Below are 57,671 nucleotides of genomic sequence, written 5' to 3'. Positions count from 1 at the left end.
CGGAAGGCAAAAGAAAGCAGTATTAGGAAAGAGATCAGTTACTATCCCGTTACTTTGTCCGGAATGCCCACTGCTTTGCAATTGATTCTTTTGTAGTGTTTTGGTCATATAGCTCAATGATAAGTAATTTTGTAACCGGAAAAATCATTGAGTTATGAGGGCAATATTCAAAGTATTATTTTAACGTAAAAGAAAGGCTGCGAGAAACCCAACGGGAACCTTCCTTTGATGTTTCGTCTGACGGTGGACGCCGAAGTTAAACAGTTCGGTTTCCAGATGGACGTTTTGATCCGCCTCTGTGATGTAAAAAACGAGTATAGGGAAAGAGTGCCCAAACGCAAAAAATCAATCTCGCCATCGACAGCATTCGTATGGATGTAAACTGCCATTATCAGGAACTGATACAGACGGAGGGATATGTTCTCGCCGAAAAAGTGAAAAACGCCTATCTCGGCATTGGGGTAAAGCAAGAGATGCTGCTATATGTTGCGGATACAGACAGCAGTGAAGTTGGGCGAGTAGTATGATGATAACATCAAATGGTTGCAGAATACGTTCGGAAAGGAGAACGTTGTATCAACCGTTTTGCATTTAGATGAGAAAACATCCCATATCCACGAAACGGTAGTTCCGATAGTTTCAGGTGAAGGAAGAAAAGCTGTAAAAGAAAAACGATAGCAAGAAGTCGGAACAGGTGAATAAAACAGGAACAGGGCAAGGCCGCCCAAAAGCAATATCGCAAGCAACCCGCTGATGCTGTCCGTCTATGCTCGGACGATATTATGACCCGCGAAAATCTGGAATACTTTCAGGACAGCTATGGGGAAGCGATGAACAAATACGGCTTACAGCGGTGCGCCAGAGACTCGGATGTCTGTCATATCTCCACCCCGCAACACCCGAAATCGGCAGAAGCAAAGGTTTTAAGATGTAATTCTGGCTGTTTCTCAAAGATTTAGTATCTTTGCGCAGTAATAAAACAGGATGATTAAAAGTAAAATAAAATATTGGTATATTTCTATTGCGTGTTTCTGGCGGGCGGTTTATGCTTCGGTGGTGGGTTGTGCGTCTATGGAATTACCCGACCGCCTTTTGGTAGACTAAACGATGCACACTGCACTGAAGATAAATGTGTCGATCTATCGGAATTTCGATGAAATATTCGCAACCATAGACTTGCCTGAGATCAAAAGTTATAAGGTCAACACACTAAAATACTTGCTGTTGGTGTTTACGGGCAAGATAAAGAATGGAACCAATTTGATCAAAATGGAAAAATGAAATGAAAAAAGCACTGATAGTATTAAGTTGCCTTGTTTTGATTTTTTCTTCTTGCGATGCAAAAAAACAAGAGTTTTTCCAATGTCCTAAATGGAACTCTGTCTATTGGTCCCGATTTTAAATATTCGGTTTATTTTCATTTAAATAATAACCAGGGGAAAATAACAGGGCAGTATTGTTATGGCGATTGGCTTCACGACGGAGGATTTGATGTGAAACTGGAGGGCGAAATGAGAGGCGACAGTATATTTTTGGCGGGAGCAAATGAAAATGGAAGCGAAAAAGTATCCATTACCGGAAAAGTTTCGAATATGACAAAGTATATTAAAAAGATCGAGGGAATATGGGAAAATCTCATAACGGGAGAGGTTCTTGAACTTTATATACAAGAAACCCCGCTAGAATGTGAATATCCATTTCTTCCAACTCATCTTGAAGGCTATTACAAAAATTCCAATGATTGTAATTTTGAGTTGAACATCTACAAACAAGAAGACAAATACACGTATAAGATACAGACAGGCGGTAGAAATTTTGAAGGAGACATTTTATTTGCCAGGGAAGTAGATAGAATCAGAGGGGGAAAAGTACCTCAGGGTATTATTTTTAAGGACGTGAAGATAGATGATAAAATTTATCATAATGAATTTGCAGGTTGGATTGTAAACGACAATATTGTAATTAATGATACCCCCTTTGGTTTTACTTCCTGCAACGAGATAATTTTGAAGAAGGAATGAATAGAAAGGTAATAGATAGAAACATAATCCCGATTTTATTTTCCGCGCTACTGTTTTCCGCTGCGAATCCCTGCACGGTGCCATCTACGACTTCTATAGGACATTTATATTGTGATTAGAGTAGTAATATTTGCCCGTTATTTCAAATAGGTGCGATACCTCAGGATTGTTGAGCGGCGCAATGAACTTTACAAAATGAAAAGAGTGGTTGTGTATGCAATTTTCCTGATATTTTTCTGAGGTATGCCTATAGCTGCTTTTATTATATATCAACTATATGCTTATGGTCAGGTGAAGTGGTGGTAAATTGAAGATAGATTAGTGCTGATATTGAATGTGGTGAAAAATTTTCCGAAAGTTTAGTTTTCCGAATAGTTTTCATCGCATTCACTACAACGTTTAAGATTGCTAAAATCTTCCCTTATTTGAGTAATCTGGCTAATAAAAATATTTTTTTGTTTTGTTTTCTGCAATTTTATACAAAAATCCAATCTTTGCAATTGGATAAGAAACTTTTGCGTATATGCCTGAATGACAGCGTTGAGTAGTGAGAAAGAAAGTAGTTGGTAACGATTTAGCGACAATGTAACTGCGCTGAACTGCTGCGCTTTGCATCTCGTCAAACAACTCTATGTAAATATAAATCAAAAATCGGATATGGCAAAAGATTTCTGTATATTATAATCCGTTCTCTAGTTTTTTCTCCAGCAATGGCATAACCGTATAAAGGCTTTCCGTTTCACAAGAAACGGAGAGTTTTTCTTTTTCGGGCGGTGGCTCCGCCCCTTATATTGTGAATAGCGCAAGCACTATTTTTACCGTCTCGAATCTGCCTAACAATTCATTTACCTCCGGTTTTGCTATCTTCCCATCGTATCGTGGCGTTGTTACGTTGCAGGTGCAAAGGTGTTTACGAGGTTTTCACGCACGTACAAGGTCGCGCCTTGCGGTTTGGCGAAAAATCTTCCCAGCGCCCTGTGGTTGCGAGGTATTTTTGTCGAAACCTTGTACGTCCTAATCTCTACACCGAAAAGCCCCTGAAACGAAACGACCGAAACGACCGAAAGACGCATAAAAAAATGTCGGATAAACGAGCGGCAGATTAGGATAAGAAACTCACTCCCTCCACTCTCAAATCCGCATCAAATCAAAAAAAAAACAGCCATGAAACCGATAAAGATTTTTAAAACAGTATTACGTACCCTTGTCGCCGTTACGTGTGCCTTTCTGTTTTAGGTGGTGTATTTCACCGTCGGAATGTTTGAAGCCCTGATAATTGGTGTATTGTAAATCGTATAGGGCATCAGTGCGGACGGATATTCCGGCCAACAGCCCAACGTCGGTTGGTTGCGACATTGGGCGGTCGGTTGTATCGTTTCTGCCGGAGGTGGCAACTTGTGGCGTTTTCGGTCTCGAAAAAAGCATCTCGGAAGCCTCTACCTTGTACCCAAGCAACAGGGCGTATCGCACGGCTTCATGCTGTGGTCGAAATCAGTTCTTCCGCAATCCGTCCGAAAACGGATTTTTATGTTCGTTGAAACATGGCAAGGTGTTTTCTATGGTTACTCGATACCTTTCGGGTTATTCCCGAAAACCTTGCCCTGCGGGGCGGAATCGCTCCTCCGAAGTCGGGCGATTCAAAAGAAATGAAAAGGGTTTGATTGTAAAATCCTTTCAGAACCGGACAACTTTTCCTATCCCTTTCTTTCACTCGAGGACCTTTAGCAATGCCAGGTTGTCCTCTTCTTTTTTCACCCGCAAATAATTCCGGTAGTTTCCGAATCCGGCCATCAAGACCAGTTCCATGTTGCTTTTGGTGCTGTACCGGGGCGAAAGGCACAGCCGGACGAGTTCGTCAAGGCGGAAGCGATTTATGAGGTGGCTGAAGTTCATGCTGTATTTGCGGTTGGTGTTCAGCTCGGCGGCCAGGTCGGTAATGCGCAGCTTGGGTTCGAGGTGCGGTTTTTTGTCGCGCAGGTAACGCTCAAACTGTCTGCGGTCGATAGTAGTTTCTTTCTCCGGCGTATCCTTCCCGTCTGCGGGATAGGGCTGGATGATCAGGTAATTGCCGTCAAGTATGTTGTGACAAAAGATAGCATAATTTCCGGCCTCTGTTTCGCCCCCTGACGCCGAATCGGTAATTATGGTACGACGAACCGTAATCCAGGTAGGGTTGCTGGATATACTGCGTCCTACTTTTGTTGAGGGAATTGTGTAAATGGAAAAACGATGAAAACAAAATTGATTTTAGCAATGATGGCGGCTTTTGCCGCTTCCGGAGCCGGAGCCTGCCAAAAAAGTATTGGTAGCCTATTTTCACCACAGCGGCAATACCCGCGAGTTGGCGCGGCAGATCGGCGAGACCACTGGCGGGGAACTTTTCGAAATCGTTCCTGTCAAACCCTAACCTTCGGATTACCAGGCCGTGGTCGACCAGGGCAAGCGGGAAATCGAGGCGGGGGCCCGGCCCGACCTGAAAACCCGGGTCGGCGACATGTCGCAGTACGACGTGATTTTCGTCGGCTCGCCCTGCTGGTGGGCCACCGCCTGCCCTTCCATTTTCGTTTTCTGTAACTCTGATTTGTGTTCAAAAAGTTGGAAATTGTTTGCTGTTTGTCCAAAAAAATCCATATATTGTGCATATAAACACTAAACATGCAAACATGTTCTTACGCTCCATTTTATCCGTCGCGGCACTGTTGTGCCTCGTCACGCCCGCCGCGTTGCGTGGCGGGGCGTATGCCAATTACGATCAAACAATATCCGAACCGCTGGAAATACGGATCAACGACAGCCTCAGCATCCGGATAAGATCGATCTCCAAAGAGGAATACGAAACCCGGAAACAGGCGGCGGAACACTTGCGGCATAAGTCTTACAAGAAAATCGAGGATCTTGCCAAAGTGCAGAAAATCCTCGGCCGAAGACTGAAGGTTATCCCCAAAGATTATGGGGGCCGTATTGTCAACGAGTTTGAAATCACTTTCGACGACGGAACCAAGGTGTACCGGGATTTGGAATTCGACTTTTACGCCTACTATCCGGAGCTCAGGATATTGTGTTTCGATTCTGCCGGCGGTTACAGTAAAATCGACTTCAACACCAATTCGGAAGAGTGGAACGGAAATATAAGCCCAGAGGAGTGGTCCGTTTCGCCCGACAAACAGTTGCGGATCAATGCTGATGGTCCCGACTGTATAGCGAGAGACGGCTACCAGTATTTTTTAGAGAAATGGAACAAGAAAAAGAGACGGTACGAGTATATCGGCGATTTGTTTTATACCGAGAATATGCTCCGGTCGTGGACGGACGACGGCGACGGTTTAAATTCCGAACGTGTACAACATGTGATTCTGTGCTGGTGGTACGGTACAGACTGGTCGTGGACGGACAATAATACGGTATTGTATACATGCCCCGATTCCTACACAGAAGGAGGCCGTCTCTACGGTGAAATGGAGATTATCGTAAAATAACGATCCTATGAAAAAAACAACCGAATGAAAAGAGCTGCGGTCTTATTGAGTGTATTGCTGTCTTTGCATTTCTCTGCGCTGCACGCGCAGAGAACAAAGTGCCTGCGCATAACGAAGAAGGCGCTGGATATAGGGGTTTACGATTACGGAAAGGTCAAAAAATCTCCGTATAAAGTTTACTATGGGAAGCAGGCCGAGGACAAATTCACCGAAGTGCTGATGAAAAGCGAGCGGCTTATGAATTCGGGTAAATTCGGTCAGTATCGGACACCTAACGATTTTGTTACGGACGATGTTGTGGCTTACGAATATTGTCCTGAACTGAACTATGTGATGACCACGGGCGGGCATGGCTTTGCCTTTGCCTATGATTTGGAAACTTTGGAAGAGATCTTCGTCAATCCCTCTACTTTTGTCTATTCTCCGTCGGGTTGCTATCGCTTTGGAACATTTGACGTCGACGCAGGAATGGAGATTTATTTGGAGGTAAAGCAGGGCGATAAATGGGTTTCACATCTTAGAGGAGTCTGCCCAACCATGATAGAGGGCGTTTACTGGTTCGACGATCAGACGATACATTATCTGGGAAAAAAGAAAAGACCCTCTGGCGCAAGTTACTGGATCGGGTATTCGATGAAATTCTCTTTTGAATATGAACCGGAAGAATCCATCCGGCCATGACATAGGCAGCTGCAAAAGTAAACGCAACTGTATATCAGTCCGGCGGCCAATGCGCCCAACAGCGGCCCCGCCACGGGAACCCAACTGTAACCCCATCCGATCGGGCCTTTGCCCCGGATCGGCAGGACGGCGTGCGCCACTACGCTGCGACCGGACATGCGGCCTAACTCCACGTTCCACGATTTCTCCTCCACGTCCAGCTTGTAACTGAACTGTGCGATTTTACCGTTTACCGTAAATCCGGCACATCACCGGAACAAGCCCGTTTTTCTTCGGGGCGCTGCGTTTCAGATAGAATAAAACTCTGAATGTCGATCTTATAACTCTATAATTTTTTAGGGTTCAAAATTATTTCTTGTAGATCTGTTTGTCGATACGCAAAATGCAGAGAATCAGCGAAATATAACTAGAAAACCGACTTTTTTTGCGATGTGCAGCTCATAATACGAAAATCCTGCTACATTTGCAGTCGCAATCCTCCGAATCAGGCTTGTAATTTAGCGTTTTGAAAGCCTCCCAAAATCTCCGCCGCCGTTTTGAAAAGAGTAACGGGATAGTTACGTAACTCCGGTTTCATTTGGTTTTTTGGCGGTTTCGCTTGGCTTTGTCTTTGTCTTTGCAGTACGTTTTCCTCTAAACTCCTTATTTACAACCTTCCTGCGCTCATCTGCTCAATCTCTCAGTTTTTATTCTTATCTTTGCTTCAAGTATATCATTAACAGAAAATATTATGAGAATAGTACAGATCGCAATTGTAGCCTTTTTTTTGTCCGGAATATCTGTTTCGGTTCAGGCACAAGGAGGAATTACTCCTGAAATGATGAAAGAGATACAACAAAGTTATAAAGGTACTCCATGTGACAAAGCTATTAGAAATGCTATAGGGGGTACGGATATAAACGTTTTGGCATTGAATCAGGAAAACAGGGCGAATTTCGATACTCATTTTACTTATAAAGTGCCGTCGAATGGTATTACCAATCAAAAATCCTCGGGGCGTTGCTGGTTATTTACCGGTTTGAATGTATTGCGAGCCCAAGCTATGTTGAAACATGGGATACCCTCTCTTGAATTTTCACAAAATTATAATTTTTTTTATGATCAGCTCGAGAAAGCTAATTTGTTTTTACAAGGGGTAATCGATACCCGAGAAAAACCGATGGATGATAAAACCGTTGATTGGTTGTTCCATAATCCGCTTAGCGACGGTGGTCAGTTCACCGGTATATCCGATATTATCGGAAAATACGGAGTGGTACCTAAGCAGGTTATGCCCGAAACGTTAAGTAGTGAAAATACCCGTACTATTACCGATCTTATAAAGCAAAAATTGCGTGAACAGGGATTGCAATTAAGAGCTCTTCCGATTAAAATGAAAAGTACGGAAATAGAAAAAAGGAAGACGGAAATGTTGGGGGTAATTTATCGGATGCTCGTACTTTCACTGGGTGAGCCTGTCGAGAAATTTACCTGGAGTTTAACCGATGAAAAAGGGAATATCGTTAATACGAAAGAATATACCCCTATCTCCTTTTATCAGGAATATCTCGGAAACGACCTTACAAACGACTATGTCATGTTGATGAATGATCCCACCCGTGAATATTATAAACTGTATACTATCGATTACGACAGGCATACTTATGACGGACGAAATTGGACATATATCAACCTTCCTGTTGAAGATATTAAAAAAATGGCGATCGAATCTCTTAAAAATAACGTAATGATGTATTTTAGCTGTGATGTAGGTAAGTTCCTGAATCGTAAAGAAGGAACTCTCGATATACGTAATTATGATTATGAATCGTTGATGGGAACCACATTCGGCATGGATAAGAAACAGCGTATACAAACTTTCTCGAGTGGTTCGACGCATGCCATGACCTTAATGGCCGTGGATATTAATGCTGATGGGAATCCTCAAAAATGGATGGTGGAAAATAGTTGGGGAGATACTGGATATAATGGACACCTGATTATGACCGACAGATGGTTTGACGAATATATGTTCCGCCTTGTTGTCGAAAAAAGGTTTGTACCTGCAGACATATTGAAAATACTCGATACGAAGCCTGTCCGCTTACCTGCATGGGATCCTATGTTTGCCGATGAAAATTAATTATATATGCATTTAAATACACTCTGGAAGCAATATCTCCTGGGGTGTATTTATTTATAGTTTTTTTAATTAGTTGTATTGATAAATTTTATAGATGATAGGTTTAAAAAATAAAAATATTTATTTGAAAATTTGATAACTAATATATTGATTAATTATGAAATATTTACTGATAATCGGAATATTGTTTATAGCAGTAAACAGTGTGTTTGCACAATGGAGTAAAGACGATCTGAGTTCGTATAGAGAAAGAGCGGATAAAATAACTACTGACTATATTGCGGACCAAATAAAAAACGGACGGCTCGATCCCGAATACGATTCTATAAAGATTGCGTTTACGGCAGATACGATGAAAATAAAAACCATAGAGCGGTTAGTCGATGAAGAAGGAGGATATACGACTTTAGACATGAACATGAAAAGGCAGTTTATGCTAGAGGAATATGATATATTACTAAATAAATATTATAAATACCTCATAGGCATGCTATCGCCCGAGAATAAAATAAAATTTAGAAATGCCCAGCGAGCATGGTTGAAATACAGAGATAGTGAAGGAGTAGTAAGCAGGGATATAATATGTGCTCAAGACGGTTCTATGTGGGGCATTGTTGCCGGGGACCGTAACCTTGAAATACTTAAGCGGAGGGTGTATGACATTTACGATTTAATCAAAATATTGAATATGTAAATCGGAGCTATGTTTCTTATCACCAGCAATCGAGATCATCGGCAATATCAGGCATACTTTCCTTTTTAAAAACAGGACTTTTTATACCTTCCTTTTTTTGTTTTCGATAATCATCGAGAAGCCTGAAAGCGTATTTCCCCAAAAGTATAATCGCAATCAGGTTGCATATCGACATGAGGCCCATCGTTATGTCGGCTAAATTCCATGCGAGGTCGAGTGTTGCCAAGGCCCCGAACATAACCATACATCCCACTAAAATACGATATCCGATAATAAAAGATTTGCGATTGGTAATAAAACGTATATTTGCTTCACCATAATAGTAATTTCCTAAAATACTGCTGAATGCGAAAAAGAAAATGGCAATAGCGACAAATATTCCTCCTATACTGCCAATTTCACTGTTTAGAGCTTTTTGTGTCAGTTGTACTCCATTGGCTGATCCATCGATCGGAGCACCGCTAAATAGAATAATAAATGCCGTACAGGTACAGATAAGTAAAGTGTCGGTAAATACTCCGAGAGCCTGTATTAACCCTTGTTTTACCGGATGCGAGACTTTTGCCGTTGCTGCGACATTGGGAGCCGATCCCATACCGGCTTCATTACTAAAAAGGCCTCGTTTTATACCTTGCATGAGGGCTGCACCGATGCTACCGCCTGCGATTTGTTCCCATCCGAAAGCATTACTGAAAATGATTTTGAGTACTTCAGGTAATTCTTTTAAATTGAAAAGCATAATAATAATTACAAGAAGTATATACCCCAGTGCCATAACAGGTACTACGACGCTGCTCACTTTTGCAATTCGTTGTATTCCTCCGAAAATGATTAATAAAGTCATCGTAGTAAGTATGATTCCCATAACGATATGGCTGAAAGAAAATGCATTTTCGAAAGCCGCGCATATGGTATTGCTTTGTACCGAATTGAAGGCAAAACCAAAAGTAATCGTAATGAGAATGGCGAACAAAATTCCCATCCAGCGTTTTTTCAGGCCGCGCTGCATGTAATAAGCAGGGCCGCCTACAAACGAATCTTTCCCTTTTGTTTTATATAATTGAGCTAATGTAGATTCTACAAATGCGCTCGAGGCTCCGAATAATGCAATTACCCACATCCAAAATACCGATCCTGGACCCCCGATAGCAATGGCCGTGGCAACACCCGCAAGATTACCTGTGCCTACTCTACTGGCCAGTGATACGGCAAAGGCTTGAAATGAAGTAATATGTTTTTCCCCCTGTTTCCCCGATATTGCGGATTCACCCAATAATCTTACCATTTCGCCGATCATTCTGAATTGGACGAACCGGGTTTTTATTGTGAACCAAAAGGCACAAACCAGAAGCATGGCGATAAGAATATAAGTCCATAGCACATTATTGATCGAACCGATCCATTCATTTAAAATATCCATAACCGGACAGTATTATGATTGAAATAGTTTAATGATGATACTACCGAATAACAATAATAAAAGAATAATGATTACAGCTAATGAAATAAATATCCATTTCAGCCATTTGTAGATAGATGAAATGGTTTCGTTTCCCTTATTATCGGATATATGCTGTAAGATATTCATAATGGCTGCTGTAGTAACAAGGGCATCATCTATCCATCCGATGACGGGAATATCGGGAATGAAGTCTAAGGGTATAAAATCGTAAATAAGAGCCAGGGCAAGCCATATCCAATGGGTATAGTTTTTTGCGGGCGGTTTTGAAACAGGTTCGTAATTGTCCATAAGATCATCACAGTTAGTATACAAATATAATTATTATGGGGCTAAAAGCCCTTTATGAAACATTAAAATAAGTTTGTACCGCAGTCGAATTATTTTCTTATATGTTATATTTGTATTCATTTATATAATTAAATCAGTTATGGAAATTAAAGGAAAATTCGATCATTTCAATATCAATGTTACAAATTTGGAGCGCAGTATCGATTTTTATAGCAGAGCTGTGGGACTTAAAGAAGTAAAAAGAAAAGAGGCTGCCGACGGATCTTTTATTCTGGTATATTTGTCGGACGGGACAACCGGTTTTAGACTTGAACTTACGTGGTTGCGGGATCATCCGCAGAATTATGAATTGGGCGAAAATGAAAGTCATTTGTGTATACGGGTAGAAGGTGATTATGAAAAGATAAGAGAATATCATAAAAATATGGGTTGGGTATGCTATGAAAATACCGATATGGGATTATATTTTATTCACGATCCCGATGATTATTGGATTGAAGTTCTCCCGATGAAATAATATGGGTATTTAATAGTTTAAACTGCTGTTAATAAGGTTAAAACAGTAGGCGATTATGACATAATAAGGCGAAAAAGTGACATTATATCTGCCACTTCTTCGCCTTATTTTTATTGGCACGGAAGTTGGTATTGTTAAAGGTGAACGTTCGACCGAATTCATAGTCGAAGTTTATAATATTCAGATGTTTAACTAAAGAATAGGAGATATGGTTATGATGCCTGTAAAAAGATCACAAAATTGGTTACCCGGTATCTTTAATGATTTCTTTGGTAACGAATGGATGGAGAAAGTCAATGCTAATTCGCCCGCTATAAATATTCTCGAAACAGAGAATGAGTATAAGGTAGAAGTTGCCGCCCCAGGACTAACAAAAGATGATTTTAAAATCAGTTTGAGAGACGATAACGAATTAACTGTTTCAATGGAAAAAAAACAGGAGCATAATAATGAAAAGAAAAACGGTCGTTATTTGAGGCGAGAATTTTCGTATACTCAGTTTCGGCAAACGATGATTCTCCCCGATAATATCGATAAAGATAAAATAGAAGCGAAGGTAGAGCACGGTATATTGAATATATCTATTCCTAAAAAAGAGATCCTTCCCGAAAAAGCAGTAAATAAAGTAATAGAAATAAAATAAAGGTTGTAATATGAAAACTCCTGGATTAAAAAAGCAAAAAGGACAATTTGTCGGAAAACATAAAGAAAAATCAGAGTATCAAATGGAAAAAAGTGCTTTGGAAGCAGCTGGAAGCCATAAAAAACATCATGAATAAATGATATTTGATAGATCACCGCGGAAATGTCTTTCTAAAATATTTCCGCGGTATTTTTGTTTAAATACCAAATATCCCTATCTTTGAAAAAGATCTATATATAATTAATTAATGAAATACGGGGTAAACCGACATACTTTATTACTCATAGCTGGTCTTATCTGGATCATAGCAGGAGCCAATATCTTGCGTATCGGTATTATTACGTGGACGACCGATGGTGAATATTGGTTATTTAAATTTTGTGAGGCCATTATCATTTTTGTATTGTTCTTTAACTTTGTATTTAAGCGTCTCTTTTATAAACATACGTTGCGCATATCGAAAAAGAAAGATTTAAATTGTCCTTTTTCATTTTTCGATGCTAAAGGTTGGATTATTATGATTGCCATGATTACTTTCGGGATAATTGTGCGTAAATATCAGTTAATGCCTAATTCATTCATTTCGGTATTTTATACCGGTTTGTCATTGGCTCTTATTATCACCGGTTTTTTATTTTTGAGGCAATGGAGAAGAACTTCTAAGTCTGAATTTAAGTGATATTTAATATAGATCAGATTGAGGTCATAAATCTCGCTTGACATTTGGTTCCTAATAAAATACTGACTGTATCGGATAATGAATTTGTACGGATAAATGGATCCTAAAGGTACTTCTCTTGTTTCGGTTAAAGAAAACGGTAAGCCGTTGAAGGTAGTGAAAGTCATTAAAAAATAAAAAACTGTATTTTACAGGTTATACAGGTCCCGTCTGAACGAAAAGTCCGGACGGGACTTTTTTATTGTAAACTAAAATTTTCCCGTATTGTTACTATCTTTAGAATTTTATATAAAGATTTATGGTTAAAAATAAGAATTGGTGGAAAGAAGCAATCGTATATCAGGTATATCCACGTAGTTTTAAAGATAGTAACGGAGACGGGATCGGTGATTTGAAAGGGATAACACAAAAGCTCGATTATATAAAAAGTCTTGGCGTAGATATCATTTGGTTGAATCCTGTTTTCGAATCGCCAAATGACGACAACGGTTACGATATTAGTAATTATTTCGATATAATGTCCGATTTCGGAACGATGGCGGATTTCGACGAATTGCTGCTGGAAATTCATGAAAGAGAGATGAAGCTTGTGCTCGACCTTGTCGTAAACCACACCAGCGATGAGCATCACTGGTTTAAAGAGGCTCGTAAGTCGAGAGAAAATCCTTATTACGATTATTATCTTTGGTGGCCGGCTGAAAGAGGGGTTCCTCCCGAACGAAAAAGCTATTTCGATGAAAAAGGGAATGCATGGATGTATAATGAAACGACCGATTCGTACTATTTACATTATTTTTCTCGCAAGCAACCCGATCTCAATTGGGAAAATGACGATATGAGGGAAGAAATATATACAATGATGAAATTTTGGTTCGACAAGGGGATCGATGGTTTTCGAATGGACTCTATTTCGCTTATTTCGAAGGATAATACTTTTCCGGTTATCGACCGTCGGAAATTTCATGATATTTTCGATTATTATGCCAAAGGACCTTCGTTGCACCGACACTTACATGAAATGAACCGGAAAGTTTTAAGTTTGTACGATGTGATGTCGGTAGGCGAGGGTTCTGCGGTAAAAGTAAAAGATATAGGGAATTTTGTCGAACCTGCCCGACAGGAGTTGGATATGTTGTATCTTTTCGAAGCTTCGCAGATAAGGAACGAATGTAAGGCTGATTCTCCAGAATCGGGGATAGAGTACAGTCTTATTACTTTAAAAAAAATGTTTGCAGAATGCGACAAAGCCGTAGGTGAGGGATGGCCGACAATATATTTGGGAAATCATGATCAACCGCGGATGGTAACGCGATTTGGAAACGATGCTCCCGAGTTTCATGCTCTATCTTCTAAAATGTTGACGACATTTTTACTGACGATGCGAGGAACTCCTTATTGGTATGCCGGTGACGAAATAGGCATGAGTAATATTAAATTCGATCATATCGAAGATTATAACGATATCGATACTCGGAATCATTATTACGGAATAAAATCTACCGGTGGCGATACGGCGAAATATCTCGAGTTGCAGAAACAAATTGCCAGAGATAATGCCCGCACTCCTTTTCAGTGGGATGCTTCCGAGAAAGCCGGATTTACGACAGGAAAACCTTGGCTGAAAATAAATAAGAATCATTTATCTCTAAATGTAGAAAGTGAAGAAAAAGACAAGAACTCTATTTTGAGTTATTTTAAAAAAATGGTTTTATTCAGAAAAGCACATAAATGTTTAATATACGGGGATTTTCGGCTGGTAGATACTAAAAACGAACGGGTATTCGGCTATACCCGGATATCGGAAAATGAAAAGTATCTTATTGCGCTTAATTTTTCAAAACTTCCGGCAACGTTTTATGCGGATATTTATCTTAACAATGCAGAAGTTCAACTGTTTAATTATGAAACGGCTCCGGATGTCAAGGGGAAAGAAATCGGATTACGCCCTTACGAAGCGGCAATTTGGAAAATATAATAAAAACAAAGTCCGGTATTTACAACACCGGACTTTGTTTTTTATAAGATCGAAATCAGATCGGGTTTCTTTACATTTCAGCGGTACCGTTATCGCTACCTCCATCGTTCCATCCGTCTACTTGAGACGAGGAGAGTGTTAACCCCGAAGGGTTTACCGTTATATTATAAGTGTATTTATAACCGCCTGCAAAAACTTTTTCGGCATCGAGTTTAAAATAAAGTTTTCCACCCGATTTTAAAGCGACTTCCATAAATTGTGTACCGGCAGCAACCGTTTGAGGAATGATAATGGCGCTACCTGTCAGATGAGTATCGGTTTCACTTTTTACGATAATATCTGTAGCATCGTTATCAGCTGTTATATCGGTCATGTTTCCACCCTTAACAATTACGGATGTTTTTAATTTTGTATTTTTAATAGTAATGGTTGCACTATTCAAATCATCTGCATTAAATCCGGTTCCGGCAGTGAAAGAATATATAATTTTAGTGAGTTTATGACCGAATTTTATATCAGTGGTACTTCCGGTATTGCTGACAGAAGCAATATTCCCATACAGAAGGTCGCTGTTTGCAATAGACGCTTCGGTATTTTGTGTCGATTGTACGGCAAACTGTTGAGCAGTTTCTTTATCGTTCCAAGCCGCATTATAAGGTTGATAAGCATAAATGCTAACACTGTTGCCCGTTATCGGGAAATAAATACCGTCTCCTGTCGGGGTAAGCATGCCGTCGGCACCTGCCGTTAGCTGTTCGTTGGTGTATTGCAAGGGTGTTGATACGTTTTGTCCATCGGACACGATCTCATCAATGAATATACCTACAGCCTGATTTGCGAGAATTTTGGTGTCTTGGATAGTGGTAAGGTCTCCCGTAGAACGCATAACAGCTAACTCCTTAATACTGTTCGTTAATTTCATTTCTCCGTACGAAATAGGTTTCGGATCGTTGTCATTACTACATGCTACGAATGTAGCTGTAATAGCTAAGGCAAATAGAGAGTTAAATTTCATAATTCTTTAATTGTTAAAAATGTAAATAATTTAGTTTATGTGTGAATGTTTTATTTATTATATAATATATTACGGCATAATCTATGGCATGTAAAATGTTTATTTTTACGTGTAAATTTATTAGATAAATTAAATTGGTTTCCCTCGCAGTATGGGTAAGTGGAATTAAAGCGAACAGTCGGTTTCAGAAAATCAGTATGTTTTCCTTTTGTATTTTTTTTGATCAAAAGATTGTGAGTAAGTTCTCTTATTTTGTTGAGCTGTTGCTTTTTTCTAAAATTTTAAAAATCGGCAATAGTGTGATGTTTATAAATGTATGTTTGATTTTCCGATATCGAAATATCGAAAATCGGCAGTAAAGGTACATCTTCTTTTGGTAGTTTTTTAATTTTAGTGTTAAATATCTATTATTTCCTGAAAATTGTATAAAGATATTTATCTGTATCATCAAAAGGAATGAGATTGTACAGAATTATGAAGATGATTACGATATCGAATGATCTAGGGATAAAACAGCGTCTTCTTTCTCTGTTCACCGGTTCTTTTTAGTTTATCGACAAAACGGGATATACTTGCGTAACAGTTAAAAAAAATATTATCGCCTTATTTATTTTCTTTCATATAGGATTATTCTGAAATTATAATTTACGTTTTCAGAAAGATAACATTCCAGTATTGGGAAATATTCAATATTTTCTAAAGTTTAAAGTAAGGGAATCTGACCGAAGAATCATTTCTTTATGAGTCAGTTTCTTTATTCCGAATCGCGGTTCGAGACAATCTAATCCGAAATTTTTGACATCTTGCAATTTACAAGGTGATTCTCCTTGTCCGAGTCGCAGATCGTAAAGGAATAAAGAATCTTTTTCGTGCTTGAATCTCCCCAAAATATAAGGTCCTTTACCACCCCTCAAACTTAATAAATGTATTTGTACGGAATAGAAAACTTGCTCGTTCTTTATCTCGTAGTCGGTTGTTATCGTATTATCGTAATGCAGCGTGTCGATAGAGGTTAATTGCCACATACCGTCTAACTTCCCGTTTACAAAAGCTTTATAACAAGATGTCGTTAGTAGAGGAAGAACAAATAATAATATTATTTTTTTCATATCGATAGTATTATTTGGTAAACAGGCCGGTTTTACATATTGTAATCATACCTCCGGTATTATTTCCCATAAGATCGCCCCGATCAAAAGCAAATGAGGCTGTAAATTTCCATGAAGTGAGGTTGCGTGGTAAATAACTCAATTCTAATAAAAATGAAGTATTTTTCCTGATCTCTTTAAAAGGGATACTATACGTTCCCCAGTTGCGTGAACGGGTAACAAGTAAGCGATAATCGATACCGGAAAAAGGTGTTCCGCAAATGCCGATATGATGAGCTTTGATACGGTTATTGGAAAAATAAATATTTCCGTTTTTGTTATATATAGGAGAGGTCAGGAGTGCGTTTCCGATACCCATGCCCCAGTGTTGCCATCCGGTATAGATACCATGATTATAATAATTATCGAGGGCGCTTACCTGATCGGGAATAATGGGGGTCGCATCGTGGTAAATGGGGCCACTTTGATCTCTCGAGCCAAGATATTCATAAACAAAATTATTTATAACCCGATTTTTAGGAAATGTGATTTCGACTCCGGTAAGACAATCTTTCCAGGCATATTCAAAAAACATCATCGAATGATCTTCAAAGAAGTGTTCGTAATAGGCACGTACTTTCCAGTTGTCGAATTTGTAAGAAAGAGAAAAATTCCAACTACCCAAATGATTTCCGAGAATATTGGTTTGTTCTCCCATTGGTACAGAACTTCCTCCGCCGGCAGGGATAAAAACTTTAAAAAAATCTGTAAACCCACTATACATTTTAGTTACCTGATAACGATTTTTGTTCCAGGTATAAGATTTTCCCCCGAACTGTGCCGCCATTTCAAGGCCACCTTCGAAAACTAAAGGGGCTTTTTTTTCATTTCCAATTTTTATATAAAGTGCTTTAGAATGATATAAAACGTGTTCAGTATATTTATAGTGTGAGTTACCTGTAAAATCTTTTTGCCAATTATCATCGGTAAATAAGCCGTAAGCGACATGTCCTTTAATGAAAAACCATTCATGGGTCCAAGGAAATGCTACATAATCTGGAAATTCGAGTCTTACTTGAGGGATTGGCCGGGCATTGCCGGAAAAGGTAAGACCACCGGTGCTCAGAAACGGATTCTTTAATTCTCCATTTCGTTCTTTACTGCCGATGCTTAGGTTGAGTACTTTATATTTCAGGTCGACATATGCTTGTTGTACAATAAAGGCGGAAGTAAAATTATAGGCTCCGGCAAGATCGATACCCATTGCATATGAAAAATCTTTGTTTTTTTCGAACTGACGAAATAATCCGGCCCGGATATATCCATTGTTTTTTATGACCGAAGAAAGACCTTGTTTATTTGAAACCAGCCAAAACGGAGTATACTCACCACCACTAAAGTTTATACCGGTTTCTACAGAATAATTCAGCCCTTTGGTAAACTGGGCATAAGTAAAAAATGATAAATATAAGAATACAAATAATAAATATAACCCCCTAAATTTCATTTTCCTTTTTCTTGAGGGCATAAAGTTAACTTTTGTTTTTCTATCTTCTTCTCTTTAATTCTATTTTAATATATTTTATCGTAAGAATTCAGTATTAGTTTATGCTAAAATTACCACGATCGTTCTTTCATTTCGTCCCATACCAATGCCGAAGCGCCATATATGGCTGCGTTTTTCACGAGTTTCGAAGGCAATAGTTTCACCTTATTACTGAAAACTTTCATCATGTTTATTTCCATGTGGTCTTTGGTAGGGTCAAAAAGTATATCTCCGGCTTTAGAGAGCCCCCCCATTAGAAATATAGCTTCGGGACTGGTAATAGCTACGACATTAGCCAAGGCTTCTCCGAGCATTTTTCCAGTATATTTAAAGGTATTTATAGCGATCATATCTCCTTTTACCGCCGATTCCCATACGAGTTGAGCAGTCATTTCGTTAAAGGGGATATTTCTCAGGTCGCTCGGATAATTATATTTCGACATCATTTTATAAGCGGTTCTTTTTACTCCGGTAGCCGAAACATAGGTCTCGAGACATCCCTGACGGCCGCAGCCGCACTGCCTGCCGTTTGGCGAGACGATTACATGGCCGAGTTCTCCGGCAAATCCGTCGTGTCCGTAAATAAGATGTCCGTTCGATACGATACCGCTACCCAGGCCTGTGCCCAATGTGATAACAATAAAATCTTTCATCCCTTTGGCTCCACCGTAAATCATTTCACCGATAGCCGCCGCATCTGCATCGTTGGTTAAATAAACCGGCAGATGGGGATAATATTCTTTGAGCATATCGGTAAAATGTATAACTCCCGGCCAGGGAAGGTTAGGGGCGTATTCGATCGTACCCTTATAGTAGTTCCCATTGGGGGCTCCGATCCCGATTCCCACCAAAACATAGTCGGTTCTGATTTCATCGAATGTTTTTTCGATCGCCATATACAACTCTTTCAGAAAATCGAGTATATCGGCGTGTTGTGCTGTGAGTATAGAACCGGAGGTAAGAAATTCTCCGTTTCGATCGATGAAGCCGAATTTTGTATTAGTACCTCCGATATCGATTCCGAGTGCGACTTCTCTTTTCATAAGCTGTAAATGTTTTTTTAGGAAAACAACTGGAATACAGAAAAGTTTTTGAGACTACTGAAAACAAAATTTTCGGTATTTATAGAAAATAAATGGTCAATCAGATGTATTATATTATATTATTTATTATATTTGTACTGTGTTTTAATCATATTAGTTATAGGTGTTTAAAGAGTTGTGTCATGTCGAAAAAAAAATTAACTATTTTACTATTATCGATAATTGTCATTACTTCGTGTACAAACGATTACATGGGCAATTATAAGCCAGAGGGGAAAGAACCGTCCGAAGCGGCACAAAAACTCCCGGTAGCGGCGAACTTCGATTGGAAAACCATGAAAAGCAAGCCTGTTGAAATTACGACCCCTGCTTCGGTTTATGAAGTGAATGACGGGCAAGAAGTTCTTATCGCTGAAAATCTTCCAGAAGGTACTTATACGCTTACTCATGTAAATGCAAACGGAAAATTTGTCGTGCGTCCCGTTACAGCACCGGTTGTATATGACAGAAACCGTTCCGCCATGCGTGGAGATGCGGTAAAATCTATTTATTATTTTCCTTCCTCTACCGGTTGGGGTATGATGATGGTAGAAGACGTATTTCCTTATCTCGGAGATCTCGATCTGAACGATATCGTTTTTAAATTCCGGATAAAATATGAATTAGGCCAAACCGGCGGTTCCGGTAAATCGCCCCATGTAAGAGCCATTGAATTTAATTTGATTCCGTTGGCTATGGGTGGGTCGAAATATGATAAAATAGGTGTTGCCCTTAATTTTATACAGGATAAGGTAAAAAAGAACTTGATAAAGTCGGTAAGCGGACAGATAAATAAAGGTACGGGAATGATCGGTAACGAAACCGAAAATGTCGTATTTCTTACCGATGATCTTCGTTCGCAATTTATCGGATCTAAAACCGAATTCGATATAATAAATACATTTACGACTGTTCCGTCGTTAGTGTCCGAACCTTTTACCGTACGGCTTGAACTTACCCCGGGACTTTCGAGGTTGAACGAAGTATTGCCTGTTCCCGATGAGAATGGAAATATGCTCGATCTGTTTGTTACTTTGGGAGAACGCGGAAGAGAGGTGCATGTGAAAGGGCATCCGGCTACCGCTAAATTAAATGCCGATCTCGAGAAATACAGTAGTTACGTATCTGCCGAAAATTGGGTATGGGCGCTTATTCTTCCCGATAATATCAAGTATCCGAAAGAAATGACCCCGATATACGAAGCGTATCCTTTGTTTAAAGATTGGGTACAGGGCAAATTAGGGAGTATAGACGAGTGGACGTTTAATCTCGATCACGACAAAGTATATATGTAATATATATCATATCTAAAGGACTTGCGAGCCACATTTCGCAAGTCCTTTTTATTTTTCCGACCACCTACGTGTAAAAGATTCCGATCGTGATTTCGGCGGGATCGGTTATTCTTCTTCCGGTGCGCCTATCCGGGCGGCTTTTTGTTCTATTCCTTTCGATTACGATGTACTGTTTTCAAATACAGTAATCAGGGTATGAATATCTGTAATATATATACAAACAGATATTTTGAATAGCGGTATTTTTGTAACATCTTAATGCAAATAAGACGATAATGAAAGATGAGAAAAGAATAACGCGCCGTGATTTTATAAGAACGGCGGCGGTCACCGGCGGCGCTTTGGCGGTTTCTTGTTTGATACCGACGGTAAAAGGAGAGGGAATCAGTAGTTTTTTGAAAGAAGAACTCTTCGCTAAAAAGAGAAAAACGGCTACCGTTTATATGTCAAAGCATATAACCCCGCAAGATCTGATACGTCTTTATGAGGTTCTGGATCGTCCGGTTTCCGGGAAAGTGGGTGTAAAAATCAGTACGGGAGAACCGGGTGGTCATAATTATCTGAAACCCGAACTTATCGGGGATCTCGTACATAAAGTAAACGGTACGATCATAGAATGCAATACGGCATACGGCGGCGAGCGTTCTACTACAGAATCGCATTTAAAAGCCGCTAAAGATCATGGTTTTACTGCCATTGCCGATGTAGATATCATGGATGCCGAAGGGGAAATACGATTACCGGTGAAAGGCGGGAAGCATCTGACCGAAGACATTGTCGGGAGGCATTATGCTAATTACGATTTTACCCTCGTATTGTCGCATTTTAAAGGACATGCTATGGGCGGTTTCGGAGGCGCCGTAAAAAACATATCCATAGGTATAGCTTCAGCCAATGGTAAACGGCTTATTCATTCGGCCGGCACCAGTACCACGAGCTGGGGAAATCCTTTACAGGACGATTTTCTCGAATCTATGGCTGAAGCGGCTAAAGCAGTTGCCGACTATTGCGGCGATAATATACTTTATATAAACGTAATGAATAATTTATCTGTCGATTGCGATTGCGACTCTGATCCCGAAGAACCCCAAATGGGCGATATCGGTATACTTGCCTCACTCGATCCCGTAGCTTTAGATCAGGCTTGTGTGGATATGGTTTATAATTCTCCCGATGAAGGTCGTAGCCATCTTATTGAACGTATCGAATCCCGTCACGGTATACATATGCTCGAACATGGGGAAGCGATAGGCCTCGGAACCCGTAAATATGATCTGATTGATTTAGAGAACTGATTATAAGGATTCTCTCCGAAAGGAATATGTTATGATAACCGGTTATACGGTTTATCGTAAATAGCCGGTGGCCGGCTTTTTTATATTACAGGTAATAATTGCCGGTGCGCAAGGTAACCGGTTAGAAAATAAAACGCCCCCGAAAGCGTGACTTTCGAGGGCGTTTTCGTTGCTTCCCGAATGGTATTCGAGGAAGAGTTTTACTACATACTTACAAAAGATAGTAGTGTGACCCAGGAATGACAAACTCTGAAAATGTCAAATCCATACTTATTATTCATCACTTATTTTTTGTATAGTTTCTGGCTTCTGATGACGTTATTGTATTGCATTTTTACAATGTACATACCGGAAGAAAGATCCGAAACATCGAGACTTTGGGGATTGCCGGTAGCGAACTTCACTAATTGTCCGTTCAGGGTATATACCCAAGCTTTCTCCACGTCGTTAAAGAAGATAACGTTGTCGGCCGGGCTGGGGTAGCAGGTAGAGAAACCGGCATATGCCTGCGCCGTTTCGATACTTTGAGGAGGATTATTGGGGTTATCGTCTCTTACGCGGTCGGGTTCGTCGGCTTCGCCTTGGTCATGGAAGTCGGGGGCTACCGGTCTCGACGGATTATTACCTGTGATTTCCACGCCGAAGTCGATCGAGAAACCCTTAACGGTTTCACCGCACGGGCCGGGATGAGGCATCCATGCGTCGGAGAATACGATGCGCAAACGGCTCGGTCCTACAGCTGCATCGGCAGGAATCGTATAGGTAATGGTATTATCTTGTGTCTCAAAAGCCGGGGTTTGTGCTTCGAAAGTTCCCAGATTGAACAGCATTTCGTCTCCGTTCGGCTCAAACGAATGACTCTGATCGAAATCCATATAAGCTTTGCCGAAACAAGACCGCAAGCCGTTTTGTTTATCGAGAGGAGTCGTATCGTATGCCCTGAATGTGAGCGTAATGGTTTGTCCCTGGCTCACTTTCATCACATTATCGGTGGCGTCATAATATTGCGAGCCGTCGGGTTGCGGTTGCGTTTGGGTGGAATAGTTTATATTTTGGTCGGCGCCTTCAGTCTTGAATAAAGTAAGGAAGCGTCTTTCTCGGGCGACATCCGCACCAGCGGAAGTAGAAGGCATGTACGATTCGCAATAGAGTAAATCTTTGTATACCGGCAGATTGGGCGAATCGGAGCGTTCTATTTTCAACCATTCTACGGGCGAGTATGTTTTCATATCTATCGAAGCGGCACGTACGCCGATATAAGGCTCGTCATCGTGGCCTTCGAATTTTATATTACCGGTAAATCCGGTCCAGGAAGAGGAACGGGCTATTTCAGAGATTTTACCGTCGGCGCCGTTTTTGTACATAATTTCGAAGTGGTCGATATTGGCTTCGTCGTTATAGATAAGTCCATAGTCGGCGCGGGCTGCGTTTAGTCCGGTACCATCGACGGCCCAATTCAGTTTCAGTGAAAGCGACCGGGTGGTTTCTTCTTTCACTTCGGCTACCAAACTTCCCGTTTTGATGGGAGCGGGAGCCGCGATGCGGTTATCGCTGAGTTCGAGTTTACCTACCAGCATATTGTAAACTGGGCTGCTTCCTTTTACGCGCAGGCCGATGTATTCGATTACGTCTCCGGTACCGAACCCTGTCATGGGCAGTTCTTTTTCCTGCCATTCCGGTCCTTGGGTATCTCCAACGGGAATTTCGTACCACTGGTCGTTATCGAGTTTTTTGAGGATAACCGAGAGTCCCGAAGCTTGAGTTCCCTGCACGGGAGTCCCTTGCTTAACGGCGATCTTCACCTTGGGTTCCCCATGAGCGACATGGAGTTTGGCCCGGTAAAGAACGACGTCGGTACCTGCCGAAACGGCATTCCCGAAAAGGCGCAGAGCCGCCCCGCCCATGTAAGCATCTTCGTTGGTAAATTCGGGTTGAATATCGGAAGAAACGTTTTTGGTATCGGCATTATAAACGAGCCATCGGTAGGTGGGTACGATATCTTGGTTCCCCATATTGTACCAGCTACCGAAAGTTTTTTTACCTTTATAATTATACCTTTCCCCGTTTCCTAAATTAAAGTAGGTCGTGAACGGAAGATCGCCCTGAATGGCAGTACGTTCGGGTACGAAGGTCGCCAGTCCGCAGAACGTCGATAGCGGTTCTTTATCACCCTCTTTCGTCCAGTTATTGCCTTCATCGTTGATCGGAGGAAGGTTTTGGGGGTTACGGTTACCGCCCGAGAAGGTTCTTTCGAGCAGTTTCTGGTAATTCGACTGGAATTCCATGGCGTCATTCCCCATGTTGTAACTCATAAAGCGGCTTTGGTCGTGTTCACCCCAGAGGCATATACCGCACCGTTTCGAATCTTCGTCTGCATTCAGGCGGCTCCAGCTACGATCCATAGTAACGATCCAAACGCCTGCATAAAGACCGTCTGCGGTTCCCATGTTGCTTTCCGCCGTTTGTACCGAAGAGCCCATATTATAAGAAAAGTCGCCGCCGGCATAATTGAGCATCAGGTCGGTTGTTTTTCCGGTTTCGGTGGTGCCGAACAGGGCTTCCACATTGCGGGCGTTCAGAATCGCACTGGAAGTATAAATCGCGATATGGAAATTATCGAAACCTTTTTCGGCGGCGAGTTTATACAAGGTTTTATGGAAAGCTACAACATCTTCATTATCGTAACTGTTGTCTTCCCAGTTATAGTTAATGCCGTCGGATCCGAAAAACATGAGGCAATTGATCAGCGGTTCGGCATAAGTAAAGGAACCGTCCTCATTTTTTGTGGTAATCAAGTCTGCGTATTCACCGGCACCGCTCCCCGGAGTCCAGCTTTCGAAGAATTTGATACCGCTCATAATGTCGGTACCATTCTTATGGGCGGCATCAATCCAAACGCCGGGCGCCTGGAAGAGACTGTGGTTCCACGACCCGAACAATTTAGTATAGTTCCACATAGAGAATACGTCGTTTCTGAATTCGCTGCTGGGATATCCGCCCAATATTTTCCCCACTCCCATAGGGATATTCATAAATAACTGCCTTTTTTCGTACAATTCGGGATTGAGCTGCTTGTTTTTTTCAATCATGGCCGGTCGCAGGCGGGTATGCGAACGAACGAACTCGATATCTAGGTAGTTAAATCCTGCAGCTTCGAATTCGGCCGGTGTAGGATACATTCGTCCCTGATCGAGGGCATCCTTAAAAAGATTCAGAATAACCTTGTCTTTGAGAAGAGAATAGTCGAAAATTTCGGTCGATGCCGAGGGCGGTGGCGTAGGATCCGTATCCTGCGCCGAAAGAGGCGCTACCCAAAGCAGGCAAACCAAAGCGGCGATGCCTACAGAAGTAAATTTTTTCATGTTGATTTAATTTTAAGTGAATAATTACTGAATAGCCCATGTATAGCGGTTTTCAGTTTTAATAATTATTTATTAATAATAATCCTGAGATAATTTTTATAATTTATCTGTCCGATTTATTCATTCATTAATTTTATTCGGGGTAAAATAAAGGATTGATACATGGTATTATGTGTTTTATTCATAGTAAATTAGATAAATATTTGTTTTCATAATATATTGCATTGCATACAAAATGTGTATTTAGTATATATATTTATAATACATTTAATCTCGAAAGGATACTAATATTGAATAGTAAAAGAGTGTTAAATAATTTATCTGCGTAAATTTTTTCTTCTCTATTTATCCGGTTACGTTAAAAATAAATTCAGAGATAGAGGTAAAAGAATCTGTAATCGGTATGCAAGAAAAACAAGGGCTTTTTATAATTTTGTTTCAGGTAGAAAATTATTTTTTATGATTGAACATTTTTGAGAAGAGTATACCGCACTCTGTTTATGACGGCAGAAAATAAATAACAAAAAGAAAAAAATGAAAATGGCTATAAGCATTGTCTCCGTAATTTTGATACTTCTGATAGCGGCAGGAGTTATTTTTATTCATCAACCGAGTTTCGGGCGACTTCCCCGGGGAGAACGGAAAGAGCGCATCATACAATCTCCCCAATACAGGAACGGCGAATTTCGTAATTATCATGATACGCCGTTAATGACATCGGGGAAAAGCCGTTTTAGAAGCTTGTCGGAGTTTCTGCTCGATAAACCCGAGGGAGTTTATCCCGGGAACATGGTTTCTGCCGTAAAAACAGATCTGAAACATTTACCGGCCGTTCAGGATGTAATGGTATGGTTCGGTCACTCTTCTTATTTGCTTCAATTGTCGGGAAAACGTTTTCTTGTAGATCCGGTATTTTGTATGGCTTCTCCGGTTTCGTTTTTTAATAAACCCTTTCATGGAACCGATATATACGATCCCGAAGATATGCCCGTAATCGATTATCTTGTGATTACGCACGACCATTGGGACCATTTGGACTACCATACGGTAAAACGGTTAAAAGATCGTATCGGGAAAGTCATTTGTCCATTAGGCGTGGGGGAACATTTCGAATACTGGGGTTTCGATAATCGTAAAATCATAGAACTCGATTGGCGGGAAAGCGCATCGTTAGTACCCGGTTTTACGGTATATTGTTTGCCTGCACGCCATTTTTCGGGTAGGGGGCTGATTTCGAACCAAACACTCTGGGCTTCCTTTCTGATCGAGTCTCCTTCGATAAATGTATATATAGGCGGTGATAGCGGGTACGATACTCATTATAAAGAAATAGGAGAACAATACGGTAATATAGATTTGGCGATTCTGGAGAACGGACAATATAGTGAGAATTGGAAATACATACATATGATGCCTTATTATCTGGGGCGCGCCGCCAAAGAATTGAATGCCGGCCAAATAATAACGGTGCACCATTCGAAATATGCATTATCGAAACATCGCTGGGACGAACCGTTGGAAAATGAAAAACGTGCGGCAGCGCAAGATTCCTTGTCTTTGATTATTTCCTGTATCGGAGAAATTATACCGTTGCAATCGGGAAAAAGTCTTTTTAAAGTAGATAACCGAAAAAGTTCCCGGTAATAGTAATCGAAAACCATTCTAATCCAAGGAGGTTTATATTGTTTCCAATCCCCGATATATCGATTTATATGACCGGACCGGCAGGATACCTTACGACAAACCGGAATCTTTTTTATGTGGTATCCGAGATAAAAAAACTTATAACGATTTAATTTCTAATAATAAAAAAATATACTTTGTGAAGCATATAGAAGCTTATTAAAAACATTTTTTACTGAAAATTTATCTCTATATTTGCGCCCGAATCGGCTTCTTGCGAATTTAAATAATCGTGAAAATGAAGACGATAGAATATAAATGGCTGAAAACAAGGATTTAGGCGTGGATGTAATGTTTAAATGAAAGGTGAAAAATGAGAGAGAACACGATGAATGATCAGGAAGTACTCTTGTTGCGCAGGAAATTAGATCTTTTACTTCGTACGGGTAAGTTACTTATGGAAAGCGCCGCTGACACAAATCGAATCGAACGGAATATGAAACGTGTCGCCGCTTTTATGGGAATTCCTGAGGAAAAACTGCATATTGATATTCGTTGGACCATGATTATGGTGAATGTTAGTGATGAAAGGCATTCTTTTTCAAAATTCCAGACTTGTGAGAAACATGGTATCAATATGACTACGATCTCTCAGATAAGCAAACTTTCATGGCGAGCGATCGAACAAGATTATTCTATCGATAAATACGAAGAAGAATTAGGGAAAATAGCCTCGCAACCCCGTAATTACGCGCATAATTTAGTCGCTATAGGAGCGGGTTTTGCCTGCGGAGGGTTCTGTAAACTGTTCGGATGCGACTGGATTGCATTCCTGTTTGCTTCTGTTTGTGCATTCGCCGGGTTTCAGGTACGGGCAAATTGCATCAAATTCGGTATTAACGTATATATGAGTATCGCGATAGCGGCATTCGTATCTACCTGTTTAGCATATGCTTCTTCTTATACCGGATTATCGTCTACTCCCTATCATCCATTACTGGCATGCGCTCTGTTTATCGTCCCGGGTGTACCCTTGATAAATTTTGTGGATGATATGATAGATAACCATTTGCTGATGGGAATTACCCGGGCCGCTAATACGGCAATGATTGTGGGTGCGTTAACGTTTGGCATCGCCTTTGTTATGCGGGTTTTGGGAATGAGCGATGTTGCAATCGACCATAAATTCAGCGAATTGAGCATGGTTCCGCATGACCCTTATTATGTGTATGCGGTTGCAGCTGCAATTGCCGCCGTGGGTTTTTCTATGATATTTAACGTACAGCGACGCTTGCTCTGGGTAGTTGCTTTGGGAGGTATAATTGCTGTGTGTACCCGTAATTTTGTAAACTTCGAATTGGGATTCGGCCCCATAATCGGTTCTTTTATGGGTAGTTTTATAGTAAGTCTTATTGCCGTAAAAGCGGTACACTGGTTTCATGTCCCCAATCATGTACTCACAATACCGTCTGTTATCCCGATGATTCCCGGGGTACTTATGTACCGTTCTTTACTGGCATTTATAAACTTGCACGGAGTAGTAGGGGAGGTAACTATCGCTTTTAATAATGGCATTACATCGGCTTTAATTATTCTTTGCATTTCTTTGGGTGTTGCCATTCCTAATATTTTTGCCCGTCGGTACATTGCCAGAGACCGTCAACTTTATTTGAAACAAGAACTCGAAAAACGACGGATTCGCGGCAAATTTATCGAGTGGTAATAATATCTTATTGTAAAACATACCAGAATAAAAATATCTCCGAAAAAACAGATTATTGAAAAGACGTTTTCACAGAGATATTATTCATATCATACATAAATCCCGTACTTTATCGGGAGTATGATAGAATCTATTTAATTTAAATGTGATGCGCAGCGTCTCATTGCTCATTATATCCATGAAACGGAATATTTCAGACATATTCAGTGGTTTACGTTCTTTTACATACTCTAAAATGATTTTATTTTTATTACGAAAAACGTGTTATTTATTGTATATTCAGATTAACTGAATTGTTTCATTAGAGGTAAAAATTCTAAACTTTGAAAATGTTATATGTGCCTTTAAAACAGTATTTTATAGTAGGAATAAGAGGAAAGAAGCAATAGATATCATAAAACAAGAATGATGCTGTTTTAAATATGCAATACTGTAAACCGTTATTTTTTATTCTCAATATACGATAAACAAAACAGAATTCAGATATTTAATTATCTGAATTCTGTCTCATCATTTAAAACTATAAAAGATTATTATCGGGAAACGCGCCACTTTTTTTACTAACCTTAATGAAAAAGCGAAACCGGTTGTTTCAGCTCTTCCCCTTTTTGTCCGATAATAAATCCTTTATTGTTCCATACCCGTGGAAATCCGCCGATATTATTATTAATAAACAATAAGCGGAATTTATGTTTACCTTTTTCTAAAGCCAAAGAAGTACGGTTATGAGAATGACGTATTAATTTACCGTCATTACTTAAAACGACTTTCCCGTCTATCTGCAGTTCATCCATTTCGGTCGATAAATAATAAACGCCATCACGGGGTACTTCGAAATATCCGGTATAACAAAAGGCTCCTTTATCTTCCAGAGCTGGTTTTAAATTAAAATCTTTTACAATCTCAGGAGATTCCCACCGGACATTTTCAGTGTCTTTCACATAGTAGAAGTCACCGGAGGCATGCGCCAATCGCATTCCAAGTTTTGTCTCTCCTTTATATGCCGGACGTAAATTTTCTTTTACCACATCGATTATACGGGTTCTACTCATTTTACCTGAAGGTAAAAGCGTAGCGATACATACCGTTTGATCATCACTGACGATTATCGGTTTGTTGTACATTTTAGAGTGGGGGGTAGGTTCACTTCCGTCCAAGGTATAAACCATAGGCAGATGACGACTATTAGAGAAACTCAACGTATCGGTTTCGACAATCGCAACATGGTCGGCCATAGGACCCTCCGGCAGCGGTATATGATAATCGATCCGATGCTCGTCTAATCGTACCAGTTGATTGTTTAACCGGCGTTCGAAAGATTTAAAATCCTTTTTCTCCAATGGAGACCATGTCAATTCGGCAATGGCTAATAATCGGGGATAGAGCATATATTCAGTATGAATAGGAGTCGTGGCGTATTCGGTCCACATATTACCCTGTGCTCCCAATACGTGATGACGTAAATCGGCCGGAATTTTCTCCGATGCGGGATTATAATGATATGTTTTACTCAACAATGTTTTAAAATTGATGGTAATAGGTTCTACTTCGATGTTGCCCTGTCCGAAATCGAGATATAACCATTCGGCGGGAGTCATAATCACATCGTGTCCCATAGAAGCAGCTTTAATTCCTCCTTCCTCACCACGCCAAGACATTACTGTTGCAGTGGGAGCTAAACCGCCCTCGAGAATTTCATCCCATCCGATCATGCTCTTACCCTGTTTAAGAAGAATTTTTTCGATGCGATGTATGAAATAGCTTTGTAAGTCGTGTGCGTCTTTTAATTTTTCATCCCGTATGCGTTTCTGACATTTTTCACAAGCATTCCATTTTACTTTCGGACATTCATCACCTCCAATATGAAAAAATTTTCCCGGGAATAAAGGAATTACCTCCTCTAAAACATCTTTAAGAAATTTAAAGGTCTGATCGTTCCCTGCACAGTACACATTTTCTTCTACCCCCCATTTATTCCTAAGTTGAAAAGGACCTCCGGTGCAAGATAACTCGGGATATGCCGTGAGAGCGGCCAATGCATGTCCCGGTAGTTCTACTTCCGGAATAACGGTGATGAATCGCTCGGCTGCATAGGCCACGACATCTTTTATCTGTTCCTGTGTATAATAGCCTTTGTGTATAGAGCCGTCGGCGTTGTAACGAACCGAACCGATTTCAGTCAGTTCGGGATATTTTTTTATTTCGATCGTCCATAAATGGTCATCGGTAAGATGCCAATGAAAACGGTTTAACTTATACATTGCCATTATATCCAACTGCTTTTTTATGAAATCGACATCATGAAAATGACGGCAGACATCGAGCATCATTCCCCGATAAGGATAGGCGGGTTCATCTTGAATAAATACACATGGAAGAATCCATTTAATATCTTTCACGATATTTTCGCTTTCGATTTCCGCAGGTAAAAGTTGCATAATAGTTTGCAGTGCATAAAAAACGCCCTGAACAGATTTAGACTCGATAGATATTTTATGGGGAGTAACGACCAAATTATATCCTTCGTCGTTCATACGTAGAGTTGTATCTAACTTGACCCGGATGCAATTATCCTTTGCCTCTTTCACCAGGTCGAGCCGATGTCCGGTTGAATGACGTATTTTCTCTGCGAAATATTCGGTGACCTTTTTTAAGGTATCGTTGTTTGTAACAAAAACCGTCTTCGAATTCAGTACAAATTCTCCGGCCTGCTGTTTTATCATTTTCGGTTCGGGCAGGATATGAAGGCCCTCATTGTAAGATTTTATTGCCTTTTTACTCTCGCAGGAGAACAACATAATAAAGACAAAAAGTATCAGATAAAAAGATTTAATTCGCATACATTTCAAGTTTTAATAATAACTACAATCTATTTAATTTTCTCCATAATTAACGCGTACATTGATTACCTCCAGATTATCGACCGGTACTTCTATATTCTGATAGCCTTTTTTCTTAAAAGTCAGAATTTCATGGTTCCCCGCTTCAACTTTATATCTCCCTTTTTCATCGCTCTTACCTAACAATTTGCCTGAGCTATTCGCATATATCCTCACGTTATCGATCAGGGTTGCCTGTACGTCTCGTATTTCTCCGCGAATGATTATATTTTTACTACTTTTAACCGTATTCGCAGTTGCTTCGGATGCTGTATATTCAAAATCGCCGACCGCTATTGTTTTTCTTTGAAGAATATTGTCGGAGGCGGCTCCTATTTGTAATTCGAATTCACCGGGTTCGACTACTCTTTTGTTTTCATTATCTACGATATACAAATCTTTTACTGCAACTTTTAGCCCGACAGTTTGAGTATTTCCCGGCATGACCGTTACTTTTTTAAAATCTCGAAGTTGTTTTACGGGGGTAACAACCGTGCTTACTTTATCACGTACATATAATTGAACTACTTCCCGGCCTTGTCTTTTCCCTATGTTTTTAATACCGGCTTTAATATATATAGTATCTGAAAGATTATAATGCTCTTTATCTGTAACTAAAGAATTGTAAACAAAGGATGTATAAGTAAGTCCATGACCGAATGCAAATAGGGGATCGGGACTGGAAAAAACGTAATCTCTACCCGGAGATTCATAACTTCCCGGATTTTTATAAAATCCTTTGTCGGAAGGAAGATAATTGTAATAAACCGGTAAATGGCCGGTACTCCGGGGAAAGGAAAAAGTGAGTCTGCCCGATGGAGATACTTTTCCGAAAAGAATATCGGCAATAGAATTTCCGGCTTGTTCTCCGGCGTACCATTGTGTCAGAATAGCCGGTATATGATCCTTTTCCCAAGAGATGACGAATGGTTTTCCGGTAACCAGAACCAACACAACAGGCGTTCCGGTTGCGTAAACCTCTTTTATTAACCGGTGCTGTACCCCAGTAAGACTCAAATCATTTAAATCGAATCCCTCTCCGCAAGTAGAACTTTTATAATCACGTGCCAAAGCCGCACTCGCACTACCACAAAAAATGATAGCTACATCGCTTTTACGAGCTGCTTCGACTGCATTTTTTATTCCACCGGTATTCAATGATACCAGATCACACCCTTTTTCATAATGTATAGATACTTTATCTTCCAAAAGCTGCCTGATACCGGCTAAAGGGGTAACGCCATCTTTGTTGTTACGACTCCATGTATAATCACCGAATTGTACCTGATCGGCATTGGGGCCTATTACCGCTATAGATTTAAGTTTTTCAGCGTCGAGAGGTAGTATGTTGTTCTCATTTTTCAACAATACGACCGACTCGTCTGCTATTTTTTTAGAAAGTAATATCCCTTCTTTCGGATGCATTTTACTTTGGATATACTGCTCTCCATAAGGGTCTTCGAAAAGCCCCATTTTAAACTTTACATACAATACCCGTCGAACCGATTCGTTCAGAATATCTTCATCCAGTTTTCCTTTTTTAATAAGATTTGCCAGCAGAGGATAGCAGTTACTGGATGCTTCTACATCGAGTCCCGCGGAAAAGGCCTGAAGAGCCGCTTCCTCACCATTACGTGCTGTATGATGGAATGTTTTCAACATTTCTATTGCCCCCCAATCGGAGTATACATATCCTTTAAACCCAAACTGATTACGAAGTACTTCGGTCAGTAAATATTCAGAAGCGGAATTCGGGATACGATTCCATGAATTGTAAGTAGACATAACCGCAAGAACCGGGGTGTTTTTAATCACCATTTCGAAAGGTTTAAGGTATACTTCGTGTAAATCGCGAAGTCCGCATTCTACCGAAGCCAGATTTAATCCGCTGAGCGGGTTACCGTGCGGGCCGTAATGTTTCAGCATCGGCGAGATACCATTATCCAAATAACCTTCAACTTCTGCTATTCCGAATAAACCGCAAAGAAAAGGATCTTCTCCATAAGATTCTTCAACGCGACCCCACCGTAAATCGCGTACTACATCGATACAAGGGGCCAATACCTGATGCATTCCCTGCGCATGCAAATCTTTTGTTATCATGGCAGCCTTGCGATAGGCCAGTTCGGGATTGAAGGTACTGCCAAGAGCCACGTTCTGCGGATAAATGACAGAACCTTCATGTACAGAGCCATGTAACGATTCCGCCACTGTGAATATCGGTATTCCGAGCCGGGTTTCCTCTACCATAAATTTCTGTATCGCTTGCATATTTTTACGGCAATTTGCACCCGTAAGCGGAAAGCCTTCTACAAACCCCCATCCCCATCCTTTTGAAAATGATTTCAACTTTTCTATATCCAATGTTTGACCATCGAATATATTCCAGGAATGAATATGTCTGATTTGCGCGATTTTTTCCTCTAAGGTCATTCGCTTTAAAAGGTCGTCGACTCTTTCTTGTATCGGCAACTGTGACTGTTTGTATGGCGGTTCTTGGGCGAATACAGATATTCCCGTCAGGAATAGGCAACCGCATAACAACAATCGGGATATACTTTCTTTTATCATGAATATGTTCGCTTTCAATTTTTCTGGTAATTTTGTTCTATTTCTGTATGGTAACGTTTATAAAGATCCTCAACGACTGCAATAGTTCCTTCCGGATTTTCACGGGTAAGGTAGGTCGAATTGGCAAGCACCCATTCCTGTTCCATTTTGGAATAATCGGGATACGGCATTTTTCCCCCGTATAACAGGCCGGTTTTATAGGTCACATAAGCTTCCCAACGAGGAAGATAGAAATCGGTCAGCAATCCGCTCCATTCTTTGTTCGCATAGTCGTGTAAATCTGTATCCGTATCTGTCCAGGTCGTAATCTGCCTCTTGGCATTGGTGACAAATCGTCTTTTTTCTTCGGGAGAGCATCCCGCTTTTTCCGCGTCAGCCAACCAAGTGCCTAACATAAATTCTTTACGAGTGGTAAGTAATCGGTCTACGTCTTTTATAATATCCAGAAATTTCCCGCTATACACCATAAATCGTTTTTTATCTTTTTTCTGGAAAGCCTGTGTCATTTCTTTATGTAAATATTTGGCATAATCGGACAATACCTGTCGAGTGACATCCGTCAGATCATATTCATAAGTATCAGAATGATCGAATCTTTTTCGTGACTGATAAAGTAGTTCCCAAGCTTTTACAATCTTCATGGGATCATAAAAGAGCTCGGTAGTTCCCCAAGCCGAAGCATGCTTAATCGTATCTGCTGGACGGGCACAGATATAAGACTCAACAGGTCCCCCGATTTGGTTATGGCATTCGTAAATTGATTCGGATAATAATTTCCAGGCTTTTTTACAATTATTATCTTCTGTTCCATAGCGATAATAAGTATAGTTGTCGATCCATTCGGGAATGTGTATACTATCGGTGCGCCAAGCCATGTCATACACCATATCATATACAACGGGAAGGGTACCGATTCCTTCGGGAGCCGTGCCGATGCCGCACAAATTTTTCCCCATGGGATGATGTTTGGCGAAGACAGGCCCCGAGGCATAACTGCTCATTATTCCATGTAACCCTGTTTTCCCTCCGAAGTTGGGTAAGGCGCACCATATCCATTGATGGTTCAGGTGTCCTTCCGGTTTATAAAAGAAGGAAGTTTTTATTCCTCCCCATTGCGGACGTTCGCAGGCCATCAAATCGAGAATAATAACTTCGCCGGGTTTAAGCCCTTCTATCAGCTCTTTTGCAGGATTACGCTGCCACCCCTGAAGCACCCATATGGCTTGCGGGTTTACTTTACGCATTGATTGTAAAATTTTTTGCGCGGCGAGTTTCACATCGATTCCTTCTGAGGTTCCGCCCTCATGAAAAGGATCGCCGCCAAAAAACTGCGCTTCACCGAATAATTTTTTTTGTTCGTCATAGTAAATTGCGGCAATCTTTTCGAAAAGCGGATCGGTAGGATCCAGGAAGGCCGGACGTTGAAAAGTACACCACTTTCCTTGCGATTTAATACGGGCATCGGGATATTTTTCTTTCAGGGCATTGGGTACCATACCGTAAAATCCCTGAAATACAGGTTTCATTCCCAACTCCCGCATCCGTTTCAGCATTTTGTGTTGCAGATCTGTTTGCCGTGCTATAAATTCCGGTGTGACCGGTCCACCGAAACCTTCCAGATTACCCATAAGCCACCAGGCTTCATAACCGGCTCCCGGTAAAAACTTACGTATTTCATCTTCATTAAAGTTCAGCCTTCGCAAAGTATTCTGCCATACCGCATATTGGCCGTAAACGGCGACTAATGGCATGTTGATACCTTGAAGAGCCATTCTATCGATTTCTTTCTCCCATTGTTTCCAGTCCCAAAAAGCCATCGAATAACTGTAGGTACAATAATTTAAATAGTAGCGATAGGGGAAAGAAGCCGAAATTTTTATTTTTTCTCTCACCGGAGGCAGAGGAACCGGTAATTCCGATAAATTATTCCCGCACCAAGATACCGATTTATGACAATAATTTCTCAAATAGTGATTTAATCCACGAGCTATAGATATACCGTTATTTCCTCTTATGACAATCTTGTTGTCTTCTGTTTGCTCCAATTCGAAAAAATCGGACTCGGAAGGAACCTTCTCGAAGATAAAAAAAGAAGCTGCATTATCCGGTAATAACCGTTTTGCTAACTCATAACAGGGATTATCAGATTCAACAGAGGATGAACATCCGTATACGGTAGTAAATATAAGCAGGGATAAAAGTACTTTTCGCATTAGAATTTAATTTGTTAATTCAATTTTCATGATTTTCAGAGGTTGTCTTTACCGGTTTTTATAATTTTTACCGGGGTACGCGACAATACAGTATAAGAAAAGAATGAAAATTTATAGTTTTACATCGACAAAAACAGGATAATGATCGGATAAGGTTGCTGTATCGACAATTTTACCATCTACAGTAAGATGGCGCAAAATATGTGTTTGAACAATTTTAACCGTAGAAGATTTTTTGTTTTTCATTAATAGAATATAATCAATCAAAGCCCCGGAATCGATTCTTCCCGGTATGGAATTTCCGACAGTATCGCTGATAATAGTAAAGTTTTTCGACCACACCGGGAATGATATGCCTCCATGAGGCCAACGGTGAGAATCATTTAAATCACCGGCAAGAAATACCGGTTTATCCTTCTTTTTAATCCGATCAGATACGGTTTGTGCTCCTTCGCAGCGTTTTTCATCATTCAGATCGGAATGTGTACCGATAAAAATGAACTTTTCTAAATCGACAACTATTGCGACTCTGGTTTCATCGCCCGGTAAATGAATGTACTGTACATTTTTTACCGGCAAATTCTTTTTAACTAATACTCCGCATCCAATACTGCCCTTATCGAACGGAGCCGCATTGCCATAATAGGGGACATAACCGCTACCGCTTGCATCGGCGATTTCTTTTAAAAGATAGCGGGATCCTCTGCCTATGGCAGCGCTATCCAATTCTTGTAAAGCGATAACATCCGCATCTAAGGCCCTGATTACATCGGCCAGATTCTTGATATTTTCTTTTGTTAATTCACCAGGATCGGTAGCTCCTTTACAATAATGAGTATTATAACTAAGTAAGCGTATTACCTCATTCTCCTTATTGTAATTCTGAGCATTTATAGGAAAAAATAATAATGATGCTATTGTGATTCCCCACAGTTTTTGTGACATAATTCTCATTGGCTTAAAATATAACAGTTTCGAAAACAAAAAATTAATTTTTTACTATTTTCCGTATTAAACTTTTATCTAAAGTCGAAGCTTTAACGATGTATACTCCCTTCGGCTGGTTCGACATGTTCACGATAGAGGCGTTTTCATCATTCATTTCTATCACTTTTTCACCGGATATTGTATAAACTTCTATACGTTTTACCTCATTATTTTCGCTTTTCGTGTAAAGGGTAGCATCCACAGGATTAAAGTAGATAATAATATTTTCTTCATTCGGTATGTTTGTGATACCGGAATAACCGGGTACATATATATCGACAAAAACCGGATAATGATCCGAAACATTTTTCAGATCTACCGTTGCTCCATTTATTTCAAGGGTACGTACAATGTGTGTTTGTACGATCTGTATCCCTGAATTTCCGTAATCGTGAAAAAGGATATAATCGATTAATCCCTGATCGTCGCCCTCATTACCATGCGAACCATTCCATACGGTATTGCCTTTCGTATCGCTGGCTATTACAAATTTTTCCATCAAAATGGGAAAAGCTATACCTCCATTACCCCAACGGTGAGAATCATTTAAATCCCCTGCCAAAAATACCGGCTTACGTATATAATCCACTTCATTATTAATGATATTGGCTTCTTGTATGCGTCTGGTATCATCTAAGTCACAATGAGTGCTGATAAAAACAAATTTTTCAAGATCGGTTCTTACTGCTATACGAGGTTCATTCCCGGGTAAATCGATCATTTTAATTTTACTTATCGGGAAAGATTTCTTTATCAGACTACCGCAACCTAAACGGCCACCGTCCCAGTTGGCTGCCGCTCCGAAAACAGGAGTATAATCTAAACCGGTTGCTTGGGCTATTTGGCCTAACAAGTATCGTTTCCCACGACTATTTGCCGCACTATCGAGTTCCTGCAAGGATACGATGTCTGCATTTAATGTTTTAATCACCGAGGCCAGTAACCGTGTATTGCTATCACTAATAGTACCGGGATCGGTTCCTCCTTTACAATAATGGGTATTATAGGTAAGAAGCCTGATTGCGTTATTATCTTTGGGATAGGTTTGCGCTGATAATTCCAGACACATACACAAAAGAGTACAAAAGAATATATATTTTTTCATATTACTCTCTGATTTTACCACAACCGGCAGAAAGAGAAATTCTTCCTGCCAGTTGCTGAAATTAATTTTTAATTTATTTTTTAATAATTTTTAGCACTATTTCATCAGTAGCTGTAATTACTTTTACAAAGTACAAACCCGAGGCAAGATCTGCCACATTCACCTTTTGTACCCCTTGCATACTCTTTACTCTTGCACCGGCAGTAGAATAAATATCAACACGTCGAACGTCGGGAGACGATACATAAATTACATCTTCAACAGGATTGGGACCTACCGTTACCGATTTTTCCTGAACCGTATTTATTCCAGAATTCTTCACGACTCTAACCCAAACTGTATTCAGGGCAAGTTGGGGGTAGGCGGCATTTTGCATCTCGCAACGATAAGAATTACCTACACATTCGTCTCCGAAACTAAACCAGCCGGTTAAATCTTCCGATGTAGGGGTAATAACATCTCCCCCCTCATTTTTCCAGGTAAATGTAGTCAGCTGCCCCAGAATATCATATTCAGAAGACAAATCGATATCTTCATCTACCTCGATTTCATATTCTCCACTTTCATTTTTTATTCCTACAGGATAACCTCCTGCCGTTTTCCATTGAGACTTATAACCGCTTTTTAATACTTCGCCTGTGGCAGGATGCATCGGTAATGTGGAGTAAGTGTAACAATTGTCTTCCAGATTTAGCAACCAATCCAGAAATTCCGTTTTACGGCAATCATTACAAATGAAAGAGGTTTCGTCCGATAAGATATTTTTATATCCTTCGAGTTGTCGGCATTTACCGGTAGAACCGCTTAGGTCGATTTGTTTTACATAAGGGTTACGTCTGATATGTAAATAACAATCATTCTCTTCGTTTGTCATGGCTATTTTTACGGTATCTAATTGTGTATTAGATATATGCACGACTGTTGCTTTACAATCTCTCAACACAAAATTACCTTTCAGGTTTTGTACGGCAGGTAAAGCCGGGTACCATTTATTATCTCCTTCGGTATTTGTCCAGGTTAAAGTGCTCGTTTTTCCGTTAAAGGGAGCATCCATTTTTACACAAAGTCCGAATACGGTTTCCGCATAAGAAGGCGTATAAGAACGCCAGATTTGCCCTTCGGCGTTTTTCCAGGTATTCATATCATCCCAAGAAAATCCCTCCCGATGAATATCGATACCCATTACCTCTGCATTACATTTTCCTTCGATAGCCGAAGGTTGTTTAAAGAAAGCGGCGTAATCGGCAACTTCTTCTGTGTTGAAATTAAAAATTTGATCCTGTGCAAATACAGTGATAGCACACCAGGCAAACACTACTAAAGTGAATACCCTTTTTCCAATTGAAGTAATACTTTTCATAAATCGAAGAATTAAGTGTTAAACAATAGTTTATAATTATTTTATAAGGGAGGCCGTCATCAGCCCCCCTTTTTTTTTAAAAGCTAAGGCCATCATCCCAATTCGGGTTTTGAGTAATTTTTCCGTTGCTCAATACTCTTTCCTGAGTCGGAATAGGGTACAGATAATCTCTGTCTTCTCTCCATTTACGGGGTTCGTCTTTAACATCGTGTACGATGATATTCCCTTCAAATCCGTTTGTCAAGCGGAATTCGTTACCCAGTTTATAAAATTTACGTATGTTTTTTACAGCCGCCCCCGAAGGTTTCTTTCCGGTATATATGCAAATATCCACTTTATCTTTATCCAATAAAGTCCCGTCGTTCATATCGAAGACATCGAACCGGTTATCTCCCGATCCCTGTTTTAATTCGGGGAAATACATTCCCAAATAAGGTTGTTCGAAGATTTTCCCTTCTTTCCACCTCATTACGTCATAATAGCGGAAGCCTTCGAGAATAAGTTCGATCGTACGTTCACGCCGTATTTCGAGAATTACCCCTTTATTGGGTCCGGTGACATTCGCATATCCTGTTTGTACATTACTGAGATAAGGATCGGGATTAGCATTGGCAGCTGCCATATCGATATTGGGCATTCCTATGCGGTCGCGTATTTTTTTAATCGAGATATTGAGATCTTCTTGAATCAGCGTACCTCTTTCGGCTTTTGCTTCGGCAAAATTGAGATACACTTCTGCTGCTCTAAATAAAATATAATCGTTTGATGAACCCATGTATCCGTCTCCATTTTTATCGGTCACCCATTTTATAATCTGATAACCTGTAGTGGAGGAGTTAAAATTAGGCGACTCTACGGTGGTGCTGTTAATGCGCATGTAACCGGGGCCTACAACGGTTTGGGTCAAACGCGGATCACGATTCTGCATTTCATCATAATACTCCATGGTTTCGTAATCGGCTTTATCGGTAAATCGGCTACCGTCGGTCATCAAATAGCTGTTAACTACTTTCTTATTCATTCCGGGGCGTCCGTAAGTAGATGCCATAGTATTATAATTGGCTTCGTGCACCACGGCTTTTCCTTTATCATAATCTCTTGCCAAGATCACTTCTTGCGCAATGGCATCCATCGAAGAAAATAAATCACGGTACGGTTTATCGCCCTTGTTATATATAGAGTACGGGCTGGAAGTGATAAATTCCCCAGACACATCGATACATTGGTCTAAAAGTTCTTCGTAGCCTGGAATACCGTGATATTTGCGGTAAGTACCTTCAAATAGGCAGATTCTCGATTTCAAAGCCATCGCCGTCCATTTAGTCACTCTATACAATTCTGTTTTATCGGGACAATACTTAATGGCATAATCGATGTCTTCGAGCATTTTATTAATAACATATATTCTGGAGTCTCGCGGTTTAGTCAGATCTGCGTCATTCGAAGGCAACGCTTTATCATACCAGGGTACATCTCCAAAACGTTTTACTTTTTCAAAATAGAAATAAGCTCTGAAAAATCGAGCGATTCCGTCATACTGTTCCCGAACGGCAGGATCGGGACAACGGTGTGAATGTTCTAAATAAAAATTGATATTACGCAGGTAGTCCCAACTCCAGCCGCCACCGGAAGTAGGAATGGTACGTGAGCCTATAACCGCTTCGGGGAGAGTAAATACGCACACGACATCTTCACTTTCACCATAGCCTTGAGAAGCTTCAGGGAACATTCCATAAAAATTATTCGTGGCGCTCATTAATTCCTGTTCATTGTTGTAATAAGTTTCGGGAGCTAAAGCATCGAGTGGAAACCGGTCGAGCATATCTGCGCATCCGATTGCAACCGATAACAGGAAAGAATAGCATATATAAAATAATATATTAATTTTTTTCATCATCTTATCTATTAAAAGTTATTTAAAATGTCAGATCTAAACCAAAGGAGAAAGTTTTGGCATAAGGGTATACGCGGGCATCTGCATCTGCAGAAAATTGTTCGGGGTCTACATAGTCGGTTTTGAGTTTCGTCCATGTAAGCAAGTTATCTCCGCTAAAATAAAATCTCACGCGATCTATACCCACTTTAGCGGTCCACAAATGCGGTAAAGTATAACCGATGGTCACGTTTTTAAGACGGCAATAAGCCAGATTTTGTAAATAACGATCGTTTACCTTAGCCAAAGATCGGTCGCCTTGAGCTGCATAACCGCGCATTCTCGGGAAGTAGGCATCGGGATTATCTTCTGTCCAAATTTTACCAGGTAAGTCTATCGGAGTAAATGAAGCGTAAGGACGGGCATATCCACCCCAGAAAAGCATAGCGTTACCGCCCGGATAACGGTTTTGGCGTCCTATTCCCTGGAAGAAAGCCGAACAGTCGATACCTGCCCACGAAAAACCTACATTCCCACTATAAGTATAACGGGGTCTCGAGTTACCGATAATACGCATATCTCCGCGGTCATCGGCGGTTTTCTTTCCGTCATCTATCCTTCCGCTGCCGTCGAGGTCTTCAAAAATCATGTCACCGGCTTTTAAGCCTTTGTTCTCTCCGATAGCGGTTTCAAGGATATTTTTACAAACGTAACTATGGTCTACTGCTTCCTGATAGGCCTTTGCCTGCTCATCGGTTTCGAAGAGGCCCGAAACGTGATAGCCCCATATTTCACCGATTTCCATACCCACATAGTAACTCGATTTACTGAATTCTTTCAGTGGATTGTCATATTTAGTGATAAACGAGCGGCTGTCAGCCAAACTCAAAGACAGATTATAGCTGAAGGGTTTGTCAAAAAGAGTGAAACTATCGTTCCATCCCAATGTCATTTCAAATCCCTTGGTACGCAAGTCGGCTGCATTTTCACGGGGTGATTTTGCTCCGTAAACTCCGGGCAATACTTTACCGGGTACAAGCATATCTTTGGTATCCCGAATAAAAAGATCGGCACTGTAGGTCAATCGGTTGTTAAACAATCCTACATCGATACCCAAATTTTTGTGTATAATTGTTTCCCAAGTAAGATTGCCGGCGGTAGGAGGAGGGGATACCTGTGCATAGGTAAGTTTTTCGCCATCGATAAGATAATTATCGAACTGAACCATATTGATGGTTTGTAAGTAGAGGTAACAATCTTTTACCGCCTGATTACCTAATGCACCGATTGAACCTCTTATTTTTAAATTAGATACGACATTTCGAGCCGGTTCGAAGAACTTTTCTTCACTGATTCGCCACCCAGCTGTTAAAGAGGGGAAAATCCCGGCTCGTTGGTCTCTTGGGAAACGGGAAGATGCGTCCCATCGAACAATAACATCGGCCAGGTACTTACCCTGCCAGTCGTAACCTAAACGACCGAAATAGCCTAATAAAGCCCATTCGTTTTGTCCGCCTTCTAACGTAACATCCTTTCCTATATCGCCCAAATTAAAATCGTTTAGATTGTTCGATTGAATATTTAGTTTAGTAGCGTAGTTTTTTTTATATGCGCTTTGCTCGTAGTTGAATCCGAGTACAGCATTCAGGTTATGACCTCCAAATGACCGACCGTAATTGAAATAAGCATCGATACTGTGATAATAGGTTCTTTCATTTAACTGTCTTAACTTATTTTTGAATAGTGAACCACCGGCATCTTCCAATATCCCCGGATGTTGAGAAAATTGCGATTTAGCGGTACGCTCCATATAGTCGACCGTATTTAATTTAAAGCTATAATTAGTTATAAAAGAGAGTCCTTTAAACAAGTTGAAAGTCGCACCAACCGAATAGATCATTTGCTTTTTGTCATCTACCGATTTTGAATTTCCGTCGGCAGTCATTATATGTACACCGTCGGTCGGTTGCTGCGAAATTACCGGATTACTGAATACATGAGTTCCGTCGGGATTATACGGCATCAGGAACGGTAGAGCATGAAATGTGTAATTGGGCAGGTTATTCCCATGTCCCAATCCCGGAGCCGAATACTTGGAGGAGAAGAAGCTGGTAGAGAAATTAAGAGTTAACCATGATTTTACCTCTGCATTTAAACGAGCCCTGAGATTCCCTGTTTTATACTTGTCTGCATTTTGGGCATATATACCGGTTTGTGTATTGAAGTTCCCACTAACCATATAATTAACCTTATCGGTACCACCAGATATACTAATGTTGTTATCCCAGGTAGGTCTGCTGGAATCGATCAGATAATTATACCAGTCGAAGTTGGCATAATACATATAGGTATCTTCCCCTGTACGATTTTGTATTACGGTCCAAGGGCGAGCTGGATTCTCTGTTTTGTCAAACCGTCTTGCTTCCAGTTCTTTATAGTCGTCTTCGGTATAGCGTGTATAAGGATTTCCGTTGTACGAAGTCATAAAGCCATCTGCTAATCGAGCAGCGTCATAACCTGTGGTAATAAAATCGGTATTTGTCGTTTCAGTAGAAAAACTGAATCGTCCATTATAATTTATTTGCATTTTCCCGCTTTTCCCTTTCTTGGTAGTAACTAATACTACGCCGAAAGGAGCTCTGGCACCGTATATAGCAGAAGATGCGTCTTTTAATACTGAAATGGATTCTACGTCACGCGGGTTCAAGTTATCTATATTTCCTTCGATACCGTCTATCAGAATCAAAGGTTTCGACTCTTCGTTAATGGAAGCGAACCCGCGAATGTTCATATTGGTGGCTTCTCCCGGCTTTCCAGAACCAAATGTAATATTTAAATTGGGAATCGTACCTTGTATTGCTTGCCCGAGTGTTGCTACCGGCCGATTTTCTATCGCTTTCGAGTCGATATAACCAATCGCTCCGGTCAAATTTACTTTCTTTTGTGTACCGTAACCGATAACCACTACTTCGTCGAGCGCATTGCTGTTTTCTTCCATTCTTACGTTAATGGTAGTTTTCTCTTTCACTTTTACAGAGAAAGGTTTGTAACCGATATAAGTAAAGGTAAGTGTACTTCCTTTAGGCACTTTAATGGAATAGTTACCATCCATATCGGTAATACTTTTCCCGATACCGTCTATTGCTATATTAACCCCGATCAATAATTCTCCTGCAGCATCGGTTACTCTTCCATTTATGAGAAGTTCTTTTTCTTCTTGAGTTTGCTCTTGTAATTTTGAAAGGACAATATGATTATCTTTTATTTCATAATTCAATGGTTGTCCTTCTAAAATGAGACCCAATACTTTTTTAAGAGATTCGTCTTTAACGTTAATAGTGATACGTTTAGTCATATCTACATCATTTACATTAAAGAAAAAAGAATTTCCGGTTTGTTTTTTTACAGCTTCGAGGGCATCTTTAACCGTCACGTTATTCAGGTTAAGCGTTACATTTTGTGCCTGAACCATAGTACACCAGCTAAATAGCAGCAATGTAAATAGTCTTAATTTTTTTTTCATCATAAGGTTTTAATAAGATTAATTCAAAAAATAAAAAGCGGGAATATCAAAACATAGTATACATAGATTTAAGTAATTCCGGTTTATATAAAAGACCGTTACGGGAAGAAATTGTGTAGTCTCTATATAAAAAAAATTGGATTAAATTTTTATTAATTAAGCGATTTTCATTGAAAAGAGGTGAAAAACTACCTAATATAGTTGATATTTTATTCGATTAATAAAGGTTTATTCCCAAGCCAATGCATACCGGGGAAGATATTTTTACGAATATGTTTTCCTGCTAAGTTTGTTTCAATTTTTACTTTACGGGATGTATTCAGGTGTATCCCTGTAATCATAGATTCATCGGGTACAATGTGAATTACTCCCTGATCTTTCCATGCCGAGCAATTCCAACATTGTATATTGCCTTTTTCGTCTATGACAACATAAGCCGAAGTAAGAGTACATTCTTCCATCGCTTTAAATATTTCCTGTACCGTATTATCCCCGGAACCTCCTCGTTTTCCGAAAGAACAAACCGAATATTCATCATCCGGACGCAGCCAAGGACTAATCATATCCAGATATTGCTCTCCGACAATAGAATCTACCGGATACCAATCCTGCCGTTTATCCCTCCGTTCAGAGCAGACTTGAGCTTTTATATAAGGATCTGGAACAAAGCCCCAACGTAAATTTCCGTTCAAATCCATAATTTGTGCACAGGCTCCCAAAGTATCCATGAAATCGGTTAAATAATATACTTTTCCCGTCAGTAAATATAGATAATAAGAGGCGTAAATTTTCCAGGCTGTCCATCCGTGAGGAGAATTCATAATTTGATTGGGAACGAAGTAAATATCGAGCGCTTCCCAAAAGCGAAGTGTTGCACCTCGCATGCGACAATCGGGAATTAGTAGTTGCTCGAGACACCGATGTTTATTCATCAGATAAATTGCAGCATCTGCATATTGTTTCCGTTTATGGGTATTTTTTTCTAATAAGCCCCGCAATGCCAATTGCAAAGCACTACAAGTTATCATTCCATCCTCGAAGGTCATATCTCCTTCGGTCTGTATATCGTCTAACCTCATTAACAAATCGTCGATCGCTTTGTATGCCGATTTTTTATGCCTGTCGTAACGTTCTTTCCATTTTGATTGTCCGATAAATTTTTTTTCGGCTCTAACCAGTTCGAGCATAGATTTTGCAGGATATATTACAGCTGTATAATGCGTCCCTTTAGAACGGTAAGCTCCATCATGTGACTGAATTTTTTCAGAACAGAGATAATCGCCTAATTGAGCTGCTTTTTCAAGATAACTCAGGTTTTCTGTTGTTTCCCATAAATCTACCAGCATACCGATAAGGGAGGAAAAATTCTGTATTCTGTCCGGAGCCGCTTCTATTTTTGGAATACCACTTAAAGTGTCTATAAGTAGAGGAAGGGTGCGACAAAACCGAGCTTCTAACATTTGATCTTTAACGGCATCGGGAAAATGACGGGCACCGAGAAATGCGGTATAATATCCGTAGAAAGTTTCACAGCTATTTGAAAATAGCGGAGGATTCTTTGCTACAAAGTCACGGGCATTTTTCATATACCATGACCATGAATTACGTACATAGATATTTGTTTCGGCTGTTTTATCGTTTAAAGCTGTCGCTGAGATTTGAAAAATTCCATTTTGGCCAAGTGGAACAAAATAGGCTGTATAAAGGTTTTCTGAAAGCGTATCGACCGGTAATTCTGTCAAAACATCATTCGGAGATTTTATAATAAGATTTTTAAGTGGATATCGACTGTGAATTAACAAACGGCATTTTTCTTTTTCGGTAATCGTATATTTGTCGCATTCGATCATGGGAGTTTGTATCCATTGAGATAATGTTTTTTTTACATCAGATAATTCCTCGATGCCTCCCAAATGTAGATTCCAATTTTTAGTTTCACCCGGTTTGAGCGGATACATATTTTGAGGATGTCTTTCCGGTAATGGTAAACAATGCAACAAATCTAAGCTTGCCGTTTTTACCTGATGCCCCCATTTCCATTTCAATAAACCTTCATAGACATAATTTATCGTATAGCAGGCTACAGGCTCTTCTACACCGATAGCCAGTATAATTTGTCTCGGAGACATAAAGTATCCCCATGTAAAATTTTTTTCACAACGTAGTAAAGTAGGGAAGAATTTGGTATCCCATTCGGGAAATGTTCTCATTTCTGAATCAATTCCAAGAATAAGGCGTGAATATTCGGGTTCATAGTTTTTTTCTCTCAAATTGGTAAGTTTACATTCTACCACCAAATGATCTGTCATTGGCAGGTATTGAAGCATATATCGAATGCCATCCACTTCTGCCGCAAAAGTATTGGGCTGGATGGCGACAGGCGATAAGTTTATTCCTTTCCAGGATGGCCCCGCCAATGTATCTTTTCTGAAAGGAATAACTTCCCAGACATCGTTTATGCGTTGTTCGTACTGTTGAAGGGTTCCGTTTCGAGAATCGATTAATGCCTTCCATCCTTGCTGTTCACTACCTAATATGAGATATTCTTTAGCATGAAGAGACCAAGAATGAAAGATTATTGCAAAAAAAAAGCAAAAGTTGACTAAATATTGGTGTTGAATATTCATGGATGTCGTGTTTATGTATATAAGTCAGATATTGCTGCATTACCATTATACCAACCAATAGTTATATGATATGTATACCTTATCGGAAATTGTCAATGATAAAAAGAAGTATTAATGAAAAATAAGAATTTCTTTTTTGTCTCTATTATATCGGTAATTAAATTTATTCGTAGCAGACATTATGTCCATTATCTGTATAATATTGTCGGCCTCTATTTTAAGATCTCCATAAAATATCAGATTCTTTAAACCCTCATTTTCAAAATGAATGGATACGTCAAAAGCTCTTTCTAAAACTTTGGCGATTGTACCTAATTTTTCTTCATTAAAGAAAACATCATCATGAATCCAAGAATTAGTGTATTCTGTATTGATATCTTTTAAAGTTAAAACCCCCGTTTTTTTATTGCAAATTATCAATTGATTGGGTTTCATTAAAATTGATTTTTCATATCTACTGTCAGAAAAATCGATAGATCCTTCCTGAAGAGCTACCCGAATTTCGTCATCATCTTGATAATTCTGAACATTAAATTTTGTACCTAATACTTTTACTTTTACATTACCTGATGTTACCATTAAAGGAAGTTGAGGATTTTTACTGATTTCAAAGTATCCTTCTCCTTGCAAGGACAAATCGCGATTACTCACTCCAAATTGGTTATTATAACATAAAGACGAGGACGCATTCAACCACACCACGCTACCGTCAGGCAAAGATATTTTTACTTTCGCTTTTCTGGGAGATTCCAGCTTGTAAGACATTACTTCTTCGTTCTGATGATTTCGCAACCCATATTGTAACCCGATACCGGCTCCAAAAATCAGTATTATGCATGCGGCATAATATAATATTTTTCGCAAAGCGATAGGCCTTTTAGTTACATTTATATCGCTCTTTTTAATACGATCAAGAAAGTTTTGATAGGCTTGTTCTTTATGAAAACGCTTTTTTGCGAAAGCGCCGTTTGAAAGTAACCAAGATTCTTGAAATTGACGAAAATACTTTTCATTTTCATTAGAAGCTTTTACCCATTTTCTCAAAACTTGTAACTCGTCAGACGAAATGGTTCTTTCTAAAAAAGAAAGAATTAAACTATCTATATTTGTTATTTTTTTCTCCATATCTATAAAATAAGACAAGCGTTTTCAATTTTGGGGCAGTCTAATATTACTATTTTGTTACAATATAATTAAATAAGTGTTAATAATACGAGAATAAACATGAGATAATCTCTTAGCTCTATCCTTAATTGCATCAGTGCGTTTTTCATATGATACTTCACTGTATTTATAGATATACTTAATGTATCAGCAATTTCCTCGTACTTCATATTATCAAAACGGCTCATTTTAAAAACCTGTCGGCATTCTGTCGGCAGATTATTAATTACTTCATTTATTTTATATTCTAATTCTTGTTCTAATAAGTTTTCCAGCGGATGCTTGTTTTCGATAAAAAAAAGTTCTTCTATAGCCGCTTTATCCTCGTACTGATTAAGACTGACTTCCCGCTTTACATATTCTTGCTGAAGATAATTGATGCAACGGTTCTTTACACTTCGTATTAAATATGAACGTAAAGAATATCTAATATCCACATTCTCTCTTATTTCCCATAAATTATAAATGATTTCACCAACGATAGTTTCTGATATAAAACTATCCCTTAAATAGCTGTCGGCTATCAGGCACAGATAATCATAGTATTTATCGAAAATAAAACGGAAAACATCCTCATTTCCTTTTTTAAAATGCTCTATGACGTTACTATCGGTGATTTTAACGTCATTTCTTAGTGTAATAGTCATAGTATATTCCCCGCTAGGCTTATTAATTAGCCAAATTAAGTAAAAGATATAAAATGTTCATTTTCAAAGATAATGAAAACACTCATACATTTTACAAATATATTTTAGATTAAATATTATCATACTCTTTTTCTCTAAGAATTATAGATGGGAATGGGATTTATAGAGGGACAGAAACTGATTTTCATATTAGATATTTTTAGATAGGTATATATTTTATTTTAAGACAGAGAAATGTAATAAGCGGGTAGGGAAGTAGGTTTGTTTTTGTAAAAAATAATATATCATCCGTGAAATTTAAATTTTTCCTGAAAATTATTTATCTTTGAATAATGCTTTATATTATCATTTTCCCGAAAGATAAAATAACTGAATATTAATATGCAGTTCACTTATAAATATTCATCACCGATAGGAGGAATAACGATTGCCAGTGACGGCGAAAGTCTGACCGGATTGTGGTTCGACGGACAAAAATACTTTGCTAATACTTTGGATTCTCGACATAAGGAAATAATTTTACCTATATTCGAGCAAACTTGTGAATGGCTCGATATTTATTTTAAAGGGCAATGCCCGGGTTTTACGCCGTCACTTCATTTAAGCGGTACTCCATTCAGGATGATGGTATGGGAAATATTACAGAAAATACCTTATGGGGAGACCATAACTTATAAGGAGATTTCTGAAGAAATAATACGGCAGAAGAATCTAAAATATATGTCTCCTCAGGCCGTAGGTGGAGCAGTAGGGCATAACCCTATCAGTATTATTGTTCCCTGTCATCGGGTAGTAGGTAGTAGTGGCAGCCTAACAGGATATGCAGGGGGGGTATCGAAAAAAGTAGAATTGATGAAATTAGAACATATGGATACCTCTGTTTTTTTCGTACCTATGCAAGGTAGTGCATTATAATAATGTTAATTAGGATATTAATCGAAAACGGATAAACTATGCCGTGATTTGGTCTAATCAAACATAATGTATATTATATAAACTTCTCTTGCCTACTTACCATTTGATATTAATAATTGTGCTGTCAACACCGAATAAAAAATTATTGATTGTTTGAGATAAAACAGTAAAAATCTCGGAAAAGAAATTTATAGTTTTAGCAATATATAAAATCTGTAAATTGGGTAATATAATCTGTAATCGAGGTAATATTTATACATTATAAATCTTTTATTTTTGTAATCGGTATACTTTATATGAATGAGAAATAACTTCATATTGAATTTATGTTATTTTAATTCATAGAAAATGGATGCGAAATAGAGAACGGATTTAATTTTATGATGATGGATAAAGTACTTAATTTAGACAGTGTAGATTTATACAACAAGCTCTATGGCTTAGAAACTCTTCATCCACTGGTAAGTGTAATAGACCTGAACAAAGCTACCCGATATATGTATTATACCCATTGGAATTATGGGGTTTATGCTTTGTATTTGAAACTCGAGAAAGTTTGCGAAATCAAATATGGCCGTCAAATTTACGATTATCAGGATGGGACCGTTGTGTGTTTCTCACCCGGACAATCGATAGAAACAACTCTGACAACAGATCGAATGCAAATGAATGTTCTCGGTATCCTTTTTCATCCTGACTTATTGCGAGGAACCCAACTCGGAAAAACAATAAAAAAGTATACGTTTTTTTCTTATGAAGTCAACGAAGCATTACATCTGTCAGAAGAGGAGAGAAGTGTTGTAATAGATGTGCTGAAAATTATTCGTATGGAGTTGGAACATGCCATCGATAAGCACAGTAAAACATTGATTGTAAATAATATAGAGCTGCTACTCAATTATTGTATGCGTTTTTACGAAAGGCAATTCGCAACTCGCAGTAAGGCAAACCGGGATGTATTGACCCGATTTGAGAACTTGTTGGAGGAGTATTTCGAAGGAACGCTTGCTGAAAATAACGGATTGCCCACAGTGAAATATTTTGCCGATAAACTTTGCCTTTCGTCTAACTATTTTGGTGATATGTTTAAAAAAGAAACCGGGAAAACTCCGCAAGAATATATTCAGGCTAAGGTAATCGATCTTGCCAAGGAACGTATTTCGGATACGGAAAACAGCGTTAGTCAGATCGCTTACTCTTTAGGGTTTCAGTATCCACAACATTTTTGTCGTCTATTTAAAAAACGAGTAGGATGTACACCCGGAGATTATCGTATGCAATACAATTTATAAGACGATGAAAGAAACGACTTTAGATATAAAGAACGTATGTGAATGCAATAGATGTTTAGGATGCGATACTTTGCATCCTGAAGTAAGCATCATCAATCTTGAGAGTTCGAATTTGGAACAGGAATCGGTAAAATTTGAATTTTATGCTATTTTATTGATCGAATCTTATCCCGGCGATTTCTGTTGTTGCGGTCGTAAATATTATGACTATTCTAATGCAACTATGGTCTTTCTGACACCTGGAGAAATTTTCTGTATGAGCGAAGAAAATACACTTCCCGACAAAGGATATCTATTGGCATTTCATCCTGATTTATTATTTCGTACATCATTGAAGAATCACATCAAGAACTATACTTTTTTTTCTTATTCAAAGGAGGAGGCATTGCACCTTTCGCAGCGTGAAACGGCTACGGTGACTTGCTGTTTTGAAAGTATAGAGGATGAGCTGCATCATCCTATAGACATGCACAGTAGCACAATTTTATCTCGGCACATCGAATTGTTACTCGATTATTGTACACGATATTACGAACGGCAATTTATCACTCGAGAAAACAAGAATAAAGCAATCTTAGAAAGATTGGAAAATTTATTTGATGAATGTATCGATTTTGAGGGATTTCATACGGTTAAGCCATCTTTACTCGAATTTTATGCCCGAAAATTAAATCTTTCTGTTGCTTACTTCGATGATCTTTTGAAATTTGAAACCGGAAAGACATTTGAAGAATATTTTCAGTTTAAACGATTGGATATTGCTAAGCGAATGTTATTGCAATCTGATAATACTCCTGCTATGGTAGCGCATCGACTGGGCTATCCCAGTGTACAGTATTTCAGTCTTATTTTTAAGAAAATAATAGGTATATCACCAAACGAATACAAATATTTTCGAAATTGATATCTATTATTAGTCTTACATTATTTAAGTTTTACACCATTTTTGTTATTTCATATGATAAAATATAATTTACTTGAGAACAATAGCTATAGGGAGATGTTCTTATTTTGAATTAATAAAGGTAAGTAATATGCTTTATCCAAATATATTAATTGTGGTTACCGGAACGGGGATTTTTGCAAATGGAAAACTTTCTACCGGATTATGGCTTAGCGAAATAACACATATTTATCATAGTGCCGAAGAACAGAAATATAAAATAACGATAGCTAATCCGAAAGGAGGAAGTACTCCTGTCGATCCCGAAAGTTTAAAACCATTTGTTTTAGACAAGCTTTCGGAGGAATATTGGAAAAATTCAGAATTTAAAAACTTACTGAAGCAAGCAAAGAGTTTGAATGATATTTCGGATCAACAATTCGACTGTATTTATTTAGCTGGCGGACATGGCGCAATGTACGATTTTCCGGATAATATTATTTTACAGGAAATGATTAAAAAACAATATGAAAGTAATAGAATAGTATCTGCTATTTGTCATGGAGTGTGTGGATTGTTGAATGTTAAACTGTCGGATGGTGAATATTTAATTAGAAATAAAAAAATAACCGGATTCAGTTGGTTTGAGGAGAGTATTGCTCGACGGAAAAAAGAAGTGCCCTTCGATCTTGAGGCTTTGTTGAAGGGGAGAGGAGCAGATTATGAAAAGGCACTCGTACCGATGACTTCGAAAGTAGTCGTCGATGATAAATTGATTACCGGTCAAAACCCGTTCAGTTCAAAAGAAATGTCTAAGGCCGTTATACAACATCTGAACGATAATATAATAACAAATAAATAAAGAATTTAATTAGGGCAAGAAGAATTATTTATTTAATAAGTAGCAATTATGAATATAGATGAAATTCTCAATTTTCGCCGTTCGGTACGGCTATATGATAAAGAGAAGCCAATAGATCAGGAAAAGGTAAAACATTGTTTAGAGTTAGCGACATTGGCTCCTAATAGTTCTGATATGCAGTTATGGGAATTTTACCATATTACACAGCCCGAATTGTTGAAAAAAATTTCAAGAGCCTGTCTCGATCAAAAAGCAGCTTCTACGGCTTCTCAAATAGTCGTTTTTGTTGTGCGACGGGATTGGTACAAAAAACATGCGCGATATGTACTCGATTTCGAAAAGAAAAACATTCTCCGATACAGCTCGAAAGATCGTCAGGCTAAACGCATCAAAGACAGAGAATTGTATTATGGGATATTGATGCCATTTGTTTATGCAAGATTCTTCGGAATTTTAGGATTGTTCAGGAAATTGTTGGCTAATGCGATCAGTATTTTCCGCCCGATGATGCTTGAAGTATCTGAAAATGATATGCGTGTGGTTGCCCATAAATCATGTGCACTCGCTGCTCAGACATTTATGATTGCCATGGCTAACGAAGGGTATGATACTTGTCCTTTAGAAGGTTTGGACAGCCGACGTTTGAAAAGAGCGCTTAAATTACCTCATGGTGCCGAAATAAATATGGCTATTCCTTGTGGCATACGTGATGGAAATAAAGGTATCTGGGGTGAAAGGTGCAGAGTACCGTTTGAAGAAGTTTATCGGCATATTTAATGTTATTTGTTACTTATAATTGATGAAAGAAAATTCTGTTACGCTTTTATTTTATGCAAAGCTATCAACCGGTATATATTCCTAACCGTTCTTATCGGCAGCATCACAAGTCCGAGACAGAGTGACAGCGCAAGTTTTATGATAAAATAAAGCACCCAGCCGAAAATCGGCATAAACAGGAAAACAGCCGGAGTAATTCTCGTCAATGTTTTCCAGCCGGGAACGATACTTGAAAAAATATAAATAGGCATCCCATACGATACGATAGCATATACGAGATGAAAGGAAAGCCCCTCGTTTGTGCACCGGGCAAACAATACGCCAAGTAAAATCCCCACGCCATACGTCAGCAACATTTCTGTAATGATCTGTACTCTTTCGGAATTGATACGTTTTGCGTTGCATTTTTTGCAGATAGGTTCGGAGTATGTGGAAGCGCAATCGGCACATAATCCTTTACCACAGTCGGGACATTGGGCTACCGCAGGCTGTATAGGATGTTCATAACAATTCATATATGTATTCAATTATAAATCAATTTACTTGCAAAGATAGGCATATTCAGCCATCCGATTACTGTCCGGCGGTAATTAATTTACAATCATGTTCGCACCAGTTGAGGGACTTCAACGTCACTTGCATACAGAAAAGACATATGCAGCCAAGAGGAGACTTGTAGCGCCAATAAACAGAAAAAAAAGAAAAGCGCTTAAACCTTGATTTTAAGCGCCTTAGATAATTTACTTGTGATCCGCCTGGGATTCTCCTTACAGAGTTACCACGCTGATATTTAAAACTTTATATTTTTAGCTTCAAGCATATCCCATGATTTAACCCACTAATTTGCTACGTGCTTTTGCGATAGTTTGCTCATGGAGAATACTGATACAAAGATAGTTATTTTTAATGACTATGAAAAATTTTGTAGTATTTATTCGTAGTATCACCAAAAACTGAAATATATTTATAAACAATTGTTTATCAGTATTTTATAGAATATATTTTATCTAATCCAGTAAATAAGTAAAAACTATGCATATTGCGTTAATTTGCTTTAATTAATAGATTTCTAATTTAAAAATAATTTATGATAATCTAAAAGATAAATTAATAACGGTAGAATAATTTATTTCTTTAATTTCATATTATACATAGTTCTTATTCATATTTATTTTTTTATTAATTCATGATGCTAATATTTTATTTAGACTTCAAAAACCGCTATAATTTATTCATTGAAATTTATAGTATTTTATAATGTGTATAACTATTGATTAAAAATCTATCTTTTATGAGAAAAATATCTTTTCATCTATATAAATTATTTATATTTGCATAATAAACTAATGTTGGAATCGTTATGGAATGCATCTATTGTAAACAAAATATACCAGATAATGCTAATTTCTGCCCATTCTGTGCCATGCAAATTAGGTGTAAAGAGTGTGGTGAAACTTTAATACAAAAAGCAAAAGTTTGTATCAATTGTGGAAAATATTTGAAAGAAAGTGATAGTTCAAGTATGAACACTATTGAATTTTCTGAAACAAAGAATTCCCGATCTTTTAAAGCTTCATTTACAGATACTGTAGGAGGCTGTATCGGAGAAGCTGTTGGGTTAATAATTAATAATAAATTGCCTAATAAAGTTGCTGTTTTTAAACAAAAAGAGCTTGCTTCCCCTGAAATTATTCCTCATATTAATAATGATGATGAAGAAATTATGGCTGTAGTTATTGACGATGAATTGGAACAGCTTAATCAAGTATTTAGAAAAAGTAATGGTAAGATCACATTACAGGAAACAAGACTGAAGGCTAAATCTAAAAGAGATGCTGGTATTAGACTTACATTAATGTTTATGTATTATCAGTATAAATTAGGTACTGAAGAAATATTAAGATCTGATTTAACGAATATCATGCGAGATGCGAGCTTAGAAGATTCTAACTGGCGCTATTGGTTAGTAAATAATAATTTAGTTGGTGTTAAAGATGATAAAGTAGAATTGAAAGCTCCCGGAAGAGATGCTGCTAAAGAATTTTTATTAGAAATAATGAATTCTGAAATTGAAGATAAATGGAAGTTAGGGACTTCATCACGTTCAACTAGAAAGACAAAGAAAAAAGAAGGTAATGACGAAAATACAATTTAATGATTTTTGCCAAGTTAGTAGAATTGCTTTTCAGAAGAAAAAGATAGATTCTGTAATTCTAATTATTTGGTATCATCAAAAAATATCAGAAAAAACTTCTATTTCGATAACTGAGATAAATAATTATTTAAAACAAGCTCATTTACCAGAATATAATAGGACTCGTTTATCTGGGCATCTTAAAATAGATAAGAGGATAACAAAAGGGGAAAATGGTAATTATAAGCTTAATCGGGCTATACTGGAAGAGTTAGATAAAACATTTAATTATTTATTTGAAGATGAAACTAAGATTAGTCTACAAGTTTCTTTAAATAACACACCTTTTTTAGATAATATAGATATAGATAATGCTCATAAAATGGCAGAATTATATTTAATTATTTTTTGTTTTGAAAATTCTGCAAGGAGATTTGTCGCAAAAATATTTTCAGAGAATTACGGAGATGACTGGTGGAATAAAATTAAGAATGCAGATTTCAAGAAAAAAGTTGAAGAACGTATATCTCGAGAGCAAAAACTCAAATGGATATGTCAGCGGGGTACTTCTCCATTATTTTATTTGGATTGGAGCGATCTGTTGAAAATTATAAGAAAATATGAGGATTTGTTTACATCTTTAGTTGCTGATCTAAAATTTATAGAATTGAGATTTGAAGAACTTGAAAGAGTTAGAAATATCATAGCTCATAATGGAGTCATTCCTGATAAAAATGATGTAGATCGACTAATCTTATATTTTCAAGATTGGTGCAAACAATTAAATAAGATTTAATACTATATCTGTTTGCATTAAAGTATTTTGTCTGATTAATAATGTTTTACTTTTAATATATTACAACTTTACACTTTTCTTCTTTTTCTTCCTCACTCTCCACTCCATATCCCTAATTAGAGAATCATCCGGCGCAGGGCTGTAATAAGTCTCGAAAAATCCGTCGAGCAGATTCGAGAAAGTTTGGACGATATTTTCCACAGGTGGCGGGGTATATCGGGTCTCGTACCGAGTCTGTTGAATAAGAGTACCGGGAGAAGTATAATTTACCGGGACTCTTCGGGTCGCATTTGTTTCTGCATTCCTTTTAATTAGTTTATCGAGATTGGCGAAACTGAATTTCCTATCGATCTGCGACCCCTTAAAGGTATAACCGTTCCTCTCGAAGGATACACCCTGTATTTCCTTGCTATTTCCTTTGAACTTGGGTTGCATTTTCACTCCCTGTTTGTAAACCGCCTTTATAAACTCTTCCC

General features: G+C 38.9%; 43 protein-coding genes and 3 pseudogenes. 24 read left to right on the top strand and 22 right to left on the bottom strand.

The features are described 5' to 3' along the window. The first annotated feature begins 371 nt into the window (after window positions 1-371). From NMU02_RS13790 to NMU02_RS11955, 3 genes are all read left to right on the top strand, one after another. A complete protein-coding gene (locus NMU02_RS13790; protein ID WP_435522042.1) occupies window positions 372-527 on the top strand; it encodes a hypothetical protein in 156 nt (51 codons plus the stop codon). Window positions 528-543: 16 nt separating this feature from the next. After that, complete coding sequence (locus NMU02_RS13785; RefSeq protein ID WP_435522041.1) at window positions 544-678, top strand: plasmid recombination protein; 135 nt, start codon at window positions 544-546, stop codon at window positions 676-678. 659 nt (window positions 679-1,337) lie between these two features. Further along, window positions 1,338-2,021 carry a hypothetical protein gene (locus NMU02_RS11955; protein ID WP_255028159.1) on the top strand — a complete coding sequence of 228 codons (684 nt, stop codon included), beginning with the start codon at window positions 1,338-1,340 and terminating at the stop codon, window positions 2,019-2,021. Between the two features lie 1,194 nt (window positions 2,022-3,215). Here NMU02_RS11955 and NMU02_RS11950 read toward each other — a convergent pair. Further along, entirely contained in the window at window positions 3,216-3,377 is a 162-nt protein-coding gene (locus NMU02_RS11950; RefSeq protein ID WP_255028158.1) for a hypothetical protein, read from the bottom strand. 910 nt (window positions 3,378-4,287) lie between these two features. On the opposite strand from NMU02_RS11950, the pseudogene NMU02_RS13780 reads away from it, so the two are divergent. The 3 genes and pseudogenes from NMU02_RS13780 (at window position 4,288) to NMU02_RS11935 (ending at window position 6,178) form a co-directional block, all read left to right on the top strand. After that, a pseudogene (locus NMU02_RS13780) lies at window positions 4,288-4,674 on the top strand (flavodoxin). A 46-nt stretch (window positions 4,675-4,720) separates the two neighbouring features. Further along, on the top strand, window positions 4,721-5,497 hold the full coding sequence (locus NMU02_RS11940) for a hypothetical protein (protein WP_255028156.1): 777 nt from the start codon (window positions 4,721-4,723) through the stop codon (window positions 5,495-5,497). A gap of 24 nt (window positions 5,498-5,521) precedes the next feature. Continuing rightward, window positions 5,522-6,178, top strand: a complete 657-nt coding sequence (locus NMU02_RS11935) for a hypothetical protein (protein WP_255028155.1) — start codon at window positions 5,522-5,524, stop codon at window positions 6,176-6,178. A 134-nt stretch (window positions 6,179-6,312) separates the two neighbouring features. On the opposite strand, the pseudogene NMU02_RS11930 reads toward NMU02_RS11935, so the two are convergent. After that, window positions 6,313-6,499, bottom strand: a pseudogene (locus NMU02_RS11930) (Arm DNA-binding domain-containing protein); the annotation flags it as partial. Window positions 6,500-6,908: 409 nt separating this feature from the next. On the opposite strand from NMU02_RS11930, the gene NMU02_RS11925 reads away from it, so the two are divergent. Both NMU02_RS11925 and NMU02_RS11920 read left to right on the top strand, forming a co-directional pair. Then, window positions 6,909-8,300 carry a C1 family peptidase gene (locus tag NMU02_RS11925; RefSeq protein ID WP_255028154.1) on the top strand — a complete coding sequence of 464 codons (1,392 nt, stop codon included), beginning with the start codon at window positions 6,909-6,911 and terminating at the stop codon, window positions 8,298-8,300. Window positions 8,301-8,457: 157 nt separating this feature from the next. Beyond that, window positions 8,458-8,994 carry a lysozyme inhibitor LprI family protein gene (locus NMU02_RS11920; protein ID WP_255028153.1) on the top strand — a complete coding sequence of 179 codons (537 nt, stop codon included), beginning with the start codon at window positions 8,458-8,460 and terminating at the stop codon, window positions 8,992-8,994. A gap of 19 nt (window positions 8,995-9,013) precedes the next feature. Here the strand turns inward: NMU02_RS11920 and NMU02_RS11915 are convergent, their stop codons facing one another. Together NMU02_RS11915 and NMU02_RS11910 are read right to left on the bottom strand one after the other, a co-directional pair. After that, window positions 9,014-10,414, bottom strand: a complete 1,401-nt coding sequence (locus NMU02_RS11915) for an alanine/glycine:cation symporter family protein (protein ID WP_255028152.1) — start codon at window positions 10,412-10,414, stop codon at window positions 9,014-9,016. Window positions 10,415-10,426: 12 nt separating this feature from the next. Then, window positions 10,427-10,744: a YkvA family protein gene (locus NMU02_RS11910; protein ID WP_255028151.1), complete on the bottom strand. Its 318-nt coding sequence runs from the start codon at window positions 10,742-10,744 to the stop codon at window positions 10,427-10,429. A gap of 139 nt (window positions 10,745-10,883) precedes the next feature. Between NMU02_RS11910 and NMU02_RS11905 the strand changes: the two genes are divergently transcribed. The 5 genes from NMU02_RS11905 to NMU02_RS11885 all read left to right on the top strand — a co-directional run bounded on the left by NMU02_RS11905 (window position 10,884) and on the right by NMU02_RS11885 (window position 14,558). After that, entirely contained in the window at window positions 10,884-11,261 is a 378-nt protein-coding gene (locus NMU02_RS11905) for a VOC family protein (RefSeq protein WP_255028149.1), read from the top strand. A gap of 214 nt (window positions 11,262-11,475) precedes the next feature. Further along, window positions 11,476-11,904 carry an Hsp20/alpha crystallin family protein gene (locus NMU02_RS11900; RefSeq protein ID WP_255028193.1) on the top strand — a complete coding sequence of 143 codons (429 nt, stop codon included), beginning with the start codon at window positions 11,476-11,478 and terminating at the stop codon, window positions 11,902-11,904. 10 nt (window positions 11,905-11,914) lie between these two features. Then, the gene (locus tag NMU02_RS11895) at window positions 11,915-12,040 is read left to right on the top strand and encodes a hypothetical protein (RefSeq protein ID WP_255028148.1); all 126 of its coding nucleotides are present in this window, start codon (window positions 11,915-11,917) and stop codon (window positions 12,038-12,040) included. A 111-nt stretch (window positions 12,041-12,151) separates the two neighbouring features. Beyond that, a complete protein-coding gene (locus NMU02_RS11890; protein ID WP_255028147.1) occupies window positions 12,152-12,583 on the top strand; it encodes a hypothetical protein in 432 nt (143 codons plus the stop codon). A 298-nt stretch (window positions 12,584-12,881) separates the two neighbouring features. Continuing rightward, window positions 12,882-14,558: a glycoside hydrolase family 13 protein gene (locus NMU02_RS11885; RefSeq protein WP_255028146.1), complete on the top strand. Its 1,677-nt coding sequence runs from the start codon at window positions 12,882-12,884 to the stop codon at window positions 14,556-14,558. A 70-nt stretch (window positions 14,559-14,628) separates the two neighbouring features. Here NMU02_RS11885 and NMU02_RS11880 read toward each other — a convergent pair whose 3' ends face one another. The 4 genes from NMU02_RS11880 to NMU02_RS11865 all read right to left on the bottom strand — a co-directional run bounded on the left by NMU02_RS11880 (window position 14,629) and on the right by NMU02_RS11865 (window position 19,250). After that, window positions 14,629-15,573 (bottom strand): fimbrillin family protein, encoded by a 945-nt coding sequence (locus tag NMU02_RS11880; protein WP_255028145.1) that lies wholly within the window; start codon window positions 15,571-15,573, stop codon window positions 14,629-14,631. Window positions 15,574-16,259: 686 nt separating this feature from the next. Next, entirely contained in the window at window positions 16,260-16,682 is a 423-nt protein-coding gene (locus tag NMU02_RS11875; protein WP_255028144.1) for a lipocalin-like domain-containing protein, read from the bottom strand. 10 nt (window positions 16,683-16,692) lie between these two features. After that, window positions 16,693-18,168: a capsule assembly Wzi family protein gene (locus NMU02_RS11870; RefSeq protein ID WP_255028192.1), complete on the bottom strand. Its 1,476-nt coding sequence runs from the start codon at window positions 18,166-18,168 to the stop codon at window positions 16,693-16,695. Window positions 18,169-18,278: 110 nt separating this feature from the next. Beyond that, entirely contained in the window at window positions 18,279-19,250 is a 972-nt protein-coding gene (locus NMU02_RS11865; RefSeq protein ID WP_255028143.1) for an ROK family protein, read from the bottom strand. Window positions 19,251-19,432: 182 nt separating this feature from the next. Here NMU02_RS11865 and NMU02_RS11860 point away from each other — a divergent pair, with 182 nt between their 5' ends. Together NMU02_RS11860 and NMU02_RS11855 are read left to right on the top strand one after the other, a co-directional pair. Next, window positions 19,433-20,584: an LruC domain-containing protein gene (locus NMU02_RS11860; protein ID WP_255028142.1), complete on the top strand. Its 1,152-nt coding sequence runs from the start codon at window positions 19,433-19,435 to the stop codon at window positions 20,582-20,584. Between the two features lie 275 nt (window positions 20,585-20,859). After that, the gene (locus tag NMU02_RS11855; RefSeq protein WP_255028141.1) at window positions 20,860-21,879 is read left to right on the top strand and encodes a DUF362 domain-containing protein; all 1,020 of its coding nucleotides are present in this window, start codon (window positions 20,860-20,862) and stop codon (window positions 21,877-21,879) included. A 284-nt stretch (window positions 21,880-22,163) separates the two neighbouring features. Here the strand turns inward: NMU02_RS11855 and NMU02_RS11850 are convergent, their stop codons facing one another. Then, entirely contained in the window at window positions 22,164-25,241 is a 3,078-nt protein-coding gene (locus NMU02_RS11850; protein ID WP_255028140.1) for an endo-beta-N-acetylglucosaminidase, read from the bottom strand. Window positions 25,242-25,775: 534 nt separating this feature from the next. On the opposite strand from NMU02_RS11850, the gene NMU02_RS11845 reads away from it, so the two are divergent. Continuing rightward, window positions 25,776-26,885, top strand: a complete 1,110-nt coding sequence (locus NMU02_RS11845) for an MBL fold metallo-hydrolase (protein WP_354003119.1) — start codon at window positions 25,776-25,778, stop codon at window positions 26,883-26,885. Between the two features lie 352 nt (window positions 26,886-27,237). Further along, window positions 27,238-28,587, top strand: a complete 1,350-nt coding sequence (locus NMU02_RS11840; RefSeq protein ID WP_255028138.1) for a threonine/serine exporter family protein — start codon at window positions 27,238-27,240, stop codon at window positions 28,585-28,587. Between the two features lie 566 nt (window positions 28,588-29,153). Here the strand turns inward: NMU02_RS11840 and NMU02_RS11830 are convergent. The 11 genes from NMU02_RS11830 to NMU02_RS11780 form a co-directional block, all read right to left on the bottom strand. Beyond that, on the bottom strand, window positions 29,154-31,427 hold the full coding sequence (locus NMU02_RS11830) for a family 20 glycosylhydrolase (RefSeq protein WP_255028137.1): 2,274 nt from the start codon (window positions 31,425-31,427) through the stop codon (window positions 29,154-29,156). A 33-nt stretch (window positions 31,428-31,460) separates the two neighbouring features. Beyond that, window positions 31,461-34,037: a glycoside hydrolase family 3 C-terminal domain-containing protein gene (locus tag NMU02_RS11825; RefSeq protein WP_255028136.1), complete on the bottom strand. Its 2,577-nt coding sequence runs from the start codon at window positions 34,035-34,037 to the stop codon at window positions 31,461-31,463. A 14-nt stretch (window positions 34,038-34,051) separates the two neighbouring features. Beyond that, window positions 34,052-36,250 (bottom strand): alpha-N-acetylglucosaminidase, encoded by a 2,199-nt coding sequence (locus NMU02_RS11820; RefSeq protein WP_255028135.1) that lies wholly within the window; start codon window positions 36,248-36,250, stop codon window positions 34,052-34,054. A gap of 111 nt (window positions 36,251-36,361) precedes the next feature. Beyond that, complete coding sequence (locus tag NMU02_RS11815) at window positions 36,362-37,195, bottom strand: endonuclease/exonuclease/phosphatase family protein (RefSeq protein WP_255028134.1); 834 nt, start codon at window positions 37,193-37,195, stop codon at window positions 36,362-36,364. A 43-nt stretch (window positions 37,196-37,238) separates the two neighbouring features. After that, entirely contained in the window at window positions 37,239-38,342 is a 1,104-nt protein-coding gene (locus tag NMU02_RS11810; protein WP_255028132.1) for an endonuclease/exonuclease/phosphatase family protein, read from the bottom strand. Between the two features lie 73 nt (window positions 38,343-38,415). Continuing rightward, window positions 38,416-39,702: a T9SS type A sorting domain-containing protein gene (locus NMU02_RS11805; RefSeq protein ID WP_255028131.1), complete on the bottom strand. Its 1,287-nt coding sequence runs from the start codon at window positions 39,700-39,702 to the stop codon at window positions 38,416-38,418. Between the two features lie 76 nt (window positions 39,703-39,778). Further along, the gene (locus NMU02_RS11800) at window positions 39,779-41,596 is read right to left on the bottom strand and encodes a RagB/SusD family nutrient uptake outer membrane protein (RefSeq protein WP_255028191.1); all 1,818 of its coding nucleotides are present in this window, start codon (window positions 41,594-41,596) and stop codon (window positions 39,779-39,781) included. Between the two features lie 22 nt (window positions 41,597-41,618). Then, on the bottom strand, window positions 41,619-45,101 hold the full coding sequence (locus tag NMU02_RS11795; protein ID WP_255028130.1) for a TonB-dependent receptor: 3,483 nt from the start codon (window positions 45,099-45,101) through the stop codon (window positions 41,619-41,621). Between the two features lie 206 nt (window positions 45,102-45,307). Continuing rightward, a complete protein-coding gene (locus NMU02_RS11790) occupies window positions 45,308-47,725 on the bottom strand; it encodes a hypothetical protein (RefSeq protein ID WP_255028129.1) in 2,418 nt (805 codons plus the stop codon). A 111-nt stretch (window positions 47,726-47,836) separates the two neighbouring features. Next, the gene (locus tag NMU02_RS11785) at window positions 47,837-48,850 is read right to left on the bottom strand and encodes a FecR family protein (protein ID WP_255028127.1); all 1,014 of its coding nucleotides are present in this window, start codon (window positions 48,848-48,850) and stop codon (window positions 47,837-47,839) included. 68 nt (window positions 48,851-48,918) lie between these two features. Then, window positions 48,919-49,536 (bottom strand): RNA polymerase sigma-70 factor, encoded by a 618-nt coding sequence (locus NMU02_RS11780; protein WP_255028126.1) that lies wholly within the window; start codon window positions 49,534-49,536, stop codon window positions 48,919-48,921. A 381-nt stretch (window positions 49,537-49,917) separates the two neighbouring features. On the opposite strand from NMU02_RS11780, the gene NMU02_RS11775 reads away from it, so the two are divergent. From NMU02_RS11775 to NMU02_RS11755, 5 genes are all read left to right on the top strand, one after another. Further along, complete coding sequence (locus NMU02_RS11775) at window positions 49,918-50,451, top strand: methylated-DNA--[protein]-cysteine S-methyltransferase (protein WP_255028125.1); 534 nt, start codon at window positions 49,918-49,920, stop codon at window positions 50,449-50,451. 386 nt (window positions 50,452-50,837) lie between these two features. Further along, window positions 50,838-51,743, top strand: coding sequence for a helix-turn-helix domain-containing protein (locus NMU02_RS11770; RefSeq protein WP_255028190.1), 906 nt, complete (start codon window positions 50,838-50,840; stop codon window positions 51,741-51,743). Between the two features lie 4 nt (window positions 51,744-51,747). After that, window positions 51,748-52,647 carry a helix-turn-helix domain-containing protein gene (locus NMU02_RS11765; RefSeq protein ID WP_255028124.1) on the top strand — a complete coding sequence of 300 codons (900 nt, stop codon included), beginning with the start codon at window positions 51,748-51,750 and terminating at the stop codon, window positions 52,645-52,647. 130 nt (window positions 52,648-52,777) lie between these two features. Next, window positions 52,778-53,488, top strand: a complete 711-nt coding sequence (locus tag NMU02_RS11760; RefSeq protein WP_255028123.1) for a type 1 glutamine amidotransferase domain-containing protein — start codon at window positions 52,778-52,780, stop codon at window positions 53,486-53,488. Between the two features lie 48 nt (window positions 53,489-53,536). After that, the gene (locus NMU02_RS11755; RefSeq protein ID WP_255028122.1) at window positions 53,537-54,265 is read left to right on the top strand and encodes a nitroreductase family protein; all 729 of its coding nucleotides are present in this window, start codon (window positions 53,537-53,539) and stop codon (window positions 54,263-54,265) included. A 38-nt stretch (window positions 54,266-54,303) separates the two neighbouring features. Here the strand turns inward: NMU02_RS11755 and NMU02_RS11750 are convergent, their stop codons facing one another. After that, on the bottom strand, window positions 54,304-54,780 hold the full coding sequence (locus tag NMU02_RS11750; RefSeq protein WP_255028121.1) for a hypothetical protein: 477 nt from the start codon (window positions 54,778-54,780) through the stop codon (window positions 54,304-54,306). An 845-nt stretch (window positions 54,781-55,625) separates the two neighbouring features. On the opposite strand from NMU02_RS11750, the gene NMU02_RS11745 reads away from it, so the two are divergent. Then, window positions 55,626-56,420: a zinc ribbon domain-containing protein gene (locus tag NMU02_RS11745; RefSeq protein ID WP_255028120.1), complete on the top strand. Its 795-nt coding sequence runs from the start codon at window positions 55,626-55,628 to the stop codon at window positions 56,418-56,420. Then, window positions 56,401-57,195, top strand: a complete 795-nt coding sequence (locus NMU02_RS11740) for a Swt1 family HEPN domain-containing protein (protein WP_255028118.1) — start codon at window positions 56,401-56,403, stop codon at window positions 57,193-57,195. The genes NMU02_RS11745 and NMU02_RS11740 overlap by 20 nt, the downstream gene beginning before the upstream one ends. 60 nt (window positions 57,196-57,255) lie before the next feature. On the opposite strand, the pseudogene NMU02_RS11735 reads toward NMU02_RS11740, so the two are convergent. Beyond that, window positions 57,256-57,671, bottom strand: a pseudogene (locus tag NMU02_RS11735) (hypothetical protein); the annotation flags it as partial.

It is taken from the genome of Coprobacter tertius (genome assembly GCF_024330105.1).
Lineage (GTDB): Bacteria > Bacteroidota > Bacteroidia > Bacteroidales > Coprobacteraceae > Coprobacter > Coprobacter tertius.
Note: the sequence above shows the minus strand (reverse complement) of the source record. Positions and strands in the feature narration are given on the sequence as shown.

Bases quoted from the DNA above. Each gene is read 5' to 3' on its own strand.
- NMU02_RS11780 (WP_255028126.1), bottom strand. From the start codon at position 49,536: ATGACTATTACACTAAGAAATGACGTTAAAATCACCGATAGTAACGTC.
- NMU02_RS11890 (WP_255028147.1), top strand. From the start codon at position 12,152: ATGAAATACGGGGTAAACCGACATACTTTATTACTCATAGCTGGTCTT.
- NMU02_RS11860 (WP_255028142.1), top strand. From the start codon at position 19,433: ATGTCGAAAAAAAAATTAACTATTTTACTATTATCGATAATTGTCATT.
- NMU02_RS11855 (WP_255028141.1), top strand. From the start codon at position 20,860: ATGAAAGATGAGAAAAGAATAACGCGCCGTGATTTTATAAGAACGGCG.
- NMU02_RS11865 (WP_255028143.1), bottom strand. From the start codon at position 19,250: ATGAAAAGAGAAGTCGCACTCGGAATCGATATCGGAGGTACTAATACA.
- NMU02_RS11805 (WP_255028131.1), bottom strand. From the start codon at position 39,702: ATGAAAAGTATTACTTCAATTGGAAAAAGGGTATTCACTTTAGTAGTG.
- NMU02_RS11870 (WP_255028192.1), bottom strand. From the start codon at position 18,168: ATGAAATTTAGGGGGTTATATTTATTATTTGTATTCTTATATTTATCA.
- NMU02_RS11950 (WP_255028158.1), bottom strand. From the start codon at position 3,377: ATGTCGCAACCAACCGACGTTGGGCTGTTGGCCGGAATATCCGTCCGC.
- NMU02_RS11885 (WP_255028146.1), top strand. From the start codon at position 12,882: ATGGTTAAAAATAAGAATTGGTGGAAAGAAGCAATCGTATATCAGGTA.
- NMU02_RS11790 (WP_255028129.1), bottom strand. From the start codon at position 47,725: ATGAATATTCAACACCAATATTTAGTCAACTTTTGCTTTTTTTTTGCA.
- NMU02_RS11795 (WP_255028130.1), bottom strand. From the start codon at position 45,101: ATGATGAAAAAAAAATTAAGACTATTTACATTGCTGCTATTTAGCTGG.
- NMU02_RS11910 (WP_255028151.1), bottom strand. From the start codon at position 10,744: ATGGACAATTACGAACCTGTTTCAAAACCGCCCGCAAAAAACTATACC.
- NMU02_RS11770 (WP_255028190.1), top strand. From the start codon at position 50,838: ATGGATAAAGTACTTAATTTAGACAGTGTAGATTTATACAACAAGCTC.
- NMU02_RS11920 (WP_255028153.1), top strand. From the start codon at position 8,458: ATGAAATATTTACTGATAATCGGAATATTGTTTATAGCAGTAAACAGT.
- NMU02_RS11840 (WP_255028138.1), top strand. From the start codon at position 27,238: ATGAGAGAGAACACGATGAATGATCAGGAAGTACTCTTGTTGCGCAGG.
- NMU02_RS11755 (WP_255028122.1), top strand. From the start codon at position 53,537: ATGAATATAGATGAAATTCTCAATTTTCGCCGTTCGGTACGGCTATAT.
- NMU02_RS11850 (WP_255028140.1), bottom strand. From the start codon at position 25,241: ATGAAAAAATTTACTTCTGTAGGCATCGCCGCTTTGGTTTGCCTGCTT.
- NMU02_RS11845 (WP_354003119.1), top strand. From the start codon at position 25,776: ATGAAAATGGCTATAAGCATTGTCTCCGTAATTTTGATACTTCTGATA.
- NMU02_RS13790 (WP_435522042.1), top strand. From the start codon at position 372: ATGGATGTAAACTGCCATTATCAGGAACTGATACAGACGGAGGGATAT.
- NMU02_RS11905 (WP_255028149.1), top strand. From the start codon at position 10,884: ATGGAAATTAAAGGAAAATTCGATCATTTCAATATCAATGTTACAAAT.
- NMU02_RS11815 (WP_255028134.1), bottom strand. From the start codon at position 37,195: ATGTCACAAAAACTGTGGGGAATCACAATAGCATCATTATTATTTTTT.
- NMU02_RS11800 (WP_255028191.1), bottom strand. From the start codon at position 41,596: ATGAAAAAAATTAATATATTATTTTATATATGCTATTCTTTCCTGTTA.
- NMU02_RS11935 (WP_255028155.1), top strand. From the start codon at position 5,522: ATGAAAAGAGCTGCGGTCTTATTGAGTGTATTGCTGTCTTTGCATTTC.
- NMU02_RS11900 (WP_255028193.1), top strand. From the start codon at position 11,476: ATGATGCCTGTAAAAAGATCACAAAATTGGTTACCCGGTATCTTTAAT.
- NMU02_RS11915 (WP_255028152.1), bottom strand. From the start codon at position 10,414: ATGGATATTTTAAATGAATGGATCGGTTCGATCAATAATGTGCTATGG.
- NMU02_RS11775 (WP_255028125.1), top strand. From the start codon at position 49,918: ATGCAGTTCACTTATAAATATTCATCACCGATAGGAGGAATAACGATT.
- NMU02_RS11810 (WP_255028132.1), bottom strand. From the start codon at position 38,342: ATGAAAAAATATATATTCTTTTGTACTCTTTTGTGTATGTGTCTGGAA.
- NMU02_RS11895 (WP_255028148.1), top strand. From the start codon at position 11,915: ATGAAAACTCCTGGATTAAAAAAGCAAAAAGGACAATTTGTCGGAAAA.
- NMU02_RS11875 (WP_255028144.1), bottom strand. From the start codon at position 16,682: ATGAAAAAAATAATATTATTATTTGTTCTTCCTCTACTAACGACATCT.
- NMU02_RS11740 (WP_255028118.1), top strand. From the start codon at position 56,401: ATGACGAAAATACAATTTAATGATTTTTGCCAAGTTAGTAGAATTGCT.
- NMU02_RS11745 (WP_255028120.1), top strand. From the start codon at position 55,626: ATGGAATGCATCTATTGTAAACAAAATATACCAGATAATGCTAATTTC.
- NMU02_RS11750 (WP_255028121.1), bottom strand. From the start codon at position 54,780: ATGAATTGTTATGAACATCCTATACAGCCTGCGGTAGCCCAATGTCCC.
- NMU02_RS11825 (WP_255028136.1), bottom strand. From the start codon at position 34,037: ATGATAAAAGAAAGTATATCCCGATTGTTGTTATGCGGTTGCCTATTC.
- NMU02_RS11880 (WP_255028145.1), bottom strand. From the start codon at position 15,573: ATGAAATTTAACTCTCTATTTGCCTTAGCTATTACAGCTACATTCGTA.
- NMU02_RS11785 (WP_255028127.1), bottom strand. From the start codon at position 48,850: ATGGAGAAAAAAATAACAAATATAGATAGTTTAATTCTTTCTTTTTTA.
- NMU02_RS11765 (WP_255028124.1), top strand. From the start codon at position 51,748: ATGAAAGAAACGACTTTAGATATAAAGAACGTATGTGAATGCAATAGA.
- NMU02_RS11760 (WP_255028123.1), top strand. From the start codon at position 52,778: ATGCTTTATCCAAATATATTAATTGTGGTTACCGGAACGGGGATTTTT.
- NMU02_RS11820 (WP_255028135.1), bottom strand. From the start codon at position 36,250: ATGCGAAAAGTACTTTTATCCCTGCTTATATTTACTACCGTATACGGA.
- NMU02_RS11925 (WP_255028154.1), top strand. From the start codon at position 6,909: ATGAGAATAGTACAGATCGCAATTGTAGCCTTTTTTTTGTCCGGAATA.
- NMU02_RS11830 (WP_255028137.1), bottom strand. From the start codon at position 31,427: ATGCGAATTAAATCTTTTTATCTGATACTTTTTGTCTTTATTATGTTG.
- NMU02_RS11955 (WP_255028159.1), top strand. From the start codon at position 1,338: ATGCAAAAAAACAAGAGTTTTTCCAATGTCCTAAATGGAACTCTGTCT.